Origin of the sequence: Pseudoalteromonas sp. Ps84H-4 (genome assembly GCF_024124645.1) — a bacterium.
Taxonomy (GTDB): domain Bacteria; phylum Pseudomonadota; class Gammaproteobacteria; order Enterobacterales; family Alteromonadaceae; genus Pseudoalteromonas; species Pseudoalteromonas lipolytica_C.
Window position 1 is genome coordinate 57,672 of the sequence record NZ_JAMXSK010000021.1, and the last position, 47,867, is coordinate 105,538.

General features: G+C 41.2%; 48 protein-coding genes (1 of these 48 only partly in view). 29 read left to right on the forward strand and 19 right to left on the reverse strand.

The features are described from left to right. Window positions 1–814, forward strand: partial view of a glutathione S-transferase family protein gene (locus tag NH454_RS17125; protein WP_135923481.1) — the 3' portion only. Its footprint begins 158 nt before the window's first position; only the last 814 of its 972 coding nucleotides appear in the window; the start codon falls outside the window, past its left edge; its stop codon occupies window positions 812–814. Window positions 815–855: 41 nt separating this feature from the next. On the opposite strand, the gene NH454_RS17130 is transcribed toward NH454_RS17125, so the two are convergent. The 4 genes from NH454_RS17130 to NH454_RS17145 all read right to left on the reverse strand — a co-directional run bounded on the left by NH454_RS17130 (window position 856) and on the right by NH454_RS17145 (window position 2,564). Further along, entirely contained in the window at window positions 856–1,431 is a 576-nt protein-coding gene (locus tag NH454_RS17130; protein ID WP_135923482.1) for an AAA family ATPase, read from the reverse strand. Between the two features lie 89 nt (window positions 1,432–1,520). Then, window positions 1,521–1,778 (reverse strand): hypothetical protein, encoded by a 258-nt coding sequence (locus NH454_RS17135; RefSeq protein ID WP_135923483.1) that lies wholly within the window; start codon window positions 1,776–1,778, stop codon window positions 1,521–1,523. After that, window positions 1,778–2,224, reverse strand: coding sequence for a hypothetical protein (locus tag NH454_RS17140; RefSeq protein ID WP_135923484.1), 447 nt, complete (start codon window positions 2,222–2,224; stop codon window positions 1,778–1,780). The genes NH454_RS17135 and NH454_RS17140 overlap by 1 nt, the downstream gene beginning before the upstream one ends. A gap of 1 nt (window position 2,225) precedes the next feature. After that, window positions 2,226–2,564: a DUF883 C-terminal domain-containing protein gene (locus tag NH454_RS17145; protein ID WP_135923485.1), complete on the reverse strand. Its 339-nt coding sequence runs from the start codon at window positions 2,562–2,564 to the stop codon at window positions 2,226–2,228. Between the two features lie 466 nt (window positions 2,565–3,030). On the opposite strand from NH454_RS17145, the gene mraZ reads away from it, so the two are divergent. From mraZ to lpxC, 16 genes are all read left to right on the forward strand, one after another. Next, window positions 3,031–3,489 (forward strand): division/cell wall cluster transcriptional repressor MraZ, encoded by a 459-nt coding sequence (mraZ, locus tag NH454_RS17150; protein ID WP_135923486.1) that lies wholly within the window; start codon window positions 3,031–3,033, stop codon window positions 3,487–3,489. A 30-nt stretch (window positions 3,490–3,519) separates the two neighbouring features. Further along, entirely contained in the window at window positions 3,520–4,455 is a 936-nt protein-coding gene (gene rsmH / locus NH454_RS17155) for a 16S rRNA (cytosine(1402)-N(4))-methyltransferase RsmH (protein ID WP_135923487.1), read from the forward strand. Continuing rightward, entirely contained in the window at window positions 4,455–4,781 is a 327-nt protein-coding gene (gene ftsL, locus NH454_RS17160) for a cell division protein FtsL (RefSeq protein ID WP_135923488.1), read from the forward strand. The genes rsmH and ftsL overlap by 1 nt, the downstream gene beginning before the upstream one ends. Continuing rightward, entirely contained in the window at window positions 4,778–6,595 is a 1,818-nt protein-coding gene (locus NH454_RS17165) for a penicillin-binding transpeptidase domain-containing protein (protein WP_135923489.1), read from the forward strand. The genes ftsL and NH454_RS17165 overlap by 4 nt, the downstream gene beginning before the upstream one ends. Next, window positions 6,588–8,066 carry a UDP-N-acetylmuramoyl-L-alanyl-D-glutamate--2,6-diaminopimelate ligase gene (gene murE, locus NH454_RS17170; protein ID WP_235382442.1) on the forward strand — a complete coding sequence of 493 codons (1,479 nt, stop codon included), beginning with the start codon at window positions 6,588–6,590 and terminating at the stop codon, window positions 8,064–8,066. The genes NH454_RS17165 and murE overlap by 8 nt, the downstream gene beginning before the upstream one ends. Beyond that, window positions 8,063–9,451: a UDP-N-acetylmuramoyl-tripeptide--D-alanyl-D-alanine ligase gene (gene murF, locus NH454_RS17175; RefSeq protein ID WP_235382443.1), complete on the forward strand. Its 1,389-nt coding sequence runs from the start codon at window positions 8,063–8,065 to the stop codon at window positions 9,449–9,451. The genes murE and murF overlap by 4 nt, the downstream gene beginning before the upstream one ends. After that, entirely contained in the window at window positions 9,445–10,527 is a 1,083-nt protein-coding gene (gene mraY / locus NH454_RS17180) for a phospho-N-acetylmuramoyl-pentapeptide-transferase (protein ID WP_135923492.1), read from the forward strand. The genes murF and mraY overlap by 7 nt, the downstream gene beginning before the upstream one ends. After that, entirely contained in the window at window positions 10,528–11,853 is a 1,326-nt protein-coding gene (gene murD / locus NH454_RS17185; protein ID WP_253039752.1) for a UDP-N-acetylmuramoyl-L-alanine--D-glutamate ligase, read from the forward strand. Continuing rightward, window positions 11,850–13,025, forward strand: a complete 1,176-nt coding sequence (gene ftsW, locus NH454_RS17190; protein ID WP_135923494.1) for a cell division protein FtsW — start codon at window positions 11,850–11,852, stop codon at window positions 13,023–13,025. The genes murD and ftsW overlap by 4 nt, the downstream gene beginning before the upstream one ends. Beyond that, window positions 13,022–14,095 (forward strand): undecaprenyldiphospho-muramoylpentapeptide beta-N-acetylglucosaminyltransferase, encoded by a 1,074-nt coding sequence (murG, locus tag NH454_RS17195; protein WP_253039754.1) that lies wholly within the window; start codon window positions 13,022–13,024, stop codon window positions 14,093–14,095. Before ftsW ends, murG begins: the two co-directional genes overlap by 4 nt. A gap of 2 nt (window positions 14,096–14,097) precedes the next feature. Further along, window positions 14,098–15,549, forward strand: coding sequence for a UDP-N-acetylmuramate--L-alanine ligase (gene murC / locus NH454_RS17200; RefSeq protein WP_135923496.1), 1,452 nt, complete (start codon window positions 14,098–14,100; stop codon window positions 15,547–15,549). Beyond that, a complete protein-coding gene (locus NH454_RS17205) occupies window positions 15,546–16,466 on the forward strand; it encodes a D-alanine--D-alanine ligase (RefSeq protein ID WP_253039756.1) in 921 nt (306 codons plus the stop codon). The genes murC and NH454_RS17205 overlap by 4 nt, the downstream gene beginning before the upstream one ends. 1 nt (window position 16,467) lies before the next feature. Continuing rightward, a complete protein-coding gene (locus NH454_RS17210) occupies window positions 16,468–17,247 on the forward strand; it encodes a cell division protein FtsQ/DivIB (protein WP_135923498.1) in 780 nt (259 codons plus the stop codon). Continuing rightward, the gene (gene ftsA / locus NH454_RS17215; protein ID WP_036971185.1) at window positions 17,244–18,476 is read left to right on the forward strand and encodes a cell division protein FtsA; all 1,233 of its coding nucleotides are present in this window, start codon (window positions 17,244–17,246) and stop codon (window positions 18,474–18,476) included. Before NH454_RS17210 ends, ftsA begins: the two co-directional genes overlap by 4 nt. 21 nt (window positions 18,477–18,497) lie before the next feature. Next, a complete protein-coding gene (ftsZ, locus tag NH454_RS17220) occupies window positions 18,498–19,745 on the forward strand; it encodes a cell division protein FtsZ (RefSeq protein WP_135923499.1) in 1,248 nt (415 codons plus the stop codon). Between the two features lie 104 nt (window positions 19,746–19,849). Continuing rightward, complete coding sequence (gene lpxC, locus NH454_RS17225) at window positions 19,850–20,761, forward strand: UDP-3-O-acyl-N-acetylglucosamine deacetylase (protein ID WP_135923500.1); 912 nt, start codon at window positions 19,850–19,852, stop codon at window positions 20,759–20,761. A gap of 57 nt (window positions 20,762–20,818) precedes the next feature. Here lpxC and yjjG read toward each other — a convergent pair whose 3' ends face one another. The 3 genes from yjjG to NH454_RS17240 are packed head-to-tail and all read right to left on the reverse strand — an operon-like array spanning window position 20,819 to window position 22,992. Further along, window positions 20,819–21,493 (reverse strand): pyrimidine 5'-nucleotidase, encoded by a 675-nt coding sequence (gene yjjG / locus NH454_RS17230; RefSeq protein WP_253039758.1) that lies wholly within the window; start codon window positions 21,491–21,493, stop codon window positions 20,819–20,821. An 11-nt stretch (window positions 21,494–21,504) separates the two neighbouring features. Then, the gene (yjjX, locus tag NH454_RS17235) at window positions 21,505–22,044 is read right to left on the reverse strand and encodes an inosine/xanthosine triphosphatase (RefSeq protein WP_199526634.1); all 540 of its coding nucleotides are present in this window, start codon (window positions 22,042–22,044) and stop codon (window positions 21,505–21,507) included. 48 nt (window positions 22,045–22,092) lie between these two features. Then, complete coding sequence (locus NH454_RS17240; protein ID WP_135923503.1) at window positions 22,093–22,992, reverse strand: phosphoribulokinase; 900 nt, start codon at window positions 22,990–22,992, stop codon at window positions 22,093–22,095. A 228-nt stretch (window positions 22,993–23,220) separates the two neighbouring features. Between NH454_RS17240 and NH454_RS17245 the strand changes: the two genes are divergently transcribed. Together NH454_RS17245 and NH454_RS17250 are read left to right on the forward strand one after the other, a co-directional pair. Beyond that, window positions 23,221–24,090 (forward strand): hypothetical protein, encoded by an 870-nt coding sequence (locus NH454_RS17245; protein ID WP_253039759.1) that lies wholly within the window; start codon window positions 23,221–23,223, stop codon window positions 24,088–24,090. A gap of 64 nt (window positions 24,091–24,154) precedes the next feature. Then, on the forward strand, window positions 24,155–24,520 hold the full coding sequence (locus NH454_RS17250; RefSeq protein ID WP_199526632.1) for a hypothetical protein: 366 nt from the start codon (window positions 24,155–24,157) through the stop codon (window positions 24,518–24,520). 38 nt (window positions 24,521–24,558) lie between these two features. Here the strand turns inward: NH454_RS17250 and NH454_RS17255 are convergent, their stop codons facing one another. From NH454_RS17255 to NH454_RS17280, 6 genes are all read right to left on the reverse strand, one after another. Further along, entirely contained in the window at window positions 24,559–27,129 is a 2,571-nt protein-coding gene (locus tag NH454_RS17255; RefSeq protein ID WP_135923506.1) for a M1 family metallopeptidase, read from the reverse strand. 112 nt (window positions 27,130–27,241) lie between these two features. Then, complete coding sequence (locus tag NH454_RS17260) at window positions 27,242–27,919, reverse strand: hypothetical protein (protein WP_135923507.1); 678 nt, start codon at window positions 27,917–27,919, stop codon at window positions 27,242–27,244. A 117-nt stretch (window positions 27,920–28,036) separates the two neighbouring features. Beyond that, complete coding sequence (locus NH454_RS17265) at window positions 28,037–28,387, reverse strand: DUF2750 domain-containing protein (protein WP_054552718.1); 351 nt, start codon at window positions 28,385–28,387, stop codon at window positions 28,037–28,039. A 17-nt stretch (window positions 28,388–28,404) separates the two neighbouring features. Beyond that, window positions 28,405–28,983 carry a glutathione S-transferase family protein gene (locus NH454_RS17270; RefSeq protein ID WP_138556730.1) on the reverse strand — a complete coding sequence of 193 codons (579 nt, stop codon included), beginning with the start codon at window positions 28,981–28,983 and terminating at the stop codon, window positions 28,405–28,407. Between the two features lie 60 nt (window positions 28,984–29,043). Continuing rightward, a complete protein-coding gene (locus NH454_RS17275) occupies window positions 29,044–29,325 on the reverse strand; it encodes a peptidylprolyl isomerase (RefSeq protein WP_054552716.1) in 282 nt (93 codons plus the stop codon). Window positions 29,326–29,398: 73 nt separating this feature from the next. Continuing rightward, entirely contained in the window at window positions 29,399–29,974 is a 576-nt protein-coding gene (locus tag NH454_RS17280) for a glutathione peroxidase (RefSeq protein ID WP_135923509.1), read from the reverse strand. A 75-nt stretch (window positions 29,975–30,049) separates the two neighbouring features. On the opposite strand from NH454_RS17280, the gene NH454_RS17285 reads away from it, so the two are divergent. From NH454_RS17285 to NH454_RS17295, 3 genes are all read left to right on the forward strand, one after another. Beyond that, complete coding sequence (locus NH454_RS17285; RefSeq protein ID WP_135923510.1) at window positions 30,050–30,541, forward strand: GNAT family N-acetyltransferase; 492 nt, start codon at window positions 30,050–30,052, stop codon at window positions 30,539–30,541. Between the two features lie 144 nt (window positions 30,542–30,685). Beyond that, a complete protein-coding gene (locus NH454_RS17290) occupies window positions 30,686–32,638 on the forward strand; it encodes an ATP-binding protein (protein ID WP_253039765.1) in 1,953 nt (650 codons plus the stop codon). Window positions 32,639–32,653: 15 nt separating this feature from the next. Continuing rightward, the gene (locus tag NH454_RS17295; RefSeq protein WP_253039760.1) at window positions 32,654–33,781 is read left to right on the forward strand and encodes a response regulator; all 1,128 of its coding nucleotides are present in this window, start codon (window positions 32,654–32,656) and stop codon (window positions 33,779–33,781) included. A 1-nt stretch (window position 33,782) separates the two neighbouring features. On the opposite strand, the gene queG is transcribed toward NH454_RS17295, so the two are convergent. The 5 genes from queG to NH454_RS17320 all read right to left on the reverse strand — a co-directional run bounded on the left by queG (window position 33,783) and on the right by NH454_RS17320 (window position 38,806). Then, entirely contained in the window at window positions 33,783–34,916 is a 1,134-nt protein-coding gene (gene queG / locus NH454_RS17300; RefSeq protein WP_138556776.1) for a tRNA epoxyqueuosine(34) reductase QueG, read from the reverse strand. A 70-nt stretch (window positions 34,917–34,986) separates the two neighbouring features. Then, a complete protein-coding gene (locus NH454_RS17305; protein ID WP_138556728.1) occupies window positions 34,987–36,192 on the reverse strand; it encodes a methyl-accepting chemotaxis protein in 1,206 nt (401 codons plus the stop codon). A 96-nt stretch (window positions 36,193–36,288) separates the two neighbouring features. Continuing rightward, window positions 36,289–36,987, reverse strand: coding sequence for a glycerophosphodiester phosphodiesterase family protein (locus NH454_RS17310; protein ID WP_135923513.1), 699 nt, complete (start codon window positions 36,985–36,987; stop codon window positions 36,289–36,291). Continuing rightward, entirely contained in the window at window positions 36,984–37,850 is an 867-nt protein-coding gene (locus NH454_RS17315; RefSeq protein WP_253039761.1) for a DMT family transporter, read from the reverse strand. The genes NH454_RS17310 and NH454_RS17315 overlap by 4 nt, the downstream gene beginning before the upstream one ends. 107 nt (window positions 37,851–37,957) lie before the next feature. Beyond that, complete coding sequence (locus tag NH454_RS17320; protein ID WP_240704495.1) at window positions 37,958–38,806, reverse strand: DUF350 domain-containing protein; 849 nt, start codon at window positions 38,804–38,806, stop codon at window positions 37,958–37,960. Between the two features lie 243 nt (window positions 38,807–39,049). On the opposite strand from NH454_RS17320, the gene NH454_RS17325 reads away from it, so the two are divergent. The 5 genes from NH454_RS17325 (at window position 39,050) to rlmB (ending at window position 44,885) form a co-directional block, all read left to right on the forward strand. Then, entirely contained in the window at window positions 39,050–39,754 is a 705-nt protein-coding gene (locus NH454_RS17325; protein ID WP_253039762.1) for a tetratricopeptide repeat protein, read from the forward strand. A gap of 74 nt (window positions 39,755–39,828) precedes the next feature. Continuing rightward, the gene (locus NH454_RS17330; protein WP_199526627.1) at window positions 39,829–40,914 is read left to right on the forward strand and encodes a sensor histidine kinase; all 1,086 of its coding nucleotides are present in this window, start codon (window positions 39,829–39,831) and stop codon (window positions 40,912–40,914) included. Next, complete coding sequence (locus tag NH454_RS17335; protein ID WP_054561025.1) at window positions 40,911–41,513, forward strand: response regulator transcription factor; 603 nt, start codon at window positions 40,911–40,913, stop codon at window positions 41,511–41,513. Before NH454_RS17330 ends, NH454_RS17335 begins: the two co-directional genes overlap by 4 nt. Window positions 41,514–41,658: 145 nt before the next feature. Beyond that, the gene (rnr, locus tag NH454_RS17340) at window positions 41,659–44,142 is read left to right on the forward strand and encodes a ribonuclease R (protein ID WP_253039763.1); all 2,484 of its coding nucleotides are present in this window, start codon (window positions 41,659–41,661) and stop codon (window positions 44,140–44,142) included. After that, a complete protein-coding gene (rlmB, locus tag NH454_RS17345; protein ID WP_135923516.1) occupies window positions 44,139–44,885 on the forward strand; it encodes a 23S rRNA (guanosine(2251)-2'-O)-methyltransferase RlmB in 747 nt (248 codons plus the stop codon). The genes rnr and rlmB overlap by 4 nt, the downstream gene beginning before the upstream one ends. Before the next feature lie 76 nt (window positions 44,886–44,961). On the opposite strand, the gene NH454_RS17350 is transcribed toward rlmB, so the two are convergent. After that, window positions 44,962–45,822: a YicC/YloC family endoribonuclease gene (locus NH454_RS17350; RefSeq protein WP_253039764.1), complete on the reverse strand. Its 861-nt coding sequence runs from the start codon at window positions 45,820–45,822 to the stop codon at window positions 44,962–44,964. 179 nt (window positions 45,823–46,001) lie between these two features. On the opposite strand from NH454_RS17350, the gene rph reads away from it, so the two are divergent. After that, window positions 46,002–46,715 carry a ribonuclease PH gene (gene rph / locus NH454_RS17355; protein WP_063699765.1) on the forward strand — a complete coding sequence of 238 codons (714 nt, stop codon included), beginning with the start codon at window positions 46,002–46,004 and terminating at the stop codon, window positions 46,713–46,715. A 22-nt stretch (window positions 46,716–46,737) separates the two neighbouring features. After that, window positions 46,738–47,382: an orotate phosphoribosyltransferase gene (gene pyrE / locus NH454_RS17360; protein ID WP_036973002.1), complete on the forward strand. Its 645-nt coding sequence runs from the start codon at window positions 46,738–46,740 to the stop codon at window positions 47,380–47,382. The last annotated feature ends 485 nt before the right edge of the window (window positions 47,383–47,867 follow it).

Here is a 47,867-nt window from a genome sequence, read left to right on the forward strand (position 1 = left end):
TCGCTACCACCTTTATGTATCTTTAGCCTGTCCTTGGGCTCATCGCACCTTGATATTTCGCCACTTAAAGGGGTTAGAAGATTATATCAGCGTGTCGGTTGTAAGCCCTGACATGCTAGAGCATGGTTGGACGTTTGATAAAGATAATCACAGCACCGGTGATGCTCTTTTCAATAGCGACTTTATGCATCAAATTTATACGCGTAATAAAGCTGATTATTCAGGCCGTGTTACGGTGCCTGTGCTTTGGGATAAAAAAACGCAGCGTATTGTTAGCAATGAATCTGCTGAAATTATCAGAATGTTCAATAGCGCGTTTAATGCACTCACAGGTAATGAGCGCGACTTTTATCCTACAGCATTACATGCTGAAATTGACGAAATTAATGAGTTTGTTTATCACAACATCAACAACGGTGTATACCGTGCAGGCTTTGCGACAACGCAAGAAGCTTATACAGAAGCCTTTGATGATCTATTTGCAGCGCTTGATAAAATTGAACAACGTTTAACAGAAAACCGTTATTTAGTAGGCGATACACTCACAGAAGCTGATTGGCGTTTATTTACCACTTTAATCCGCTTTGATAGCGTTTATGTTGGTCATTTTAAGTGTAACTTACGTACTATCGAGAGTTATCCGGCAATCAGTAACTATCTGCGTGAGTTGTATCAAGTTGAAGAGGTAAGTAAGACGGTTGATTTTTACCATATTAAACGTCATTACTATTTCAGTCATACTATGATCAATCCAACTCAAGTCGTGCCAAAAGGGCCTGATATAGACTACGCTCGACCACACAACCGTGGTTAATAGACATTGATAACTAACAGTTTAATGATTTGATTAAGCTGTTAGTTATAACTATCCATCACCTTGCGGATGGTGTCGATGCCAAACATTACTTTCTGAATAAATGATTCTGAGCTTTTCACTAAATTAAAATTAGGGTGTTGAGACCAAACAGCTTGTAGTTTGTCATCAAGTAATATGGCTTGTTGGTCAGACTCATTTCTTACTGGGTTATTAGAATGAATACTTTGTCCAGATTTAGCTGCAGTTTCAAAAAAGATCACTGCATCATATTGGTTAAGTTCGGTTTGTAGGTTGGTATTTAAGCATTGAAAAAATTCATCTTGCTCACCAGGCCAATAGGCTAGTCCATCTAAGCTACCACGATCGCAAAGCATTAAACGATCTGGATGCATGGTTCGCTGAATATGCTCTAAGTGTTTTTGTAGGTTATAAATAGCCTGTTGGTGAGCCTTGATAAGGTGAGGTTCGGTGCTACGCTCAATTCCTCCGCCAAATAACATGGTGGCAGATTCAGGAACGACAACAATTTGTTTTGAAAACTCGCGTCTTAGTAAATCGATGGCTGTAGTTTTACCACCTCCGGGGCCGCCAGTTAATACTATCCGTTTTTTCACTAATAATTTCCGAAATTAATTTCTGATACTTTAAGGTAGTGAAATTGCGACTTAATGAGAAGTAAAAACTCTGATTTTACTGATAAAGATCATAATAATCTAAGAAGCCAACTAAACTGACTAACTTGTTTTAATTTGCTTTTAGATTGGTCATTACTTTGTAAAGCCTGATAACCCATCCCTGCGGTGAAGGCGCTAGCAAGGCCGACTTTAGTGACAGCAAATCGTTTTAACCGATAGTTGAATGCTTGGTGATGCTGACGTTTAAGTTCATTTTGCATGTCCATACTATGACTAAGATCAGTGACTTTTTTCAGTGGTTCGCGAATAAAGTAGTTAATTAACATTATTTTTCCTTATCAATGTTGAATAATTGGCGGGCACTTTTAACCGTTCGATCAAAACCAATTTTACTACTGATATAGCCAATATTTTTCCAAAGCCAAAACAAACAAAGCAGTTGCAAAACGATCAGCGATAAAGCGCAAAGAGCGACTGATCCACTTAAACTGAATATGGCAATACCTATTGTGGCTAACAAACCAGCCCAAAGTAAAACTAAACCACCTGCAAAGCAGACCAGCATGATGATAGTTAATGCCAAAGAGCGTGTCGATAATCGCCACTCAGCTGCAGCTACCTGTTTACATAACCCTGCTTGGGTACGGTAGTCTACGTAAAGTTGTTCAGCATATTGCGACAACTTGGCAAGGTGATCTTGCCACTGATCAGCATGCAAAGGCTGATCAGTGGCTGCTTGCGACTTCTCTTGTGAATGTTGAGAGTGCGGCATGTTATTTACGGCGAATAAGTGCGCTAACTAACATACCTGCAGCAAACGCAATACCTGCTGTTGCAAGCGGATTCTCAGAGGCAAGCTGACGTGTTTTGCTACTGTACTCACCTAGTTTCTCGCGAGCTTGAGCTTGTTTCTCTGAAATAGTTTGTGCTGAATTTGATGCGCCTTCACGAACTGAATGCTCAGCTGATGCAGCACGAGTTGACAGCGCGTCAACTGCATGATGAGCTGCCTCAGTTGCTTTTTCCGTAAATGGCGCCTCTACTTCAGTTGGTTTCGGATTTGTTTTGCTGTTTGCAGTACTTGAATTCGATTTCGACGTTGCTGTAGCCATGATCATTCCTTAAAAATTGCCATTATTGGTATTCAATAGCTCGCAACCTTTATACCAATTATTAAATCATTTAATTTCAGGGTGTTATATTTTTAGACTCTGAGATCAACATAATTTCTAGTAACTATTGCACAGTAGTTAAGTAAAAATTACAGGCTAAGAAAGATGTACGATTCATTTGTAACTATTCATTGGTTATTCATTAATCATTTTTCCCCAATTCGTCGCCAATAAAATAGTAAAAAAAATTTTTTTATTTGTTTTCCACTTTTTCCCACGTAATTCAGTGGCTTTGCTTGAAGCCTTATTTTTTCTGGCTTTAGAAGCCTATTATGATGATCAGCTTACTTGACAAAAAGCCTTGTCAAGCCCTAAACTGGAGCACTGTGGTAAAAAGTGGTTTTTAGTGGATCAAATTGGATCGGAAATAATCATTAACAATTTATAACCTATTTTAAGGCTAATTATGTTTAGGGGTGCAAGCTCGCTGAGTTTGGATGATAAAGGACGCTTTGCGGTACCAACCAAGTACCGAGACGCGATCTTGTCTGAAGATCAGGGGACGGTTATTTGCACAGTCGCACTGAATGAGCCTTGTTTGTGGTTATACCCACTAGCTGAATGGCTAGAAATTGAAGAACGATTATTAAAGATCTCTAACATGAATCCACGAGCACGCCGAATGCAACGTATGTTGCTTGGCAATGCTACAGAGTATCAACTAGATAAAAATGGCCGGATTTTGCTTGCTCCTTCTTTACGAGCTCACGCGGAACTTGGAAAAAAAATCATGTTGGTTGGCTTGATGAATAAGTTTGAAATTTGGGATGAAGATCGTTGGCATGAGCAAATGCGCCAAGATACTGAAATTGAACGCTTAGGTGAGTTTGAGGCAAATCCCGAATTCGATAACTTCTCGCTCTAACCACAATAATAAAAAGGCAAAAAATAGCTAATGACAGCGCAATTTGAACATGTCTCTGTACTGATGGACGAAACCATAGACGCTTTGGATATTAAACCCGAAGGCATTTATATGGATGGCACGTTTGGTCGCGGCGGACATTCAGGACAAATTCTTGCGCGCTTAAACGAGCATGGTCGTTTACAAGCAATTGACCAAGATCCACAAGCTATTAAAGCTGCTGAAAAGTTTGCAGATGATGCACGTTTTTCGATTGCCCATACCCGTTTTTCCAACCTTAAAACAGTCGCTGAAGACAATGATTTAATTGGCAAAGTAGACGGAATTTTATTAGATATTGGCGTGTCATCACCGCAGCTAGATGATGCTGAGCGCGGCTTTAGCTTCATGAAAGATGGCCCGCTAGATATGCGTATGGACCCAACTAGCGGCCGCAGTGCAGCACAATGGCTAGCTGAAGCTGAACTTGAAGATATCACTCATGTCATTAAAACCTATGGTGAAGAAAAGTTTGGCCGCCGTATCGCTCATAAAATCATTGAGACCCGAGAGCATACTCCAATCACTAGTACAAAGCAGCTTGCTGATTTAGTTGATGAAGCTGTACCAGTAAAAGATAAATATAAACATCCAGCAACACGTACATTCCAAGCGATCCGAATTTATATCAACAGCGAGTTAGAAGAAATTCAAACGGCACTACAAGCTGCTGTTGAAGTGCTTAAGCCCGGTGGTCGATTAGTGGTTATTTCGTTTCACTCGTTAGAAGATCGCATTGTTAAGCAGTTTATTAAAAAACAGAGTAAGGGAGAGGCGATACCCAGAGGTCTGCCTTTAACTGATGCACAAATAAATAAAAACCTGACGTTAAAGGCAGTGGGTAAAGCCATTAAGCCAAGTAAGGCGGAAATTGATGCAAATCCTCGTTCACGCAGTTCTGTGTTAAGGGTTGCTAAGAGGTTGTAATGAAAGCAAAAGCGACGAATCGCCAACCTAATTTATTTGTTGAAGTGTTTAAAGGTCTTGCTGCTAATAAGCTGACCTTAGCCTTGTTGGTTGTGATTCTCGCGTCAAGTTTAAGTGTTGTGCAGGTGACGCATTTAGCGCGTCAGCAGTTGATAACACAAGATGAGTTATTGCAAGAACGTGATGAGCTTGATCTCGAGTGGCGTTACTTGCTTGTAGAAGAAGAGTTTTATTCGCAGCATGCGCGCATTGAAGAAATCGCGACCATGCAATTAGAAATGAAACGGCCGACTAGCCAAGACGAACAGGTGGTAGTACTGCAATGAGAAGCAGAGGGAAAAAGCCAACTAATACCTTGATCACATGGCGCTTTATGCTTGTGTGCTCTGTGCTGCTTTTAGTCTTTATGACACTGGTTGCACGTGCCGCATTTTTGCAGGTTATTGAGCCCGATAAAGCACGTTCTGAAAGCGATAAACGTACCGTTCGCGTTGAAAAACAACATGTACAGCGCGGAATGATCTTTGACCGTAACGGCAAAGAGCTTGCGGTGAGTGTGCCTGTTGTAAGTGTGTATGCTGATCCCAAGGCACTGCATAAATCATTAACGAGCAAGGTGCTGCGTCAAGCGCGTAAGAATGGTGAAGATCAAAATGCACTTGCTGAAAATACGGCTGAACTAAACAAGCGCATCGCTACTTATTATAACAATGACATTCGTTGGCGTGAGCTTGCGGATGTATTACGCATTGAACCAAGTAAAATCAACTCACGTCTTCGTGATAATCCAAAACGCCGTTTTGTTTATTTAAAACGTCAAGTAACACCTGCAGTTGCAAACTATATTGGTGATTTACGTTTACCGGGTATCCATCTGCTGGATGAGTCTAAACGTTACTATCCGGCAGGAGAAGTGACTGCACATGTGATTGGTTTCACAAATATCGATGGTCATGGTATCGAAGGTATTGAAAAATTATACGAAAAATCGTTAACCGGTGTTGAAGGACAAAGAACAATACGTAAAGACGCTCAAGGCCGAGAGGTCGAAGTGCTTGATGAGCGTGAACGTGTTGAACCAGAAAATATCCATTTAAGTATCGATCAACGTATTCAAGCGATTGCCTACAAGGCGATAAAATCGGCTGTGCTGACATATAAAGCGACCTCGGGCTCAGCTATGGTCGTGGATGTAAAAACAGGCGAAGTATTGGCTATGGTAAATAGCCCGTCGTTTAATCCTAATAATCTTAATGATGCTGCTCCACATAAGCGTCGAAATCGAGCAATTACTGATTTGTTTGAGCCAGGCTCAACTGTTAAGCCGCTAGCCATTTTAGCTGGTTTAGACTACGGCTCAATTCAACCGGATTCAATTGTTGATACTTACCCTGGCTGGATGCGTGTTGGTGGCAGCCTTGTCCAAGATACGCGTAACCATGGTGAAATGACATTAAGAGAAATCTTAAAATACTCAAGTAACATGGGTGTGACTAAAGTTAGCCAAGACTTACCAAAAGACTATTTTGTCGGGCTTTATCAAAAAGTCGGATTTGGTAGTGATAGTGGAACAGGCATGGTCGGTGAAAGTAGCGGCTTGTTTTACCCTAATCGTCGTTGGTCAGATCATGAAATAGCAGCATTATCATTTGGCTATAACTTAGCTGTGAGCACCGCACAAATGGCACGTTTTTATGCCATGTTAGGTTCTGGTGGCGTGATGCGTCCTCTTACTGTACTTAAGCAAGAGTCAGTGCCTGAAGGTGAGCGCATTTTTCAGCAAAAAGATGTTGAAGCCGTCGTCCATATGATGGAAAGCGTGTTCGAAAAAGGCGGCACGGCACAAAAAGTTCACGTCGATGGTTATCGCGCAGCTGGCAAAACAGGTACCTCTAAAAAAGCCGCTGTAGGTGGTTATGGTGATGAGTATGTCGGCTACTTTGCTGGTGTTGCACCGGCAAGCAATCCACGTTTAGCGGTAGTAGTATTGATCAATGAGCCGGGTGGAGATGTTTATTATGGCGGTGCGACGGCAGGCCCTGCATTTGCAGAGATTGTCTCCAATGCCTTAAGAATTTTAAACGTCGCACCGGATAAAGATGCGGTTGCGTACGTAGAAGGCAAAGATAACGATGCGTGATTTAAAACCAATTCTGAGTCAAATTGAAGTTGAGGCCACTAGTTTGCTGGTTAATCAACTACGTCTTGATAGCCGAGACGTAAAAACAGGCGATGTTTTTGTAGCTGTTAAAGGCCATCAACTTGATGGCGGACAATTTATAGATAAAGCCATAGAAAATGGCGCTGTAGCAATTATTGCTGATAGGTTATGCGAATTTGAAAGTGATTTTGAATCGCTTTACTTGGTCACAGACCTAGCGAAGAAACTACCTGCTTTAGCTGCTGCGTTTTATCATCAGCCATCAAAACAATTAGATCTGGTTGGCGTTACTGGAACAAATGGTAAATCAACCACAACTGCGATGATCGCGCATTTAGCACAGCAATGTCATAAATCAGCAGCGGTCGTGGGGACGCTTGGCTATGGGCATCCAGAGCAATTAACTCCATTAGTTAATACCACACCATCAAGTGTTGATTTGCAGCGAATTTTGTTTGAATTACATGAACAGCACACCGATGTTGTTGCAATGGAAGTTTCATCACATGGCCTTGTGCAACAGCGTGTTGACCATTGTCAGTTTAAAGCAGCCGTTTTTACTAATTTATCTCGCGACCATTTAGATTATCATGGCACTATGGATGCCTATGGTGATGCAAAGCTGATGTTGATGCGTGATCACAATCCTGAGATTGTGGTTCTCAATCAAGATGATACACAAGTTGAGCAGTGGTTAGAAAAATACGACTTTAACAACTTAATTTGCTACGGCCATAAAAACTTAGCACCAGAAGGTGCGCGCTATGTTTACTTTAGCGATGTTGTTTATAGCAACACCGGGATTTCGGCAACATTCGAAACAAGCTGGGGTCAAGCACAGGTGCAGTCTGCATTATTTGGTGAGTTTAACTTGTATAATCTGGCTGCGGCGATGGCCACTCTACTTGGTATGGGGTATCCGCTGGCACAGTTAGTTGCTGCCTGCAAAACACTGCAACCAGTGGCTGGTCGTATGCAAGCGTTTAGCGTACCAGGGCAGCCAACCTGTATTGTTGATTACGCGCATACACCCGATGCGTTGGCTTTAGCATTACAGGCTTTACAAAAGCATGTACCTGGAGGCGTAAGCTGTGTGTTTGGCTGTGGTGGTGACCGTGATAAAGGCAAGCGGCCAATGATGGCAAAAGCTGCTGAAGGCAACGCAGACCGTATTATTATTACTAGCGATAATCCGCGCAGTGAAGACCCTAATGCCATTATTGCTGATGTGGTGGCAGGTCTTGAGCATGCTGAAAAAGCCCATTGTGAAGCTGATCGCGCTAAAGCAATTAGTTATGCAATAGAGCAGGCCGGTGCTGATGATGTGGTTTTAATTGCCGGTAAAGGCCATGAAGATTATCAAATTATTGGCGATACACGAATCGACTTCTGCGATCGCCAATATGTACAACAACAATTAAAAGAAAAATCGCAAGGGGCGCAGTTATGATCCCTATGGATTTTGATTGGCTAGCAAAAGTTCTAGCAACTGATTACCAAGGTGGTAATCAAACGGTAAAAAATATTAACACCGACACCCGTACTCTGTGCGAGGGTGAAGTGTTTTTAGCGCTACAAGGGCCTAACTTTGATGGTCATAAATTTGTTGCGCAAGCAAAAGAGAAAGGGGCGATTGCAGCTATTGTAGCGCGTCCTGTTAATGTTGATATTGTGCAGTTTGTGGTGAGTGACACACGTATAGCGCTAGGCCAAATTGGCGCAGCTGTGATGTCACAGGTTGCACCAAAAACAATCGCAATTACAGGTAGTGTGGGTAAAACCACTGTAAAAGAAATGTGCGCGGCGATTTTATCAGGTCATGGTGAAGTACTGGCAACCAAAGGCAACTTTAATAATGACATTGGTGTACCTCTGACCTTGTTACGCCTTGAGCCACAGCATCAATACGCGGTAATTGAATTAGGCGCCAATCACATTGGTGAAATAGCTTACACAGTCGCGATGACTAAACCTGATGTTGCTGTGGTTTGTAATGTGGCTGAATCTCATTTGGAGGGATTTGGATCATTACAAGGTGTGGCTACTGCAAAAGGCGAAATCTACGACGGCCTAAAACCTGACGGTGTTGCAATCGTTAACAGCGATAGTGATTTTGCAGATTACTGGCTCGAAAAACTAACTGATCGCAATGTAAAACTTTTTTCTACTCAGCAAAAACTAGATTACTGGGCAGAAGATGTGGTGCTTGACGAGCAAGCGCGTGCGTCTTTTGTGCTTTGCAGTAAACAGCAAAAAGTTCCTGTTACTCTCGCATTACCGGGCAAACATAATATTGCTAATGCATTAATAGCGACAGCATTAACCACTGAGCTGGGTGTAAGCCTAGAAAGTGTTGCTAAGGCATTGGCTGGCATGGGAGAAGTCAAAGGTCGTGTCAATGTACTTAAAGTATCAGACACTCTAACCGTAATTGATGATACTTATAATGCCAATGTGCAGTCAGTAAAAGCGGCGATTGATTTATTAAGCGACATGCCGGGACGTCGAATTTTTGCGTTAGGTGATATGGGCGAACTTGGCGAAGAAGCCCGCTTTTATCATCAGCAAGTAGGCGAATATGCAAAACAAAAAGGCATTGATGAGCTATACAGCCTAGGCGTATTAAGCAAGTCGGCCAGTGATGTATTTGAAAAACCAAATCGTCACTTCTCGAACCGTGAACAACTATTACAACAATTACAAAGTGTGCTTACTGAATCTCAGCAAAAGACCACCCTTGTAGTAAAAGGATCGCGCAGTTCTCGTATGGAACTAGTGGTAGCAGATTTAGTTAATAGCCAGCAAGATGGCAACAATGGAGTATCGTCATGTTAGTTTGGCTGGCAGAGTATTTAACACAATATTATAGTGGCTTTAATGTTTTTTCTTACCTTACGCTGCGTGCGATTTTAGGTATTTTAACTGCGCTGCTTATCTCTCTTTATTTTGGTCCTAAGCTTATTCGTGGCCTACAAAAAATGCAAATTGGTCAGGTGGTACGTCACGACGGCCCCGAATCTCACCTATCTAAAAAAGGCACGCCTACCATGGGTGGTATTTTGATTTTAGGGGCGATTTTTACCAGTACATTACTGTGGGCTGACCTTTCAAACAAATATGTATGGGCAACCTTATTTGTGGTGGGGTCATTAGGTGTAGTTGGCTTTATTGATGACTACCGTAAAGTGATCCGCAAAGACCCTAAAGGCCTAATTGCGAAGTGGAAATACTTTTGGCAATCAGTGATTGCATTAGTGGTTGCCAGTGCACTTTATTTTACTTCGCAACAAGGCAGTGAAACCTCGTTAGTTGTGCCGTTTTTTAAAGATGTGTTACCACAGCTTGGGCTGTTTTATATCGTGATGACCTATTTTGTAATTGTAGGTACTTCGAATGCGGTAAACCTAACGGATGGCCTTGATGGCTTAGCAATTGTACCAACCATTTTGGTTGCTGCGGCGCTTGCTATTATTGCTTACTTAACCGGTAACGTTAACTTCTCAAGCTACTTACATATTCCGCATTTGCCATTAGCAAGCGAACTTGTGGTTGTATGTACTGCCATAGTTGGCGCAGGACTAGGTTTCTTGTGGTTTAACACTTACCCAGCACAGGTATTTATGGGTGATGTAGGCTCATTAGCACTCGGTGGTGCACTGGGTATTATTGCGGTGCTTGTGCGTCAAGAACTGGTACTTATCATCATGGGTGGTGTGTTTGTAATGGAAGCATTATCGGTGATTTTACAAGTAGGCTCTTATAAATTACGTGGTCAACGTATTTTTAGAATGGCGCCTATTCACCATCATTATGAATTAAAGGGTTGGCCTGAGCCGCGCGTAATTGTGCGCTTTTGGATTATTTCAATCGTGCTAGTTCTGGCTGGCCTTGCGACATTAAAGATCAGGTAAATGACAGTTATTAACGAGATAAAAAACAAACAAATCTCAGTGCTCGGACTCGGTGTAACCGGTCTGGGCATTGTGCGTTTTTTATTGTCTCAGAATATTAAGCCAATTGTTGTTGATAGCCGCATGGCGCCTCCGGGTGCGGATTGGCTAAACGAGCATGCCAGCGAGTTAACTACGTTCTTTGGTGATTTAGAACAGGCAGACTTAGCCAGCAATGACATTATTATCATCAGCCCAGGTCTAAGCCTTGCTACACCGGCTGTTGCAAAGGCCATTGCTGCGGGCGTTGAAGTGATTGGTGACGTTGAGCTTTTTGCCCGTTTAACCGATAAACCAATTGTTGCAGTAACAGGCTCGAATGGTAAGTCGACAGTAGTTACCTTGGCGTTTGAAGTACTGAAAGCCGCTGGTTATAAAGTAGGGCTTGGCGGTAATATTGGCACAGCAGTACTTGATTTATTGTCGCAAGATTACGACGTTTATGTACTTGAGCTATCGAGTTTTCAGCTTGATACCACGCACAGCTTAAAAGCAAAAAGTGCCTGTGTATTGAATGTTAGCGAAGATCACCTTGATCGCTACCCAAGTTACCAAGCATACATTGACTCAAAGCAAAGTATTTTTAACGGCTCAGAGCTTGCTGTTGTGAATGCCATTGATGTGGCAACCCATACAGCAAAGCAACCACAAGTAAGCTTTGCACTTGCAAATGCAGACTTTGCCTTAATAGAGCATCAAGGTGAGACGTACTTTGCAGCACAAGGTAAACCTGTGTTACCTGCAAGCTGTTTGAAAGTTGTTGGCTCACACAATCAACAAAATGCACTAGCAGTTATGGCGCTACTAAGCCCGTTTAGCATTTCTACAGAGCATTATCAGCAAGCGTTTAGTACGTTTACTGGGCTTGCACACCGTTGTCAGTTTGTCGCTGAAATTAATGAAGTGAAATACTTTAATGATTCAAAAGCGACCAACGTTGGCGCAACCATCGCTGCTATTGAAAGCTTAGCTGATCAAGCAAAGCAATTAGTTGTGATTGCTGGCGGTGATGCAAAAGGGGCTGATTTAGATGCCTTGAAACCCTATTTGAATGACAAAGTGAAAGCTCTTATTTGTTTTGGTAAAGATGCTAAAGCACTGGTGTCATTAACTGAAAAAGGTCATTTAACCACGAATATGCATGAAGCTGTGCAATTGGCAAAGCAGTTAAGTAGTAGCGGTGACATCGTATTGCTTGCTCCTGCGTGCGCCAGCATTGATATGTATAACAACTATATGCAACGTGGTGATGACTTTGCGCAGTGCGTATTGGCGGAGGCAATATGATCGCATTTGCCGACATTCGTGAAGCATTAACCCCTAAGCAATCGCCACAGCTTTATGATGTGCCGTTGTTGTATTGTATGTTGATGTTGATAGGTGTTGGTTTTGTGATGGTTACAAGTGCCTCAATGCCAACCGCAGAGCGATTATTTGATAATCCGTATCACATTATTATTCGCCATAGCATGTTTTTAATCATGGGCTTTTTTCTATTTTGGATTGCCACAAGTGTGCCTATGGACTGGTGGAAACGCAGTAATGCCTATTTATTGTTATTGGGTTTAGGTTTACTGGTGTTGGTACTTATAGTTGGCCGCGAAGTGAATGGTGCAAAACGTTGGATCCCCATAGGCCCTGTAGGTTTTCAGGTGGCAGAAGCCGCTAAGTTGTTCTTTTTTAGTTATATTGCCGGCTATTTAGTTCGTAAGCGCGAAGAAGTACAAGAAAACCTAAAAGGTTTTTTTAAGCCACTCGTTGTCTTTGGTGTTTATGCATTGCTTATTTTAATGCAACCAGATTTAGGTACTGTTGTTGTACTTTTTGTTACCACTGTCGGTTTATTATTTTTAGCCGGTGCTAAGTTATGGCAGTTTTTTGGACTGATCTTAACGGGCATTGCAGCCATTGTGGTGCTAATTATCGCTGAACCATACCGTATGGCCCGTGTAACTGGCTTTTTAGAGCCATGGGAAGATCCGTTTGGTAAAGGGTATCAGTTAGTACAATCACTAATGGCCTACAGTCAAGGCGGTTGGTTTGGCCAAGGCTTGGGGAATAGCGTACAAAAACTGCAATATCTACCAGAGGCGCATAATGACTTCATCTTTGCCGTAATTGGTGAAGAGCTTGGCTTTTTTGGTGTACTGAGCATTTTGATAGTACTAGGTGTATTCGTATTTAGAGCCTTGCTAATTGGTCAAAAAGCCTTGAAGTGTGGCAAAGAGTACGAAGGCTATTTTGCCTTTGCAATAGGCATCTGGTTTGCGTTTCAAACCATGGTTAATGTTGGCGCAAGTGCCGGAATATTACCTACAAAAGGCTTAACATTACCGTTTATTTCTTACGGTGGTTCTAGTTTATTAATTATGACCATAGCAACAGGTGTACTTTTGCGGATCGATTTTGAAACAAAAATGGCGACTAAGCAGGCAACCTCACGCGGAGGTAAACGATGAGTAAAAAGTTACTTGTTGTTGCAGGCGGAACTGGCGGACATATTTTTCCGGGTATTGCCGTCGCTGATTTTTTAAAGCAGCAAGGCTGGCAGGTCAGCTGGATTGGCACGCCTGACAGAATGGAAGCGACAGTGGTACCTAAGCACCACATTGATATTGACTTCATTAATGTCAAAGGGGTTCGTGGTAACGGTATTAAACGCTTGATTAAAGCCCCGTTTATGGTGATGAATGCTATTTTTCAAGCGCGTAAAATTTTAAAAGCACAAAAGCCTGATGTGGTGCTTGCTATGGGTGGTTATGTGACCGGACCTACTGGAATTGCAGCTAAAAGCTTAGGCATTCCTTTGGTTATTCATGAGCAGAATGCAGTTGCAGGCATGAGTAACCGCTGGTTAGCAAAGTTTGCCAATAAAGTGCTTGCCGCTTTTCCATCTGCTTTTACAAAAGAACACTGTGAAGTGGTGGGTAATCCGGTCAGAGCAAGTGTTGCAAATGTTACTGCTAAACAGACGACTACGCCGATTAATGTGCTTGTGGTGGGTGGTTCGTTGGGCGCGCAGGTACTCAATGAGACTTTACCTGCTGTATTCAGTGAACTTTCAGCGCTAACAACGCTTAATATATGGCACCAAACGGGTAAAAATAATGAACCGAATGTGACTGCCAGCTATCAACAGTTAGGACTAGCTGAAAATAGCAAAGTTGCTGAATTCATTGATGATATGGATAGTGCATATCAGTGGGCCGATTTGGTAATTTGCCGCGCTGGTGCGCTAACGGTTAGTGAGATTGCCGCAGCGGGTCGAATGGCGTTATTTGTGCCTTTTCCACATGCAGTGGATGACCACCAAACGGCCAATGCAAAGTATTTAGTGACTGAGCAAGCCGCGCTGATTATGCAGCAAAGTGAGTTTAATAAAACAGCGGTTGTTGAATTATTAACACCGTATGTAAACGCACCAGAGAAAATTTCAACAATGGCAAGTAAAGCAAAACAGCTTGCTATTTTAGATGCCACAGCCAATGTTGCCAAACGCTGTGAGCAACTAGCAGATAGAAGAGATTAGTAGTGAAAGAAAGCACGAAGAAAGAAAACAACACTCGTCCTGCGATGCGTCGTATCGACACCATCCACTTTGTTGGTATTGGTGGTGCAGGCATGGGTGGAATTGCCGAAGTACTTGCTTTTGAAGGCTACCGCATCACAGGTTCTGACATTGCGCACAGTGCGATGACTGAACGCTTAATTCAAGTGGGTGCAGAAGTATTTATTGGTCATGACGAAAACAACGTAAAAGATGCCAGTGTTGTGGTGGTATCAAGTGCTATTAATGAGCAAAACCCTGAGATTAAAGCAGCTAAAGCGGCGCGAATTCCTATTGTTCGCCGCGCAGAAATGCTTGCTGAATTAATGCGTTTTCGCCACGGTATCGCAGTGGCCGGCACCCATGGTAAAACCACAACAACCAGTTTAATTGCCAGCATTTATGCTCAAGCCGGTCTTGATCCAACCTTTATTATTGGTGGCTTGTTAAACAGTGCTGGTAGTAATGCCAAGGTCGGTAAAAGCGATTTCTTAATTGCAGAAGCTGATGAGAGTGATGCGTCATTCTTACATTTACAGCCTATGGTTTCGGTGATCACAAACATTGAAGAAGATCACATGGATACTTACGGCGGCAGCTTAGAAAAAATGAAAGACACCTATGTTGATTTCATTCATAACTTACCGTTTTATGGTTTAGCTGTCGTGTGTATTGACTCTGAAGTTGCGGCAGAGCTTATTCCGCGTTTTGGGCGCCCTGTTATTACCTATGGTGAATCGGCTGAAGCTGATTATCGCATGCTTGATTTTAGTCAAACTGCGAATACTTGTTCATTTAACGTAGTAAATAAACAAGGCGAAAGCTTAGCTGTAACGCTTAATATGCCTGGTAAGCACAATGCACTTAACGCGACAGCGGCGATTGCAGTGGCAAAAGATCAAAACATTGCTAACCACGCGATTTTAGAAGCGTTAACAAAGTTTGAAGGGGTAGGCCGTCGTTTTCAGCATTACGGTACCTTTGAAAATGAGCGTGGCAGCGTGATGCTAGTTGATGACTATGGACACCATCCATCAGAAGTAGCAGCAACGATTGCAGCGGTTCGTGAGGGCTGGCCAGATAAACGTTTAGTGATGGTTTATCAGCCTCACCGTTATAGCCGTACTCGTGATTTATACGAGGAGTTTGTCAAAGTACTGGCTGACGTTGATCAGTTATTACTGTTAGATGTGTATTCAGCAGGTGAAGAGCCTATTGTGGGAGCTGATAGTAAGAGTTTATGCCGTAGTTTACGCCAACGAGGTAAAGAGCCATTACATATCGCTAGCAGCTCTGAGCTTGCGGGTGTTCTTGCAGATACCCTGCAAGATAATGATTTAGTTTTAACACAAGGCGCTGGTAACATAGGCCAGTTAGTGAAAAAGTTAGCAGCAACCAACTTGTCAGTTGAACAACTAAAGCAGGTAAATATATGAGCCAGTTAAGCGACAAATTTGGCAAAGTAGCGGTACTTTTTGGTGGCACATCTGCCGAACGAGATGTCTCGCTAAAATCAGGCCAAGCCGTATTGAACGCTTTGCAAAGCGTTGGCGTTGACGCCATTGCTTTTGATCCAAAAGATAACTCATTATGGCAATTAAAGGATTTAAATATAGAGCGCGTATTTATTGCGCTTCATGGTCGTGGTGGTGAAGATGGCACGATTCAGGGCGCTCTTGAATTTATGGGTATTCCGTATACCGGTAGTGACGTTCTTGGCTCTGCGCTTGCGATGGACAAAGTTCGCTGTAAGCACTTGTTTAAAGCAATGGGCCTGAGCACTGCACCATATACTGTTGTTGATAGCCGTAATGAATTTGATAGCCAAGCAATTATTAATGAATTTGGCAAAGTGATGGTAAAACCGTCACATGAAGGCTCAAGCATTGGTATGGCAGAAGCAAGCAGTGCAGAACAACTAGATGCCGCTTTAAACGCTGCATTTAAGTTTGATAGTCAAGTGCTGGTAGAGCAGTGGATCACAGGGCGTGAATTTACTGTAGCGGTACTTGGTCAAGATGTTCAGCCTGTTATTGAGATGACCACGCCAAATGGTTTTTATGACTACCAAGCTAAGTATCAATCGAACACAACTCAGTATCATTGCCCAGCTGATTTATCAGTAAAAGAGACTGAGTTATTGCAAGATATGGCATTAAAAGCATTTGATTTAGTCGGTGCAAGTGGTTGGGGCCGTGTTGATGCAATGCGTGATCAGCAAGGTAACTTCTATTTATTAGAGGTTAATACTGTGCCAGGAATGACAGAAAAGTCGTTAGTACCTATGGCGGCAAAAGCAAACGGTGCTAGCTTTGAACAATTAGTGGTTCGCATTTTGGAGCAAACGCTTTAATATGCATCCGGTTTTAGAAAAAGCAAAGCAGTTAAAACAACAACTTAATTGGTCGTTGATATTTGGTGTGAGCTTTTTTTTAGTCGTGGTTTTTGGTCTAGTAAAAATCACGACAGGTGTGTCTGACTGGTTAGTTGAAAATAAAGATGCGCAAATAAAGCATTTATCGGTATTAGGACAACCCAAATATACAGATGAAAAAGCGATTATTGGCGCAATAAAAAAAGCGGATTTATCGAGTTTTTTTGAATTAGACGTGAAACATGTGCAACGCTTGGTACAAAGCTTACCTTGGGTCGCGACAGCTTCAGTAAGAAAGCAATGGCCAGATACTCTGCAAGTATACGTAGTAGAGCATCAAGCAGTTGCGCACTGGAACAGTGGAGCGCTTTTAAATCAATCAGGTGAGGTATTTGAAGCAACTAGCGATAAGCTACCTGATACACTTCCTCAGCTTTATGGCCCAGAGGGAAGTGAAATTGAAGCTTGGACAGCATTTCGTCAATTTCAAGAAATGCTTAAGGTCAATAATTTAGAGCTGACAAGTTTAGCGCTTTCAGAGCGCTTTTCATGGCAGTTATGGCTTGATAACGGCATTCGCCTGAATTTAGGTCGTAAAGAAAAAGCAAAGCGTGTACAGCGTTTTATTGATGTGTATCCGCGCATGGAACAACGTGCAGATGCACAAATTGATGTTGTTGATTTACGGTACGATACCGGTCTTGCAGTGAGCTGGAAGCCACTTCAAGAAGAGCAATTAGAAAATAAGAGTAAGGCATGACTAAGTCAGCAGAAAGAAACCTAGTGATTGGATTAGACGTTGGCACATCAAAAGTAGTAGCCACCGTTGGTGAGATCACCGCAGATAATAAACTCAGTATTGTGGGTGTTGGCAGCCAAGTATCGCATGGTATGGATAAAGGCGGCGTTAACGACCTTAACCTTGTTTCTGAATCGATTCGTCGTGCTATTGACGAAGCGGAGTTGATGGCTGATTGCCGTATCAGCTCTGTTTACTTAGGTATATCTGGTAAACATATTCAATGTCAGAATGAAAGCGGTGTGGTTGCAATCAATAACACTGAAGTGACTGATGAAGACATCGAGAATGTAATTCATATCGCGCGTTCAGTGCCTATTTCGGCTGAACGCAAAATGTTACATGCTCTGCCACAAGAATACAGCATCGACATGCAAGAGGGGATTAAAAACCCATTAGGTATGAGCGGTGTACGTATGGAAGCCCGTGCACACATTATTACTTGCTCGAACGATATGGCAAAGAATATTGAAAAGTGTGTTGAACGTTGTGGCCTTGAAGTCGATCAGTTGATCTTTACGGCTCTGGCATCATGTTACTCAGTACTAACGGATGATGAAAAAGAGTTAGGTGTCGCTGTATTAGATATTGGTGGTGGTACAATGGACATCACTATTTATATCAATGGTGCGCTGCGTCATTCGGCTGTTATTCCGGTTGCTGGTAACCAAGTGACTGGTGATATTGCAAAAATATTTAGAACACCTATATCACATGCAGAGTCACTCAAAGTACAATACGCATGTGCAAGCAGCCAAATGGCAAGCAATGAAGACACTATTGAAGTACCAAGTGTAGGTGGACGTCCAGCGCGAATCATGTCGCGTCATACTTTATCTGAGGTTGTTGAACCTCGTTTTAGAGAATTATTTGAGTTGGCGATGGAAGAAATACGCCGCTCAGGTTTAGAAGACCAGATTGCTGCAGGTCTCGTCATTACAGGCGGAACAGCAAAAATGACTGGCGCAATGGAAGTGGCAGAAGACATTTTCCAAATGCCGGTCAGAATTGGCAAACCAATCGGGATTGTTGGTTTGACAGATTATGTAGATGATCCTTCGTACGCGACCGCGGTTGGTTTGTTACAATATGGCCGTACAATGCAATCGATGAATGCACAAAAGTCGAAAGCGGAAGGTGATAATAATTGGTGGAACCGTATTACTAAATGGTTCCAAGGTGAGTTTTAAGACTCAAGTCGGAGAGTAAACATGTTTGATATGATGGAACAGCACAGCGAAGAAGCTGTCATTAAAGTAATTGGCGTGGGCGGTGGCGGCGGTAACGCTGTTGAGCACATGGTAAAACAACAAATTGAAGGCGTACGTTTCATTGCTGCGAATACGGATGCACAAGCATTACGTAATTCGTCGGCTGATGTAACTGTACAGCTAGGCACACAAATCACCTCAGGTTTAGGTGCGGGTGCGAACCCTGAAGTAGGTCGAAACTCAGCAGAAGAAGACGCTGAGACAATTCGTGCCAGCCTTGAAGGTGCTGACATGGTATTTATCGCTGCAGGTATGGGCGGTGGTACAGGTACCGGTGCTGCACCAGTGGTTGCTAAAATTGCTAAAGAGTTAGGTATTTTAACGGTTGCTGTAGTAACTCGTCCGTTTGACTTTGAAGGTAAGAAACGTGCGGCAGCAGCTGAACAAGGCATTAATGAGTTGTCAGAAATTGTAGACTCGCTTATTACAATTCCGAACAATAAATTGCTTAAAGTTTTAGGTAAAGGCACTACACTATTAGATGCCTTCGCAAAAGCAAACGACGTTTTATTTGGTGCGGTACAAGGTATTGCAGAGCTAATTACACGTTCAGGTCTGATCAACGTGGATTTCGCCGACGTACGTACAGTTATGTCAGCGATGGGTACTGCGATGATGGGCACTGCATCAGCGTCTGGTCCTGACCGTGCACAAGAAGCGGCAGAAGCAGCTATTTCAAGCCCATTACTTGAAGATGTCGATTTAACCGGTGCTAAAGGTATCCTGGTTAATATCACAGCAGGTATGGATATTGCGATTGAAGAATTTGAAATTGTAGGTAATCACGTTAAGGCGCTTGCATCAGAAAACGCAACAGTGGTTGTTGGTGCGGTAATTGACCCTGAAATGAGTGATGAACTACGCGTAACAGTTGTTGCAACAGGTTTAGGCGGCGATCGTCGTCCACAGTTTGGTATTGTTGATAATGGCTTTAAGAAAGCATCAGGCTCTGATGTACATAGCTCAATGAACCAAACGACTAGCAGCATGTATGTACCAAGCTTTGCAAGTCAAGGCAGCAGCGATGATGTAAGCATGTCTGCTGCACCTGAAAAGCAAGAGCCAGTACAACAAAGTACAGCGAGCAGCTCAGTATCTAGCAGCACTGAGAGCAGCAAAAAGTCTGATAAATCAGAAGGTGGCGATTATTTCGACATTCCTGCTTTCCTAAGAAAGCAAGCTGACTAAGACAGATTTTGTTAGTAATTTTGTTCGATAAATAAACAAATTGGCAGCTGAATGTATTTATGATACAATTTGCCGTCTAACTGTAACTATAAGTGAGCGAACCTATGATTAAACAGCGTACGATTGCAGAAGTAGTCAAAGCCATAGGAATTGGACTTCATAAAGGTGAGAAGGTCACTATTACTCTCCGACCTGCGAGCGCAAATACTGGGATTGTATTTCGTCGCGTAGACCTTGATCCGGTTGTTGATTTTGAAACAACACCTGAAGCCGTTGGTGATACGCAATTGTGTACCTGTTTAACAAACAAAGATGGCGTTCGCTTATCAACGACTGAGCACCTTATTGCGGCGGTAGCGGCAATGGGTATTGATAATCTAATTGTTGAATTAGACAGCTCAGAAGTACCTATTATGGATGGTAGTGCATTACCATTCATCTACTTGTTACAAAAAGGCGGCATTAAAGAAGTAAATGCAGCTAAGCGCTTTATTCGTATTAAAGAAAAAGTACGTATTGAAGAAGGCGATAAATGGGCTGAGATCGAACCATACGATGGTTTCCACATCGATTTTGAAATTGCGTTTGATCACCCTGCAATCAATGAAAGCCGCCAACGTATCGGTTTAGATATTACGACGCAAAGCTTCACAGAAGAAATCAGCCGCGCACGTACTTTCGGCTTTATGAAAGATATCGAGTATATGCACGCTAACAACCTAGCATTAGGTGGTAGCATGGATAACGCAGTTGTATTGGATGAGTTTAAAGTACTAAATCCAAACGGCTTACGTTATAGCGATGAGTTTGTTAAACACAAAATCTTAGACTGTGTGGGCGACATGTTTATGACTGGCCACAATATTCTAGGCAAAATCACGGCTTATAAATCAGGCCATGATTTAAACAATAAACTACTTCGTAAAATTATGGCGACTGAGTCAGCATGGGAATGGGCAACATTCGATACCCCAGTGACTATGCCAGCACCAGGCTTAGAAGTAGCGACAGCTTAATCGCAAGCATATTACAGTTATAAAAAATGACGCTTTAAGCGTCATTTTTTGTTTAGCTTATAAGCCTAGAATCGCTTCAAGCTCGACCAACTGATTGATTTGATAAGTTGGTTTAATATCTTCTGGTAACTCAACCCCAGGATGTTGCAACCAGCAAGTGTCGATACCAACATTATGACCGCCTAAAATATCGCTAGCAGCGGTATCACCCACCATTAAAATCTGCTCTTTTGGTGGATTACCCATTAATTGGAAAGTATGTTGAAAAATTTCTGGAGCAGGTTTGGCTTTACCGACTAACTCTGAAATAACCAGCCAATCGAACATATCCTGTAAACCTGTATGCTCTAAACGCTTTTGCTGTAGTTTAGCAAAGCCATTGGTAATAATGCCTAACTTGGCGTGTGGCTTTAATTTAGTCAGTAGTTCAACCGCACCAGGAAGTGGCACACAAATAGAGGCCATAGCGTCTAAAAAGCCATCATTTAAGGTTTTTGCTGGCACATCTAGTTTATTAGCCCACTCTGTAAAGCGGGTGATCTGTAGCTCACTGGCAGTAATTTCGTGCTTTTGATAAGCAACCCAAAGCGGTTTATTAGTTGCTTGGTAATGATGATAATCTGACTCAGTAAATTCTACGCCATAATTGGCGAACATTACCCTGAGGCCTTCAAATGCATTAAAACTAAATAGTGTTTCATCGGCATCGAATAATACGTGGCTATACTTCATGGTTATCCTAATTACTGATTAAACAGGGTAGGGTGTAAAAATGGTGCCATTGCAAGCGTTAGCGCTTGTACATAAGTACTTTCGCGTGTCGCTAAGTGATTGGTCAATAAACCAATAGCGCCACCTTGCTGCTTGATATTAACAGTATTGAATGCATCATCCATTACATCTCCCAGCTCTTTACCGGCCAGTAAGGCATCATAAAAAGGTTGAGGTAAAGGTAGGTTGCTACTGCGGCCAACGCTAAATTGCTGCTGGTTTGCAATCACCACAAAGGCAAAGGTTGCTGCGCCATAACTAAATTGTTCTGCGCCTCCCTCCATTGCGGCATAAAAGTCGGCATCAAAGTGGTTTTGGCAATACTTAACACGGTTTTCAGCGCCGATACGGGTTTCATCTTCACCTAGTGGCTGATCAGGCACACCCGATGGTGCATGCTCACCTTTGCATTCAATGGTATATTCTGGGAAATAAAGACTAAAGACATGTTTAGCCGCGTTAATTTTTACAGGGTTCTTTGAACCGACAATAACACGTAATGTTTTTTTCAAGCTGGCGACTCCATTATTTCGGTTGAGCCAGCAGTGTACCCGAGTGAGTTAAATCGGCAAGTCAACTGGGGCTAAATTTTCAAGTGCGCGCTTTTTCAAAATAATATCTTTGATCAACGGTGTTAAGACCAATTCCATTGCAAGGCCCATTTTACCGCCCGGCACAACAAGCGTGTTTATGCGTGACATAAAACTGCCTTCAATCATGCGCAAATAATAGGGGAAATCTACGTCTTCTATGCCTCGAAAACGGATCACAACAAAACTTTCATCAAGAGAAGGAATATCTTTTGCACTGAACGGGTTAGAGGTATCAACCGTTGGCACCCGTTGGAAGTTTATATGTGTTCGTGAAAACTGAGGGGTAATATGGTTAATGTAATCATCCATACTGCGCACAATTGAGCCCATGACAGCTTCGCGCGAGTGACCTCGTTCAGAGGTATCGCGGATCAATTTTTGGATCCACTCAAGGTTGATAATTGGCACCATGCCAATTAACAGGTCAACATGTTTGGCAACATCATGATTTTCATCAACAGCACCGCCATGCAGACCTTCATAAAACAACATATCGGTATTGGGTGCTAAGTCTTGCCAAGGCGTAAAAGTCCCCGGCAATTGGTTATAAGGAACTGCTTCATCAAAGGTATGTAGGTAGCGCCTTATTTTTCCTTGGCCGGTTTCACCATAATGATAAAAAAGCTCCTCAAGGGCACCAAAATCGTTAGCTTCTCGGCCAAAATAGCTAATATGCTTGCCTTCTTGTTGTGCTTCACGGACCTTTTTATCCATTTCTGGACGTGTATAACGATGAAAGCTATCTCCTTCAATAAAGGCAGCATCAATATCTAAGCTTCTAAAAATATGCTTAATGGCATTGGTTGTGGTGGTGGTGCCAGCACCAGATGAGCCTGTAATTGCGATGATAGGGTGTTTAGCTGACATAATTATTCTCGTTATTTGTTGATACCAATCGACTTAAATATTGAAACATTCTAGCGCGCAGAATGGTCAGTAACTTAACACGATTGGTGTAGCGTGCATAAAATCAATCAGTCGAAACTGATAAAAAACGAACACTCCCTAGTTATAAAGGTCGAGCATGGTAAGGTCAAGTGACTGTCAGATTAATTAGCGCTATCATGGCATATAAAAATTAAAAGAGAGAACCCTATGAAATTGATTTCGTCTTTACTTTTCGTCGCCGCAGGGACATTTTTTACTAGTCACGTAAATGCTGCGATGCCAAAAAGCGAAATACTACTTGCTGATTTTGACACTCCTTACGGTATGAAAGTCTCGCGGATAACCGATAATAAAAGTTACAACAATCAGCCATTTTTAGTTGATACAGGGCTGTATTACACCCATGAGGTTATTGCTGAAACTGGACAGTCACAAACAGATATTGTGTTTTATAACTTTGCTACAAAAACTAGCGTGAATATAACTAATACGACTGTTAGTGAATATTCACCAACTTTAATGCCAAATCAGCAGGCTCTTTCAGCAATCGTTGTCGAAGAAGATGGCAAACAAAAGTTATGGCAATATCCGCTTGCTAATGAGCAAAATGCAAGCCGTATTTTTGAATGGATTGAACCAGTTGGCTACCATGCATGGGGCGCTGAAAACGACCTAATTATGTTTATTTTAGGTGAACCACATACCTTGCAGTACACGAGTATTGCAGCCGCTAAACCGCGAGTAATTGCAGCTGATATTGGCCGTACGTTAGTTTTTGATAAACATACAAACAGTTATTTATTTAGTTATAACAAAGATAATCAACATTGGGTTGCACGCTTTGCGCCGCAAACTGAAGAGGTCAGTGACTTATTTAGGTTACCTGACTCAGTGCAAGATTTTGCTTTAATTGATCAAAAAACTTTGGCATATGCGGTTAATAACCGAATTTACAAGCGCAGCCTAACAGAGCCTGAAGTGGTATCACAATGGCTTGATTTAAGGCGTTTTTGTGAAGGATCAATTTCGCGTTTAAATTATAAACATAACAAACTGGCATTTGTGTGTAATAAATGAGTAACGGTTTTACACTGATTGCTGTACTGTGACTAATAATTAACGCTATTGATAAGGGACGAATTTGTCTTTTTCTGCCGAACAACTTAGTGTACAGCTGGTTAAAGCGGGCTGTCGCAGTAATTTTAAAATTAAGAATATTAACGAATTTATGCCAGCAAACTCAAAAGAAGCTTTTTATGTTCATGAGCAAAGTGGCCAAGCTAAAATCGTTATTAGACCAATTTTTGAAGTATTTAGTGCTGACTTTGATGCAATCGAAGGTATTACGCGTGTTAAAGACTATTTTCACAGCAGTGAGATGACACGCTTTCCAACGCGAATTTATAAAAGTGCGCATCCCATTCATTATGGTATCGCATTTAAAGTCACTTCCTCTGAAGCGGCTGAGCAATTTATAAATAAATTAAGCGCTATTTTGGCGCAATAAAAAGGGCCACATAGTGGCCCTTTTTGCATCTAGTAGGGTTAGCGTTTAAGGAAGCTATTTACTGAACTTAACTCACGTTTTTTCAGTGCAATACAATCATTAACGCTTTCTTCAAGCTTACTAAGAGAGCGTGCATACCCTGGTACTTCAGTGATTTTATCATTGAAGAAGGTTTTGGTTTTCTCTAGGCTTTGTGCATCACAGCTTGCGGTAGTGAAGAACGGCAAGTTTGGTACAAAGAACGGTGGTAAGTTCTTAGTGATCGCATCGTAATTGTTGTAAATCCATTCAATAAACAGTGCTTCACGTTCTTTACCATAGCCTAAACCACCTAACAGCGTGCGCATATCTGAGGCTGTTACGTCATCAGTTAAGCTGTATTCAAGTACTGCTTTTTGTAGCTCTGGTTTACCAAAGTAACCCATTGCTGCCAGCATCTTAGTACGTACTTGTGGATCTTTGGTGGTTTTAAAGGTTTGCTTGTACTTTTCAAGTAACTTCGCATCACCATGGTAAGCAGCAAGATTTAAGTAAGTTGATGCTAAGTATGGGTCTACATTTTCAGGATTATTTAAGTAAAGTGCTGCTTGCGCTTTTGCGGTATCAATTACTTTTTGATCTTCACCATCAAAACCTAAACGCGTAATCACTTGCGCACGTAATTGTGATACTGCCGCGTCTTCATCTGCTTTTGCTGTTAAACCATACTGCTTGGCAGCAGGTGAAATGCTGTTACGGATAAACTTAGGCCATAGCTCACGGTTGCTGTCGTCTTCGAATACACGTTTTTGAGAAGCAAGGTAACCTAATGCTGTATTTGCGACTAATGGGTGCGCATCACTTACGAAGGCTTCTAAAGTTTGCATTAAGTGAGCGGCAGAAATAACACCTGCATCAAGTAATGAATCAACAGCAGAAAGTAGCGCTAAGCGTTCACGAACCGTTAGTTTGTCAGCAGCGTTATCGAGTAGGGCATTGAACTGTGCGTCATCTAATACCCAGCGGTAATAGCCCATTGCACCTTGATCTGGGTAGATCCACTCAGGCTCAAAGTCGAGAGTCAGTTGCTGTGTTTCTTTGTTAAGCAGTACACTTGCGGTTTTAACTTTGTCGCCCGCACCATACTTAATCGCAACCGGAACATTCCACAGTTGTGCAGGTGCATCAACGCCAGCATTTACAAAACGGCTTTGGCTGATATTAATTTTTTTACCATCTTGCGTTACTTTGATAAGTGGGAAAGATGATTGTTCGATAAACGATTTTAGAACACTGGCTACATCTTTATTAGACGCTTCGCCTAGTGCTTGCCATAGATCCGCGGCTTCTGCATTCTTATACGAGAATTTCTTCAAGTAAGCACGAATACCTTGCTGGAATGCATCTTCGCCAATCCAGTTTTCAACCATAGATAAAACTGCACTACCTTTGCTGTAGGCAAGGCCAAGGCCATCCATAATGTCAGCTTCAGTTTTGATTGGTTTACGAATAGGCTTGGTACTTAAACGTGCATCTAAGGCCATTACATAATTTTGTGGTAAATCTAAGTGCGACTCAAACTCAGGGTTAATTTGTGCTGTGATTTTCGCTGCCATCCAGCTTGCGAACGCTTCGTTTAACCATAAGTCATTCCACCATTTCATGGTCACTAGGTTACCGTACCATTGGTGGGCTAACTCATGGGCAATAATTGATACATTACGCTCTTTTTTGCTGCGCGTTGCTGTCGCTAGGTCTACCAGTAAAATGTCTTCACGGTAAGTCACTAAGCCTGCATTTTCCATCGCGCCAAATGGGAACTCTGGTACTGCCACTGAGTCTAGTTTTTTGTAAACGTAGGGAATGCCAAAATAATCTTCCAGTGCTTTTAACACGCGAGGCATATTTTCTTTTGCGTAATCAGCAAGGTGAATTTTACCTTGTGGAGTCAGTACGCGGCCAGGGATCGGCATGCCTTTAATTTCAAGCTCTTCAAACGGGCCTACAGCCATGGCGACTAAATAAGAAGGAATAGGCGGCGTTTTATCAAAAAAGTGTGTTGTCATATCGCCATCAACTTTGGTTTTTAATACCGGTGTGTTGGCATACACTTTTTGTGATGTTGGCGCTGTGATTGTTAGCTGAAAAGGTATTTTATAACTAGGCTCGTCAAAAACGGGGAATGCACGACGAGCATCACTCATTTCAAATTGGGTGAAAAGGTAAGGCGTACCTTGGTCTAAGGTTTTATATAAACCAACACTTTGACGGTTATAAGGTGCGGTAAAATCAACTTTTAAAGTGTATTTACCAGGCTGAATTTTTTCTTCACAAGCGAATTTAACTTTGCCTGTTTTTAGCATTTCAGCGCTTAGGTCGCAGTTTTCTGCACCTAAAATTTTCGCCATACTAACGGCATAATCAATACCGTTTAATTCGATGTAATTCGTTGCTTTTAGAACTTCTAAAGCAATTTCGGTATGACCAGAAAAATTGTCTTTTGCAGGATCAAGCGTTAGTGCTACTTGTTGTGAGCTAGGCTTGGCAAGCTTTTCGATAACATATTCATTGGCATGGGCAGAGCTAACAGCAAGTGCAACACTTACCGTTAATAGGCTTTTTAAGAACATAAATATCCCTGATTTTTTGTTGTTAGAAAGGCACCTGCTATGAGGGGCGAATCACCATGCTATCAGGTTTTAATTTGAACAGTAATAAATAGTTAGTAACAAAGTTTGTCAGTTAATTATGACGGTCGATGAAACGTTGCCAATGCAGTTGCGGGTTTATTTGTCGGACGTTTTGTAACACGGCATTTAATAACGGCATATCAGTAAAGCGTTGCTCGTTGAAATCTTTAAAACCAAGTAAGTAGTTAAAAGCATCTTTGCTGTTTGCTTGCAGGGCATGAATTCGCACTTGTTGTTCGAAGTTAAGCCGTAAGCTGCTAATTGCGGTTTTCATACCTTGTTGATCAACATTTGGAATCGCGCATTTTTGTAAATAACCAGCTCGCTCACCTTCGCCAGAAAACCAAATACGTACTTTTTCGCTATAGCGACCTGATTTAGCGGGTAAATCAAACATTAGTCGTTGCTGGTTTTGCTCGTTTAAAAAGTCTAAGTACTGATCAAGTCCTGCATCGAGTAATGCATTATGAATAGGCACATAGCGGGGCTTGATCTTGCCATGAGTATGAAAGTCAAAGCAGCGAATGCCATCAAGGGTCACTATATTATCAAGAGTTAAATGGCCAATTTCATCACTGTAGGCACCGGTGTAATAAGCAAATAAAGGTAGCCAAAAATGCCAATGCTTAGCTTGTTCACGAACTAAACGCTGATCACCATAGATGTAACCATTATACAGGGTATGTAATTCCATGGCCGAAAAGGGCCTACGACCAAGATGGGACTTCAACCTAAAACCTTGATAATAAAGATGTGTCCAGAAGAGTATACCTGATAAGTATCAAGTTTCCAGCTTAACGACACAGCCATAAATACGGCCGTGTCGTTGTAAGCTCAAGGATTGGAGTTAATCGCAAAGTGCTTTAGCTAGACCAACAGGTTCGATTTCAACGCATACTTGATCATCGTTCCAGTTTAAACCAACTAGCGCATCATCTTCGTTTAGGTCTTCAACCCATTCGTCCAAAAATTCATCTAGGCCAATTTCGACTGGCGTATAGTCTTGCCACTCGTCTTTACATTGTGCTTTTGCTGCGTCTTCAGTGCCCCAAAGTAATAGCACATCAGTGTCGCTAAATTGGTTTGATTCACAGACAACAAAACCACCATCTTCGGCACCCAGTGCCCACATAGATTCGTTCAAGCGAACTTTTTCAACAAAGCTAACTAATTCTGATTCAATTTCGATATCGCTCATTTGCGTAACCCTTATCTTTATTTTCGTGGATCTGTTTGTTGTACCGCCGCGTTATCTGCAAATTTATGATAAAACTCTACTAAGCGTGTTAGTTGACTAAAATCAGTTAATTCACGAAAGCGGATCCAATCTAGCAAGCAGTATAAACTGATGTTGAGGTATTCACAGCTTTTAAATACTGGCTCAGATAAATGATCATTTAAATAGGCTAATGTTTCAGCAATTCGTTCGTTTTGTAAATTAAAAAACAATTTATCGTCGTGGGTATTAAATCCAGAGCGCTGGCAAAGTAACATTTCTACGAGTGAATCATTGCAAGCATTAATAATGGTTAAATAATTTTCTTGTTGCCAACTGAGTAATGTTTGATCTGTATTTTCTAGCAAGTAGCGAATTATTGAGTTGGAGTCAAAAACATGAAAGCCTTTATCAATTAACACAGGAATTTTTCTAGCCGGATTATGAGCAATCATGGTTTTACGGTCTTGCTCAGAGAAAATATCTAGGTTTATAAATTCAAGAGCTTGCTTATTGAGTGCAGCCCAAATACGAATACGGCGCACAAAAGGTGAGGTGGTCGAGCCTAAAAGTTGCATTTTGAGATCCTTCGCAAAAAAAAGCCGCTGGTTAGGCGGCTTTCAAATATTCGTATGAAATCAGTCAGTACGGCTTGTCACTTCAAGCAGGTGGTAACCGAACTGTGTTTGGACCGGACCTTGTACTTGGTTAATGGGAGCTGAAAAAACCACTTTATCAAACTCAGGTACCATCATGCCTGGACCAAACTCACCCAGTGCGCCACCATCTTGCCCCGATGGGCAATTAGAGTGAGCGCGCGCAAGTTCTGCAAAATCAGCGCCCTGTTCAATTTGCTGTTTTAAATCTAAACAGTGAGCTTCACTGTCTACGAGAATGTGTCTTGCACTGGCTACTGCCATAACATCTCCCTACTATGTGTTTTAGTATTAAATTACTAGTCTAGTTCAATATTTACTGAACGAAAAATTAAATTTATTTTGCAGCTAGTTCTGCTTCAATCGCATCACGTAACTCTTTAGATTCTGGCTTGGTTTTACTGTTGAAGCGCTGCACTGTCTTACGGTCTGCAGACACTAAGTATTTGTAAAAGTTCCAGTTAGGTGAGCTGGTTACTTCGTTTAAATGTTTAAATATAGGGTTTGCATCACTACCGCGAACAGCACTGGTAGCCATCATATTAAAAGTCACCCCATAGTTAATAAAACAAACTTTTGCTGTGTCTTTTTCATCGTCTTCTTCTTGAAAGAAGTCATCAGAAGGAAATCCTAATACAACTAACCCGCGGTCTTTGTATTCCTTATGGATGGCTTCTAAGCCTTCAAACTGACCGGTAAAACCACAATTACTTGCGGTATTGACGATCAATAGCGGCTTGTCTTTAAATTCACAAAAGTTAATTGATTCTTTTGAGCGCAATTTTCGTAATGTAACGTTGGTGAAATCGTCGCATTGGCTAGTTGATTTTGCTGTTGGCGTCGCTTCTGTGGTTTGTGCTGCAAGGTTTGTTGTAATTAGACCTGCTGCAAGTAACAAAGCATATTTATACATACTAATTTCCCGCTAGTTATTTGTGATGAATATACGCTAATATGCGAAAAAGTGATCATTTAATTTCAGCTATTTATGACGATTCGTACAGCAACTCAAAACGATTTAACTGATATTGTCGCGATTTACAACGAGACAATTCCTGGACGTATGGTAACCGCAGATACCGAAGAGGTGACGGTTGCGGACAGGCAAGTATGGTTCGATAGCCACTCAGAAAAACGACCTATTTTTGTATGTGAACAGGCAGGAAAGGTGGTTGCGTGGATGAGCTATAAATCTTTTTATGGCCGTCCCGCTTATGATGGTACTGTTGAAATCAGTATTTATATTACCCAGCGAGCACAAGGACAAGGGCTAGGAAAACAATTGCTTACATTTTCAGAGCAACATGCAAAAACGCTTGGAATTAAGGTGTTGTTAGCTTTCATTTTCAGCCATAACATGCCGAGTATAAAACTGTTCAAGCGCTTTGATTACTTGGTGTGGGGAGAATTGCCTGAGGTGGCTATTATGGATGGAAAACCTTATAGCTTAACCATTTTAGGTAAGCATATTGACGCATAACATGCGGTAAAACAGATAAAAAGTGCTAAGTCATTTGTGATGCTTCGAGTTTTTAGACTACGCTAATATAGGTAATTATTCTTATAGTGGGTGTGGTTTACAGTGCGCAGAATCTTAATTGTTGATAGCAATAGTGTTTTAGCGATGCGAGTAAAAGTGCTGCTGGAGCTGATCGGCTGCAGGGTTGAGCTATTACACTTTTCTATGGTTGATGATTCAGTAGTAGAACAAGACTTTGATCTTGTGGCTGCTTCTCATGGTGTACCAACGACAGTTATTCGAAGATTAATGGGCGGGTTTTCGCATGACCGCTTTTTATTGCTTGCTCCAAAAGCACAGCGAAGCGACCTGCTTGAGCACTTCAGCGTGGTCAATCGATTACTGCCAAATGCAGTCGTTATTTATCCTTTTTTTGCCAATAAGGAAATTAGCTCTTTACTAGAAGAGGTGCTTGAGCTCGATAGTGACAATATTCTTCAACTTCCTAAAGTGCTACTTGTTGATCACTGTGCAGAGCGTCTAGAAAAAATAGCGCTTAACCTTAAAGGCGCACATATCGAGACGTTAACTGCTGACAACTCATCCTCTGCAATAGAACTTATCAAAGAGCATGATATTGATCTATTAATCAGTGATTTTACGTTTGCTGATGGCACGGGGCTTGAGTTATTCATAAAGCTTAAAGCGTTACAACCGCATAGCCGTTGTTTATTGTATACCTCAAAACCGGATCAGGTTTCTATGGTTGCTGCTATTCGACAAGGGGTTGAGGATGTCTTGATCAAGCCTGTTGACGATAATAGCTTATTGCAGTCAGTGCATAAGCTTTGGCAAACCGAGTTATTAAAGCGTCACAATGCTGAGCTTGTTGAGCGATTACAAAATACCGTTGATGCTCTTATCGAAAAAGACAGCTTACTGCGGGTTATTTTCAAACATACTCCCGATGCCATTATTTTATTTGATCGCCATGGCAAGATAATCGAAACCAATGATGCATGTGAACAGCTATTCGATAAGCCTTTGAAGGAGTTTGAAAACTGTTCAGTATTCGATTTTTTTGATGCAACATCTATTTTACGTATCAAAGAAAAAATAGCGACGCTAAATAAAAATCGTCAGTTTAGTTGTGATTTAAGGTTACTTAAAGAAAACGGTAACACAGTTCCTTTGGTGGGATCGTTCAATGAGATAGACCATCATGGTGAAATAGCGCTTGCGGTAATCTTTAAAAATGTGACGCACTTAAAAGAAAAAGAAGACCTACTTTTAGAAGCGAAAGATATGCTTGAGGAAGAAGTCAAAGCGCGAACGGCACAACTAGAGCACGCAAAAAATGTAGCAGAAGCTGCAAGCCTCAGTAAATCTGAGTTTCTAGCGAATATGTCTCACGAATTAAGAACACCAATGCATTCTATTTTAAGCTTTGCTCGTTTTGGCTTAGAAAAAGTTGCCAATGACGACTTAAGCAAAGATAAATTAAATAAATATTTGTCACGAATAGAGCAAAGCGGAGAGCGGCTTTTATCTTTACTTAATAACCTTCTCGATCTGTCAAAGCTTGATGTCGGTAAGTTTCCTTTTAATCCGCAAAAGCACAACCTCAGTAACATTATAAAAACCAGTATTGATGATGTTTCGGGCACCGCCCTTGAAAGAAACATTATTATTCGTTTATCGGGGGGAGAACAAGGTATTACCCTTGATTGTGATGAAGAGCAGATCAACCAAATCATGCGTAATTTATTAGGTAATGCTCTGAAGTTTAGTGAGCCTAATAGTGAGATTGAAATTAGTTTGTCGTCACAAGAAAAAATGGCCGAAATCGCTGTTATTGACCATGGTATAGGTATTCCTGAGCAAGAACTTGAAAAGGTATTCGCTAAGTTTGAACAAAGCAGTAAAACTAATAGCGGCGCCGGAGGAACTGGGCTTGGGCTTGCTATTTGTCGCGAATTTGTCACTTTGCATCAGGGCACAATTAAGGCACTTAATAATGAACATGGCGGTGCGACAATTATCGTTCGGTTGCCCCTGCAGATAGATTTACCAAAACACTTAACGAATGACACTAAACCAATAACACTTAATTCATAAAACGGAAGAAATAACATGGCCTTAAAGCGAATTTTAGCCGTAGATGATGAACCATTTAACTTAGAAATCATTGAAGAGATTTTTGAAGATCTCGATTTTGAGCTGAAGATGGTAAATAGCGGTCCAGAATGTTTAAACGTTGTTGAAGAATTTGCTCCACAAGTCATTCTGCTTGACGTAAGTATGCCTCAAATGAGTGGTTATGAGGTTTGTCGCAAACTAAAAGAGAATCCAAGTACAGAAAAGATTATTGTCATGTTCGTATCGGCAAGAGGCACTGTAGAAGAGCGAATGAAAGGCTATTCCGCTGGTGCTGAAGACTATATTGTGAAGCCATTTAGCCATCAAGAGCTAAAATTAAAATTATTGAACCTCAATCAAGTCCTTATTGAAAAAGAGGCTCTAGAGCAGCAAGTAGAAGATGCCACATCAACTGCGTTTAATGCGATGGCTAATAGCAGTGAAATGGGTCAAATAGTTAATTATATTGAACATATAGGTTCGATTGAGAGTGAACGTGAGTTAGGAAAAGCCTTTTTAAACTGCCTAAAGTCATTCGATTTACAAAGTAATGTCGAATTTAGATTAGGTACGCATGTTGAGCATTTTTCTGTAACGGGTGTGTGCTCACCGATCGTCATTGAATTGTTCGACATGTTAAAAAGAAAAGGGCGACTTCATGAGTTTTCGAACCGCATTTTAGTTAATTACGACATGATTAGTCTGCTTATCTTAAACATGCCAGAGCAAGACCCCGATAAACATGGTCGAATTCGCGACCATATTTGCTTTCTAGTGAGTGTTACAGAGCAACAATTAAAAGCGATCATTACTAAAAAAGAATTATTAAAACAGCAGCAACAACTAAATGAAGCTGTGAGTAATGTACATAGAAAATTTACTGGCTTAATCAAGCTGTTAGATGACAACCGAATTAGTAATGAGGCAGTATTTAAACAGCTACAAGAAGATCTTGAGCAGCGAATACCCACTATGGGCTTAGATGAAGACCAAGAGATATTTATTTATCAAAAGGTGGATGAAACGATTCAAAACTCGGTAGCCAGAGAAGAGTCTGTCAAAGGAGTTAAATCAGCGTTTCATGAAATCGAAAATGATTTATCGCAACTATTAACACGTTAATTTAGGCATCCCGCGGCAATCCTTTTTCAACAATACGAATTAGCCGCGCAGTTTTGCGTAACTTAATTTGTCGCTTGTTTTGCTGTTGCTCGAGCGCCCATTCGATATGCTCGGCAACTAAAGGGCTGGCATTAACAAGCGTATCGCTCAAAGCTTGGATGATGTTGTCGTTGTAATCGGCATTACCTAATCCTACAGCGAGGTTTCGTTGCCAACGTTCGTGACCAATACGGCGGATAGGGCTGCCTTCGGTATTTTTTAAAAACGTCGCTTCATCCCATGCAAAGAGCGTCAGTAAATCTTGGTCTTTAAGCTGTTGTCTGGGATGAAAGTCAGCTTCATCGGTTATTTGTCCGTAACGATTCCACGGGCAGACTAACTGGCAGTCATCACAGCCATACACGCGATTACCTAAAAGTGGGCGATACTCTTCAGGGATTGCACCTTGCAATTCAATAGTAAGGTAAGAGATACATTTACGTGCATCAACAACATAGGGCTCAACAATGGCACCGGTAGGGCAAAGGGTCATACAGGCTACACATTTACCACAGCCTTCAAAGCTATTTTCTTGATCAATAGGTAGCGGTATATCAACAAACAATTCACCTAAGAAAAACCATGAACCCGCTTCTTTGTTGATTAATAAGCTGTGCTTTCCACGCCAGCCTAGGCCTGCTTTTTCGGCCAGTTGTCGCTCAAGTACAGGTGCAGAGTCAACAAATGGGCGAAAGCCTAACTGGCCAACATGTTGTTCAATTTGCTGGCCTAACTTTTTTAGGCGGTTGCGAATTAACTTATGGTAATCACGACCTAGTGCATAGCGACTAATATAGGCTTTATCGGTCTGTTTGAGATTTTTAGCAAAACTTGCATCAGGTGGTAGGTAGTTCATTTTTACTGAGATGACTCGCTGCGTGCCAGGTACTAGCTCAGCGGGGCGCGCTCGCTTCATTCCATGGGCTGCCATATACTCCATCTCACCGTGATAGCCTAAATCTAACCAGCGCTGTAATTGTGCCTCGTGTTTAGTAAGATCAATATCAGTGATCCCGACTTCTGCAAAGCCAAGGTCTTTACCCCATTGCTTTATTTGCAGTGCGAGTTGTTCATAATCAGTAGCAGGTGTTGTCACGGTCAATAAAAAAGTAGCCAAGAAGTGGCTACTTTATCATAGATTAGCTACATTCAGCAGCTAAAAGAGACTATACAAAGCGTTTAAGCTGCTCTTGGGTTTGTTGGCTGAGTAGATGAGATTGCTCACAATCAGCCAGGGATTCATCTATTTGCTGTTTAGCTTGCTCACCTAACGCCACAATTTGCTCAACACTTTGATGAGTTTGGGTTTGAGTTTGCTCTAATAAACGCACCGCACTAACAATTTGTTGCAGTTGCTGTTGATTTTGCTCAAATTCAGCGAGCATGTTACTAAACCCAGTTGATGTGTTGCTAATTGCTGTTTCGGCTTCACTTGAGTGGCTAATGAGCTGCTCAGATTCTTTATTGGTTTCGCTTACTAGACTATTCATTTGATTGATGAAATCGCTAATTTGGCGGGTTGCATCATTGACTTTTACTGAGAGGGTTCTTACTTCATCGGCAACCACGGCAAAACCACGGCCAGCTTCACCAGCACGGGCTGCTTCAATGGCCGCATTGAGAGCAAGTAAATTAGTTTGATCTGAAAACTCTTCGACCATTTTCAAAATAGCGCGAATGTTTTCGCTGTTCTCTTTCAACCCTGATACGGTAGCTGAGAAGTTACCGAGTATTTGGCTGATCATTGCTACTTTTTTAACGAGGGATGACAGTTCATGAGCTGAGTTTTGTACAAAACTCAGGTGCTCACTGTTAACATGATGCACGCTGTCAGTATTTGCTGATATATTTTCAAGGCTCGAGGTAATTTGATTGCTTGAGTCAGTAATTGTTTGACTGAACTCAATTTGCTGGTGGCTCAATTGCGCTGTTTGCTGCATTGACTGGGTCATTTTTGAGCTACTATCAGCACTCGCTTGGGCACTTTGATACGTAGTGGCTAACAACTGACTCAAATGGGTAGTAAAAGTGTTGTATTGTTCGCTTAAATCTCGAAATTCATCGTAAGTAAAGTGCGGTAACTTTGCAGATAAGTCGGCATCATGTTGATTAATTTTTTCTAATGTATCGCGCATTGCCTGCACCGGGCGAACAATTAAAAAGCGCATATAAAACACAGTAAAAATAAAGCTGGCAAAAATGATAAAAGTCATCAGCCAAAATAAACCCATACTGGTTTGTTGTTCTGAAAGACTGCTGTAAAGCCAGATAAGCGTGATCGCTTGAAACGCAAACACAAAACCTAAATTACCGACAATCTTACGTGTTAGGGTGTAAAAGAAAGTTTGTTCGATAAAATTATAAATGCGCATATAGCTACTCAATATGGTGTTGTGTTGATTCATTTTGGCGTATTTTAGTATTGTTCATTTTCACATAATTCAACAGTATAGCTTAGTTTTGTTGAGTTACAGTGACTGTAGTGTCATTTGTGTATGACATGGAAAATTAGTGAAAATACCATCTACGCCATACTCTAGCATAAGCTCTATATCTTCTACCTTATCGACCGTATAGGCATAAACTTGAAGACCGCGTTGCTTAGCATCCGCAACAAACTCATGGTTTATAAAGTTTTTATCTACATGAATGCTATAAGCATGCAGTTTTTGCGCAAATTCACTGTAATTAATTGGAATAGAGGCGGTGAGTGCACCAATCTTTACCCAAGGCAGTTTTTGTTTAAGCCACATTAGTTGGTGATGATCAAATGATGAGACTAAAAGGTTATCTCTAGAAATTTTCCCGGTACTGACATTTGACTCTATAAGCTCAACAAACTTGTCTAATGAAAAGGTGTGCTTTAGCTCTAAATTGAGCAAAGTTTTATCATCGACCCAATCAATAGCTTGCTGTAAAGTCGGCACTACTTCGCCATTACCCGCATCGTACTGTTGAATTTGCTCTTTTGAGCAAGCATTCACTTTACCGCGACCTGAGGTTGTGCGATCAAGCCAGGTGTCATGAATAATCATGTAGTCATCAAGGCAGCTTTGTACATCAATTTCGATACCATCTACTGCCAAATCTACGGCGGCGAGAATGGCGCTCTTGGTATTTTCTGGGTAGGTACCGCTGGCACCTCTGTGAGCGAATACTTTTATCATTGCTTATGTTTCCGAGTCACTGACCATGTTTCATAAAAAGCGGCGCTTATCACTAACGCACCGCCCAATAGGGTGCTAATTGAAGGTTGCTCATGCAAAATTAAAAAAGCGAAAAACGTGCCATACAAAGGTTGCAAACAAGATATTAAACCAGCCGTTGAAGCCGATAAGTTTTGCAGACTTGCCGCAAACAATGAATGGGGCGCTGCTGTAAAAATAACCCCAACGGTAATTAATAGCAGCCAATTAATTGTATCAACTTGTAATGGCGTCACTTCAACAAAGGCACAGAGCATGATACTGGCAATCCAGGTTTGATAAAGCATGGTTTGAGGGCCGCCATATTGGCTAAAGTAACGCTTGTGAACAATATTCCTAAAAGCAAAAAAGAACGCCGATAAAATGCCAATGACAATGCCCATAGTTACATCATTGCCTAAACTAGCATCAGGAATGAGCAAGTAAATGCCAGCCATTACAACCAAAGCACTAAAAATATCTTTCAGTTGTGGTTTGTTACCATGAAAAAAAGGTTCTAAAAACACTGTGATAACAGGGTAGGTAAAAAAGGCAATCATACCTACAGCGATACCAGCCAATTGCATACCAGCAAAGTAGGTGAGCCAATGAATCCCAACCGTTACGCCAAGCAATAAGGCGATGAGGTAATCACGACGAGAGCGGAGCTTGATGGCTTTGTGTTGAATTGTGAGTAAGATCACTAATGCACAGCCTGCAATCGCTGTTCGGTAAACGGTAATATCTAATGCACTTAAGCTGACTAACTTTGCAAATAATGCCGTTCCACCAAATAGCAGTACTGCAATGTGCAAGTATATTAGGCTTTGTTTGTGTGCCTGCATTACTGACCTTATTATTGTTGTTATTAACTCTCTTTGTAACGGTAATCCTTTACTTTGTAAACTCCCCAAATAGACTAATCCATTCGTTTAATTCCAAAATTACAACTTTAAATAGCGATAGTAATAATAACGGCAACACAGATAGCAATGCTGCTTTCTATTACAGCGACTGCCGTGTTTTTATCCTGCATTGCTTGATCAATCGAAATTTTACTGAAAATAATTTTATCAACTAAGTAACGAACAACCGGTAAAATTAAAAAGCCAAATAATGCGTCAATAAAGAATAAACTTAAGCTTTGCTGCCAAGAGTGAAAGCCACCAATAAGCGCATGACATAAAATAATAGCCAATGCCAACATGGTGCCCGAAAAACTCAGCGCAACAGCTTTATTGCCTTTTTCTAGTTGCTCATTCAAGTTAAAAGCTGTGAGGTGATCATAGCCTTTAGCGAAAATAATTAGCATAAGTTGACCTAGCAAGTAGAACACTATTGCTGATAACCAAGTACCTTCTCCCGTTAAAGCGCCTCCAATGATCAAGGCTGCAGCCATGTAATTAGCGGCTTGAACCAAGCCAACCGCTTCATTTTGTTGGTTTATTAGCTGCTCTTGGTTGCAAAATAAACGAAGTAATAATTTGTCATTTAAAATACGTGAACATGTTAACAACACCATTCCTAGTAAACTGTAGAGCGAAACATTTATTAAATCGGTAATTAAGCCTTTACTTGGGCCTGTTAAAACAAAACCATAGATAATAGTGATTGCTCCCAAATATCCTCCAATTGAAAGACCCAGTGCGCTATTTGCATTATCGGTTAATTGACTGGTGGTGTTATAAGGAGTTGCCAGGTTATAAGACAACTTAGCAAGGGCTATAATTGCAATGAATAGAGCTATGTAGGCGCTATTGTAAGCCATGCTTGAAAGATAGTGAGTTAAGTTAATATCCATAACGGTTGGGTTATTTTGTTGTTATTTTCCGAAAATATTAACACAGAGTGTTTGTTGCAAAGAATATCAACGCTTCATTTTTGGCAGAATTAATCAATTTCTTAAAAGTTTCATCGCTTTTTTATGACAATTGTCATGATGTATTGCTTACAAATGTCGTTAAACACTCATTCTTTTTTAAGTAACACTATACCTGTACCGATACATGCCGGTTTGTCATTCATTAATATAAAGGGTATAGCTATGAATCTAATTACTAAAAATATTTACTCGTTATTCGCTGCGGCAATTACATTTAACACAAATTACGTATTTGCTGAACAAAGTACTATAGATAGTATTGAACTTGCATCTCAACAGCATAACTTGTCAGAACTTACCGAAATAGCAAAAAATGCAGCAGGGTATGATGCAGCGCTTGTGAATTATCGCCTTGCTATTGCACATAATATCATGGGTGAAACTGAAAAAGCGCTTGCCTTACTTGATATTGCACAAGCAGTGCTTTTAGACGATAAACTTGGCGCAGATAAAAGTGAGGCAAACGCATTGCTTGCTCAAGTGTATGGTTATCGTATTTCGATTAAACCTATTACAGGTTTTTACTACGGCATAAAATCGAACAATGCGTTAAATAATGCGGTGCAAATTGACAAAAGTAATCCTCGTGCTCATCTAGTTAAAGGTATAATTGCTTTAAACACACCTAGCATGTTTGGTGGAAGTAAACAGCAAGCGCTAAGCTCATTGAATGCGTCTCTTATTCACTATCAAAATGATAATAATGATGGTTATAAATGGGGGCAGGCGGAAGCATATGTCTGGCGTGGGTTAACATATTTAGCACTAAATGATGTGCAAAAAGCAGTGCAAGATTGGCAAACATCACTTGCCCTTGCACCAAACTATACATGGCCTAAAATTTTGATAAATAACAATAAGCAGTAACTAATCGTGGGCAGCCATATGCTGCCCAAGTTTAGATAAGATTTAAAAAAGCCAAAAAATGGGATTGAGCATAAATGAAAAGTGATAGTTTTAGACAAAGCTTAGCAATTGAAAAAAAGCCTTACTGGGTCTGGGGTCCACTTGTTTTTTCAAGTTTTTATTTTTTACCGTTGATTCTAAGTTTTGAGCAATTCGCAGCTTTAGATATTTTTATTATAGTTATGATATATATAACTTTTATTTTTTACTATGTTAAAGCTGCTAACGCAAAAGGTGAAGATGCGCTCATTCCAGTGTCTATAATTGTTATTATCGCAACTTTTGGTACATATTTAACTCTTGGAACACAAACTTTATTTGGCTTTGCTTGCTATTTTTTTGGGTTCAACTTTAGACAAAAAAAAGGCGTTTTAGGGCTAGTTGCTGTTGCTTTAAGTATTTTTCTCGCGGTGTATTTATTTGATTTGAATAATCCATATTTTATTGCGCCAGCACTCATCATCAGCATTGCACTTTATTTTATGGGACGTGCTGAGAGGCGTGAACGAATACATCAGTTAAGTGAACAAAAAAGTCAACATCAAATAGAACAGTTGGCAATGATTGCTGAACGTGAACGCATTGCACGAGACCTTCATGATTTAGCTGGTCACAGTCTATCGTCGATTGCTCTAAAAGCAGAACTAGCCGAAAAGTTAATTGTTAATGATAACGTTGAGCAAGCACAGAGTGAAATAAAGCAAGTGGCGGCCATTAGCCGAGATTTACTCAGTGATATTCGTAAAGCAGTAACAAATATGAAACAGTTTAACCTCACTAAACAGTTAGAGTTTTTGCAAGAAGAGCTAACACAAAATGGCTTTAATGTAATAGTAAACAATGAATTAACAAACTTATCGACAGCAACACAAAAAACCGTATCGCTTATTGTTACTGAGGCTTGCACTAATATTTTAAGGCATAGTAAAGGGAATGAAGTTTTAATTGATATTAGTAAGGAACTAATATCAATTAAGGATAACGGTATAGTAACCACATTTAAAAGTGGCAATGGCATTAATGGCATTAAGCAGCGTACTGAAGCACTTGGCGGAGAGCTTATTGTGGAAAATAAAAAAGGGTTTAACCTGACTATGAATTTTCAAGCGAATTTATCATGATTAATTTACTCATTGTTGAAGATCAGCAAATGGTTAGGGAAGCAATTAGTGCGCTTGTTGGACTTGATCCATTTATTAATGTCGTTGGGCAAGCAGAGGATGGCAAAGCTGCACTTAAATTTATTGAACAAAATAAGATTGATATGGTGTTATCAGATATTGAAATGCCCAATATGTCAGGCATCGAATTGGTAGAAATACTGAGTAAGCGCCATTCTGATATTAAAACCATGATAATAACTACATTTTCAAAGGCAGGTTACATAAAACGTGCTATGAAAGCAGATGTTCGCGCCTTTATTTTAAAGGAAGCGCCATCAGAGCATTTAATTAATGCAATAAAATCAGTCAATCAAGGCCGAAGAGTCATTGATCCCGAACTTGCTTTACTTGCATTATCTGACACTGATCCATTGACTAATAAAGAACGCAAAGCATTAAAATTAGCCGGTGATGGCTTAAAAACTCAAGATATTGCAAAAACATTGTTTTTATCAGAAGGGACGGTTAGAAATTATCTTTCAGAAGCAATGAGTAAACTAAATGCGGTAAACCGAGTAGATGCTGCTCGCATAGCAAGACAAAAAGGGTGGTTATAAGGTCCTTAATTTTGCTATTAAATTATTGAACAATTTGAGTGCGAAAACTGGTTTAATCAATTTCTTAAAAGTTTAATAGCTTTTGCCTGTCTCATTGTTAGGATATGGGTTAAAATAACCACATAACCAACTAACAAGATAGTGAATGTCAAAACAGGATCCAAATCTCAGTCGAGAACAAGAAAAGTACGAAAACCCAGTCCCTAGCCGTGAGTTCATACTTGCTCACTTAGAATCACGCGCAAAACCAGCTAATTTCACACAACTTTGTGACGAATTACACGTGAATGATACTGAACGTCAAATAGCGTTCAAACGTCGCTTGCGTGCAATGGAGCGCGATGGTCAATTGTATTTCAATAAATTTAAATGCTATGCATTGATAGATGAATCAGGCTTGGTAAAAGGTAAAGTCATAGGTCACCGTGACGGATTCGGCTTTTTAGAAGTTGAAGGCGAGAGTAAAGATTGGTTTATCGCGAAACACCAAATGAATATGGTGTTGCACGGTGACATTGTGCTTGCTAAAGGTAACCGCAAAGGTTCAAGTGGCAAATGCGAAGCACGCATCATTAAAGTGCTTACCAATGAACGCGCGCCAATTGTTGGCCGCTATTTTGTTGAGCACGGAATTGCCGTTGTGGTAGCGGAAGACCCGCGTATTACGCAAGACATTATGATACTGCCGGGTAGTGAAAATGGCGCACGTCATAATCAAATGGTACAGGTGCAAATTACGCAAAACCCTAGTCGACATATGAATGCTGTGGGTAAAGTGACAGAAGTACTTGGTGAGCATTTAGCTCCCGGTATGGAAATTGAAGTTGCACTACGCAATCACGATATCCCTCATGTATGGCCTGAAGCGGTTGAAAAACAAGTTGCTCATTTAGGTGAGTTTGTTGATGAGCAAGCTAAACAAGGTCGAGTTGATTTACGTGATTTACCACTCGTTACTATTGATGGCGAAGATGCCCGTGACTTTGACGATGCGGTTTATTGCGAGCGTAAACCCTCTGGCGGTTGGCGCTTATGGGTGGCAATTGCCGATGTGTCGCACTACGTTGGTATGAACACGCCACTGAATAAAGAGGCAATTGAGCGCGGTAACTCAGTGTATTTTCCTGAGCAAGTTATTCCGATGCTACCAAAAGTGCTATCGAATGGCCTATGTTCATTAAACCCAGAAGTTGACCGTTTATGTATGGTCGCAGAAATGACAGTGTCTGATGCAGGCAAGTTATCAGGGTATAAATTTTACGAAGCGGTAATGAATTCGCACGCTCGTTTTACCTACACTAAAGTGAATGCGATTTTACAAGGCGATGAAAAGCTGCGTGAAGAGTACGCCAAGATGGTGCCACATTTAACTGACTTACAGCAAATGTACATGGCACTTAAAGCTGCTCGCCAAGAACGCGGTGCGATTGAGTTTGAAACCCTAGAAACGCGCTTTGTGTTTAATGCGCATCGCAAGATTGAATCAATCGTTCCTGTGGTTCGCAATGATGCACACAAACTTATCGAAGAGTGTATGATTCTAGCGAACGTATCAGCAGCCCGCTTATTAGAAAAACACGAAGCAAGTGCGCTTTATCGCGTGCATGATGAGCCTGATGCTGAAAAGTTAGGTTTTTTCCGAAACTTTTTATCAGAGCTTGGCATCGAAGCGGCGATTTCTGATGAGCCAACACCAAAAGAAATCACTCAAGTGTTAGCTAAATTAGGCGACCGCCCAGAAGCAGAACTTATTCAAACTATGCTGCTACGCTCGATGAAGCAAGCTGTTTATCAGCCTGATAACATTGGCCATTTTGGGTTAGCCTTACCAGCTTATGCGCACTTTACATCGCCAATTCGTCGTTATCCAGATTTAGTCGTGCACCGTGCTATTAAAGCGGTGCTTAAAGCGCAAGGCCAGCAAACTTCGGGTGAATACGCTTACACTGATGACGAAGTAGATATTTTAGGTGAGCAGTGTTCAACCACTGAACGCCGTGCCGATGATGCGACTCGCGAAGTGGCAGATTGGCTTAAATGTGAATTTATGCAAGATCATGTTGGTGACGAATTTGGTGGGGTGATCTCATCGGTGACTAACTTTGGTTTATTTGTACGCTTAGACGATTTACAAATCGATGGCATGATCCATGTGACCAACTTAGGCAACGAATACTTCCATTATGATGGCGCTAAGCATTGCTTGATTGGTGAGCAAACGCACACAGTGTATCGTTTAGGCGATAAAGTGACGGTTCAGGTGTCATCTGTAAGTCTTGACGAGCGCCGTATAAACTTAGTATTAGCGGGTGAAGCACCACAAGATCGTTACGCTCGTCGTCGTGGTCGCAGTGAACCTGCAAAACCAAGCGTTCGCGCGCAGCTTAAAGCTGGTAAAATTCCCGGTAAAAAAGGTGAATCAAATCGCTTTGAAGCAAAGTCAGGTGACAAAGATAATGAAAAACGTGGTAAGTCTTCTCATGCTAAAGGGCGAAAAAAGCCCAGCGGCAAACAGGCTGATGCTGTAAAAGCCAGTAAAAAGAAGAGCAAGAAAAAAGCCACTAAAAAGGCAAAAAGGCCGGGCAAGAATGCCCGCAAACAAAGTAGCCGAGGAGCAAACAATACGTGAGTAATGAATTAATTTTTGGTTTTCACTCAGTTGAAGCAATTTTAGAAAAAGAGCCGGAGCGCTTTTTAGAAATTTATGCTTTAAAAGGGCGTGAAGATAAACGTTTAAATCCGGTTATTGACCAAGCACGTAAATTCGGTATTTCTGTTCAGTTTATGCAACGTAAAGCGCTAGACAATAAAGCAAACGGTGAGCAACACCAAGGCATTATCGCTAATGTTAAAGCTGCACGTATGTATAGTGAAAAAGACCTTGACGAAATTATAGCCCGCGAAGAAACCCCTTTCTTATTGGTGCTAGACGGCATAACGGATCCACATAATTTAGGTGCGTGCCTACGAAGCGCTGATGCTGCCGGTGTACACGCTATTATTGTTCCTAAAGATAAATCAGCTAAATTAAATGGTACCGCGCGCAAAGTAGCGTGTGGTGCTGCTGAAACAGTGCCACTTGTGCAAGTGACAAACTTAGCGCGTACTTTACGTGAAATTAAAGACGCTGGTGTTTGGGTCGTTGGTACTGCTGGTGAAACCGACACTGAGTTATTCGATGCAAACCTCACTGGGCCAATGGCTGTAGTAATGGGAGCTGAAGGTGACGGAATGCGTCGCCTTACCCGTGAACATTGTGATTTACTAGTAAAAATTCCAATGGCAGGGACGGTATCGAGCTTAAATGTATCTGTTGCCACGGGTATTTGCTTATTTGAAGTACTGCGTCAAAGAAATGCGACGCAACTTTAATGTTAGGTCGTTAATTTATGCATAAAAAAGCCAGTGAATATTCACTGGCTTTTTTATGGTCTAGAGCAAATAAACCTTATTCGATATTTTGAATTTGTTCGCGCATTTGCTCAATTAACACTTTTAATTCTACCGCAGCATTGGTGATGTCACTGTTGATAGACTTCGATGCTAATGTGTTTGCTTCTCGGTTAAACTCTTGCATCATAAAATCTAAGCGTCGGCCACATGCACCACCTTTGACTATAATTTTCTTTGTTTCTTTAACATGTGATTTTAAACGATCTAGCTCTTCAGCTACATCTTGCTTTTGCGCTAGGTAAATAAGTTCTTGCTCAAGACGTGATTCATCAATGTCTGTTTTAAGCTCTTCAAGTTTTTGATTTAGCTTTTCACGTTGCCATTTAGCGATTTCTGGTAAGTGGCCCTCAACAATGGCAACTTGCTCTAATATTGCATCAAGGCGAGTGGCGATCATTTCTTGTAGGTTTGCACCTTCATCACCGCGAGCTTGTTTGAAGTCTTCAATTACTTTGTCAAAACCTGCAATCAGCGCTGTATTAACGCTATCCATATCGAGCTCTTCGGCTTCCATAATGCCAGGCCAACGCAAAATATCAACAGGATTAATGTCACCATTACTCTGTTGTTGCACCCATTGTGCGCTTTTAATTAGCTGCTCAGCCAGTGATTCGTTAATCGTTAACTCACCAACATGAGCTGGATTTGCAGCAAACTTTAAGAAAACTTCAACTTTACCGCGTTGTAAGTGTTTACGTAAACGCTCACGAATAACAGGTTCCATGCCACGAAATTGCTCAGGTGCGCGGATAAAAGTCTCAAGGTAACGTTGGTTAACTGAACGAATTTCCCAAGTGCCAGTGCCCCATTCGCCTTTAATTTCGCGACGCGCATAAGCTGTCATGCTGTGGATCATGGATAATTTCCTAGTGTTATTTATATTCAAAGTTGCTTGATTATACCGTATCAGCTTTTAACCTCTAGCGTAAATTTTCTGAAATCGGCTTTTCAGATACAGTTAATTATGTAAATCACATGGCATCTGCCACCACATCGACTTATAATGTGGCAAATTCAGAATTAAGGGGATCGTTAATGCGTCCAAGCGAAAGAACACCTAATCAAATTAGACCGGTTACATTTACACGTAATTACACTATGCATGCTGAAGGCTCAGTATTAGTAGAGTTTGGAAACACTAAAGTTTTGTGTACAGCAACTGTTGAAGCTGGTGTACCACGCTTTATGAAAGGCCAAGGTAAAGGTTGGGTTACGGCTGAATACGGTATGTTACCTCGTTCAACACATACTCGTAATGGTCGTGAAGCGTCGCGCGGTAAGCAGGGCGGTCGTACAATGGAAATTCAACGCTTAATTGCACGTGCACTTCGTGCTGCAGTTGATTTAAAAGCGTTAGGTGAAAACACCATTACTATCGATTGTGATGTTATTCAAGCTGATGGCGGTACACGTACAGCATCTATTAGTGGTGCGTGCGTTGCGTTAGTTGATGCACTCACTTACATGCGTAGTAAAGGTATGATCAATTCAAACCCACTTAAGCATATGATTGCTGCAATTTCAGTCGGTGTATATAAAGGTCAACCAATCACAGATCTTGAGTACCTAGAAGATTCTGAAGCTGAAACAGATATGAACGTGATTTTGACGGAAACGGGCAAAATCATCGAAATCCAAGGTACAGCTGAAGGCGAACCTTTCTCATTCGACGAACTAGATGAGCTACTTACATTAGCTAAGCACTCAATTCGTGAAATTATCGACGTTCAAAAGCAAGCATTAGCTTAATAGAGAAGTAGGTTTATTAGTTATGAAAGATTATCAAAAAGAGTTTATTGAATTCGCACTTGAAAAGCAGGTGCTTAAATTTGGTGAGTTTACTTTAAAGTCTGGCCGTACTAGCCCTTATTTCTTTAACGCTGGTTTATTTAATACTGGTCGTGACCTTGCACGTTTAGGCCGCTTTTATGCAGCTGCACTTGAAGATGCTGGCATTGAATACGATGTATTATTTGGCCCTGCTTATAAAGGTATTCCAATTGCAACGACTACTGCGGTTGCTTTAGCTGATCACCACGACAAAGATGTGCCTTACTGTTTTAACCGTAAAGAGAAAAAAGCACACGGTGAAGGTGGTACATTAGTAGGTTCTGAACTTAAAGGTAAGATCATGTTAGTCGATGACGTGATCACTGCGGGTACAGCGATTCGTGAATCGATGGAAATCATTGCAGATAATGGTGCAGACTTAAGTGGCGTTTTAATTGCTCTTGACCGCCAAGAGAAAGGCAAAGCTGAGTTATCGGCTATTCAAGAAGTCGAGCGTGACTTTGGCACTAAAGTTATCTCGATTGTAAAACTAGCTGACTTAATTAGTTACCTGGAAGCGAAAGGTACAATGGATGAGCATTTAGCGGCTGTAAAAGCATACCGTGATCAATACGGCATTGCATAACAACTAAAAACGCGAATTTTTAAAAGCCCAGCTATGTTGCTGGGCTTTTTTGTTTTTAGAGCGTTGTGCTTTTATAGCCTTAAATACAGCTAAAAAGTTACTAAAGCGTTAATAAAGTTTCTCTTTTGTACTGTTTAGACTAAAAAGGATGCAAAAGGTAGTTTTTTTAAAGTTTTCTCAAAAAAGTGCTTGCGTTAATTCGCTGCATCCCTATAATGCGCATCCACCGACACGGCGGACTGCTTACAAACAAGCGAAACGACGAGTTGGTTGAGTCAAGTAAGACTGAGTTTTGAAAAAATAAACTTTTCTCAAAATTAAGTGTTGACAAAAATAACGGCTTGCGTAGAATGCACAGCCCTCGAGACGCGAAAGCAACTCGAAACGTTCTTTAACAATATAAAGCAATCATCTGTGTGGGCACTCGTGCAGATTGAGTTCTAACAGCAGATTCTAGTTCGCTAGATGATGCAAACAAATTTAGA

What these genes read in the sequence shown, in the direction of transcription:
- NH454_RS17135 (WP_135923483.1), bottom strand. Translation starts at nt 1,778, where the DNA reads ATGTTAATTAACTACTTTATTCGCGAACCACTGAAAAAAGTCACTGAT.
- NH454_RS17140 (WP_135923484.1), bottom strand. Translation starts at nt 2,224, where the DNA reads ATGCCGCACTCTCAACATTCACAAGAGAAGTCGCAAGCAGCCACTGAT.
- NH454_RS17145 (WP_135923485.1), bottom strand. Translation starts at nt 2,564, where the DNA reads ATGGCTACAGCAACGTCGAAATCGAATTCAAGTACTGCAAACAGCAAA.
- mraZ (WP_135923486.1), top strand. Translation starts at nt 3,031, where the DNA reads ATGTTTAGGGGTGCAAGCTCGCTGAGTTTGGATGATAAAGGACGCTTT.
- rsmH (WP_135923487.1), top strand. Translation starts at nt 3,520, where the DNA reads ATGACAGCGCAATTTGAACATGTCTCTGTACTGATGGACGAAACCATA.
- ftsL (WP_135923488.1), top strand. Translation starts at nt 4,455, where the DNA reads ATGAAAGCAAAAGCGACGAATCGCCAACCTAATTTATTTGTTGAAGTG.
- NH454_RS17165 (WP_135923489.1), top strand. Translation starts at nt 4,778, where the DNA reads ATGAGAAGCAGAGGGAAAAAGCCAACTAATACCTTGATCACATGGCGC.
- murE (WP_235382442.1), top strand. Translation starts at nt 6,588, where the DNA reads ATGCGTGATTTAAAACCAATTCTGAGTCAAATTGAAGTTGAGGCCACT.
- murF (WP_235382443.1), top strand. Translation starts at nt 8,063, where the DNA reads ATGATCCCTATGGATTTTGATTGGCTAGCAAAAGTTCTAGCAACTGAT.
- mraY (WP_135923492.1), top strand. Translation starts at nt 9,445, where the DNA reads ATGTTAGTTTGGCTGGCAGAGTATTTAACACAATATTATAGTGGCTTT.
- murD (WP_253039752.1), top strand. Translation starts at nt 10,528, where the DNA reads ATGACAGTTATTAACGAGATAAAAAACAAACAAATCTCAGTGCTCGGA.
- ftsW (WP_135923494.1), top strand. Translation starts at nt 11,850, where the DNA reads ATGATCGCATTTGCCGACATTCGTGAAGCATTAACCCCTAAGCAATCG.
- murG (WP_253039754.1), top strand. Translation starts at nt 13,022, where the DNA reads ATGAGTAAAAAGTTACTTGTTGTTGCAGGCGGAACTGGCGGACATATT.
- NH454_RS17205 (WP_253039756.1), top strand. Translation starts at nt 15,546, where the DNA reads ATGAGCCAGTTAAGCGACAAATTTGGCAAAGTAGCGGTACTTTTTGGT.
- NH454_RS17210 (WP_135923498.1), top strand. Translation starts at nt 16,468, where the DNA reads ATGCATCCGGTTTTAGAAAAAGCAAAGCAGTTAAAACAACAACTTAAT.
- ftsA (WP_036971185.1), top strand. Translation starts at nt 17,244, where the DNA reads ATGACTAAGTCAGCAGAAAGAAACCTAGTGATTGGATTAGACGTTGGC.
- ftsZ (WP_135923499.1), top strand. Translation starts at nt 18,498, where the DNA reads ATGTTTGATATGATGGAACAGCACAGCGAAGAAGCTGTCATTAAAGTA.
- lpxC (WP_135923500.1), top strand. Translation starts at nt 19,850, where the DNA reads ATGATTAAACAGCGTACGATTGCAGAAGTAGTCAAAGCCATAGGAATT.
- yjjG (WP_253039758.1), bottom strand. Translation starts at nt 21,493, where the DNA reads ATGAAGTATAGCCACGTATTATTCGATGCCGATGAAACACTATTTAGT.
- NH454_RS17240 (WP_135923503.1), bottom strand. Translation starts at nt 22,992, where the DNA reads ATGTCAGCTAAACACCCTATCATCGCAATTACAGGCTCATCTGGTGCT.
- NH454_RS17245 (WP_253039759.1), top strand. Translation starts at nt 23,221, where the DNA reads ATGAAATTGATTTCGTCTTTACTTTTCGTCGCCGCAGGGACATTTTTT.
- NH454_RS17255 (WP_135923506.1), bottom strand. Translation starts at nt 27,129, where the DNA reads ATGTTCTTAAAAAGCCTATTAACGGTAAGTGTTGCACTTGCTGTTAGC.
- NH454_RS17265 (WP_054552718.1), bottom strand. Translation starts at nt 28,387, where the DNA reads ATGAGCGATATCGAAATTGAATCAGAATTAGTTAGCTTTGTTGAAAAA.
- NH454_RS17270 (WP_138556730.1), bottom strand. Translation starts at nt 28,983, where the DNA reads ATGCAACTTTTAGGCTCGACCACCTCACCTTTTGTGCGCCGTATTCGT.
- NH454_RS17275 (WP_054552716.1), bottom strand. Translation starts at nt 29,325, where the DNA reads ATGGCAGTAGCCAGTGCAAGACACATTCTCGTAGACAGTGAAGCTCAC.
- NH454_RS17280 (WP_135923509.1), bottom strand. Translation starts at nt 29,974, where the DNA reads ATGTATAAATATGCTTTGTTACTTGCAGCAGGTCTAATTACAACAAAC.
- NH454_RS17285 (WP_135923510.1), top strand. Translation starts at nt 30,050, where the DNA reads ATGACGATTCGTACAGCAACTCAAAACGATTTAACTGATATTGTCGCG.
- NH454_RS17290 (WP_253039765.1), top strand. Translation starts at nt 30,686, where the DNA reads ATGCGAGTAAAAGTGCTGCTGGAGCTGATCGGCTGCAGGGTTGAGCTA.
- NH454_RS17295 (WP_253039760.1), top strand. Translation starts at nt 32,654, where the DNA reads ATGGCCTTAAAGCGAATTTTAGCCGTAGATGATGAACCATTTAACTTA.
- NH454_RS17305 (WP_138556728.1), bottom strand. Translation starts at nt 36,192, where the DNA reads ATGCGCATTTATAATTTTATCGAACAAACTTTCTTTTACACCCTAACA.
- NH454_RS17310 (WP_135923513.1), bottom strand. Translation starts at nt 36,987, where the DNA reads ATGATAAAAGTATTCGCTCACAGAGGTGCCAGCGGTACCTACCCAGAA.
- NH454_RS17315 (WP_253039761.1), bottom strand. Translation starts at nt 37,850, where the DNA reads ATGCAGGCACACAAACAAAGCCTAATATACTTGCACATTGCAGTACTG.
- NH454_RS17320 (WP_240704495.1), bottom strand. Translation starts at nt 38,806, where the DNA reads ATGGATATTAACTTAACTCACTATCTTTCAAGCATGGCTTACAATAGC.
- NH454_RS17325 (WP_253039762.1), top strand. Translation starts at nt 39,050, where the DNA reads ATGAATCTAATTACTAAAAATATTTACTCGTTATTCGCTGCGGCAATT.
- NH454_RS17330 (WP_199526627.1), top strand. Translation starts at nt 39,829, where the DNA reads ATGAAAAGTGATAGTTTTAGACAAAGCTTAGCAATTGAAAAAAAGCCT.
- NH454_RS17335 (WP_054561025.1), top strand. Translation starts at nt 40,911, where the DNA reads ATGATTAATTTACTCATTGTTGAAGATCAGCAAATGGTTAGGGAAGCA.
- rnr (WP_253039763.1), top strand. Translation starts at nt 41,659, where the DNA reads ATGTCAAAACAGGATCCAAATCTCAGTCGAGAACAAGAAAAGTACGAA.
- NH454_RS17350 (WP_253039764.1), bottom strand. Translation starts at nt 45,822, where the DNA reads ATGATCCACAGCATGACAGCTTATGCGCGTCGCGAAATTAAAGGCGAA.
- rph (WP_063699765.1), top strand. Translation starts at nt 46,002, where the DNA reads ATGCGTCCAAGCGAAAGAACACCTAATCAAATTAGACCGGTTACATTT.
- pyrE (WP_036973002.1), top strand. Translation starts at nt 46,738, where the DNA reads ATGAAAGATTATCAAAAAGAGTTTATTGAATTCGCACTTGAAAAGCAG.